Raw genomic sequence first — 55,928 nt, 5'->3', positions numbered from 1 at the left:
CGTCGGCGCCCCCGTCCTGCTCGTGCTGCTGCGCGTGCTCCAGGGGTTCTCCGCGGGCGGTGAGGTGGCCGGCGCCATGTCCTTCGTCGGCGAGTACGCGCCCAACGCCCGCCGCAACTTCATGATGAGCTTCATCGCGGTCGGCTCGTTCGTGGCCCTGATGTTCGGCAGCGCGTTCTCCGCGATCCTGATCACCGTGCTCGGCGACGACGCGATGGCCTCCTGGGCCTGGCGGGTGCCGTTCCTGCTCGCCGTACCGCTCGGCTACATCGGGTTCTACATCCGCCGCCGCCTGGAGGAGACCCCGCACTTCGAGGCCCTGCGCGAACAGAACACCGTCGCGCGCAACCCGCTCAAGGACACCTTCACCTCGAAGCGGCACCTCAAGGCGATCGCCCTCACGATCTTCCTGCCGGCCCTCAACGGCCCCGGCTACTACCTGCTGTTCGCCTACATGCCGACCTACCTGAAGACCTCGCTCGGCGACCACGACTTCTCGATGCTGCGGGCGCTCACGGTCACCGCGTGCAGCCTGGTCGCCATCGTCATCTGCATCCCGCTGATGGCCCGGCTGTCGGACCGGCACGGCCGCAAACCCGTCCTGGCCGGCTCCGCGATCGCTGTCGCGCTCGTCGCGTACCCCATGTTCAAGCTCATCACGACCGGACAACTCGGGCTCGCGATCATCGGCACCGTCGTCCTCGCGATCGCCTTCTCCGGCCACGCCGCCGTGGTGCACACGATGCTCGCCGAGATGTTCCCGACCAGCGTGCGCTACTCCGCCTACAGCATCGGCTTCAGCATCTCCACCGTGATCTTCGGCGGCAGCGCGCCGCTGGTCATGACCTCGCTGATCAAGTCGACCGGATCCAGCCTGATCCCGGCCTTCGCCGCGATCATCACCGCCCTCATCACCCTGGCCACGGTCGCGTTCCTGCGCGAGACCAAGGGCAGGCCCCTTGAGGCCAGCTGAGCCGCCCATCCCCCAACCAGGAGAGACTCTCATGGGAATCAACTCCGTAGCCGTCGTCGCGGACCTCGGCGAGAGCTTCGGCAACTACACCATCGGTGACGACGGAGCCCTGCTCGGGCTCGTCACCTCGTCGAACATCGCCTGCGGCTTCCACGCCGGCGACCCCCGCATCATGGACCGGACCGTCAAGGACTGTGTCGAGCGCGGGATAGAGCTGGGCGCCCACCCGGGCTACCCCGACCTCGTCGGCTTCGGCCGCCGGCTCATCGAGGCGACCGAGGAGGAGATCCGTACCGACGTCCTCTACCAGCTCGGCGCCCTGGACGCGTTCGCCCGGGTGCACGGCGGCACCATCAGCCACGTCGCCCCGCACGGCAGGATGGGCTCGATCGCCCAGACCGACGCCAAGCACGCACGGGCCATCACCGACGCGGTGGCCGCCTACAACAAGGACTATGTCGTCATCTGCCAGCGCGGACTGCTCGCCGAGGAGTCCCGCAAGCGGGGACTGGAGGTCGGTTACGTGTTCCTCGCCGACCGCGGCTACGGCGACGACGGCATGCCCGTCTCCCGCTCGCGTCCGGACGGTCTGATCCACGACCCCGAACTGATCGGCGAGCGCTCCGCCCAGGTCGTACGGGAGGGCACGGTCCGTTCGGTCGACGGGAACGTGGTCCCGCTCGGCCACGACGCCGATGTCCTGCTGCTGCACGGCGACCATCCGTCCGTCCTGGCGAACGGCACGGCGCTGCGGGCCGCGCTCGCCGCCGAGGGCATCCGGGTCGCCGGCCTGCGGGAGGTCCTGGCGGAGAAGTCGAAGCAGGCGGAGGCCGCGCTCGCCGGCTGAGGCGGAGCGCATCAGCCGATGACCACAGCACCGTACGGCGCCATCACCGTCGAGCCCTTCGGGGACTCGGCGGCGATGGTGACCGTCCCCCACACCGACCGAACCGTCCGCAGGGCCGGGATCATCGCGTTCCGCGACCGCTTCCTGGCCCATCGCCCGCAGGGAGTGCTCGACGTCGTCTCCGGCCTGGAATCCCTGCTCATCGAGTACGACCCTCTGGTCACCGCGCTGGAACACGTCGAGTACGCGGCCCGGCTGGTGGCACGGTGGGCGCCCGCGGACGATCCGGCCGCCTCCGGACGACGGGTACGGACGTTCGCCGTCCCCGTGGTCTTCGACGACGAGTACGGCCCCGATCTGGCGTCCGTCGCCGAGGAGTTGTGCCTGTCCCCCGCCGAGGTGGTCGAGGCGATCGCCGGATCCGCCTTCACCATCAGCCTGCTGGGCGCCGCGATGGCCCCCATGATGGACGGTCTGGAGGTGCCGCGCCCGGTGCGCCGCCGGGCCGAACCGCGCACCGACGTCGCACCCGGTTCCGTCATGATCGCCGGCACCAACGCGATCATCCAGCCCTTCCCCGGCCCGACCGGCTGGCGGGTGGTGGGACGCACCCCGCGCACCATCGTCGACATCTCCCGCCCCGACCCCGTCTCGTTCGGCACCGGCGATCTCGTGCGTTTCGTCCCGATCAGCCGGGCGGAGGCCGAGGCGCTGGGCTCCGGCCTGCTGAAGCCGGTCGCGGAGGTGACCGTATGAGAACCGTGGCGCTCGACTTCACCCGCACCGGCTGGATCACCACCTATCAGGACCTGGGCCGCAGCGGCACGGAACAACGCGGTGTGCCGACCGGAGGCGCCGCCGACCAGCACTCGGCCGTCGTCGCGAACCTGCTCGTCGGCAACCCCCGCGACGCGACCCTGATCGAGAGCCTGGGCGGTGAGCTGGCGTTCGTGCCCGACGCCGACGTCCTGATCGCCGTCACCGGCGCCCCCGCCGAGATCACCGTCGCCGGCTCGCCCGCCGCCGGCTGGTCTCCGCAGGTGGCGCCCGCGGGACAGGAAGTGCGGATCCTAGGGAACCTGAGCCGGGGCACCCGCACCTACTTGGCCGTCAACGGCACGATCGGCGCCGAGGCTCTGCTGGGCAGCGCGGCCCCCGATCCCCGGATGGGGTTCACCCAGGCCGTCGTCCGGGGATCGCGGGTCCTGGTGGAGACGGATTTCCGCGGATTCGGCCGTCGGCTGTTCGGCGCGCCGCTGTTCCGGCTGCCCGTCCCCGTCCCGCGCTTCGACGACGGCCCCTGGGTGATCGATGTCGTAGCCACCCACGGCGTGCGCTCGATCACCGGCATCCGTGAACTGATCGAGGAGTCGCTCTACGTCGTCACGCCCCGCTCCGACCACGTCGGACTGCGGCTCGCCGGACCGGTCCGGCACCCGGACGGCGACACGGAGATCGTGTCGCACGGCGTCCCCGTCGGGGCGTTGCAGATCCCGCACGCGGACGAGCTGATCGTCCTGGGCCGCTACCGGAGTCTGACCGCGGGCTATCCCATCGTCGGCGTGGCCTCCCGGGCCTCGCTGCCGCTGCTCGGACAGGCCGGGCCCGGCCGGGAGCTGCGCTTCCGCTGGACGGACCGGGAGACCTCGGTACGCCAACACGCGCGGGCCGAGGACGAGATCCGGCTGCTGGGACGGGCGACCGCGGAGGCGTTCGCCGCGCTGGGGTTCGCGACGCCCTTGCTTCGACTGAATTGAGAATCTATTCTCATATGCGATGCAGTAATCATATCCATGACGCCCCAGGTCACCTACGAAGGAGGAACGCGTGATGACACCACCCGGCACGGTCGCGCTCGTCACGGGAGCCGGCAGTGGGATGGGCCTGGAGACCGCGCGGCTCCTCGCCCGCGACGGTGCGGCCGTCGCGCTGGTCGGCCGCAGGCAGGAAGCGCTCGTCGCCGCCGCCGACAAGATCCGCGCCGAGGGCGGCATCGCCCTCGCGCTCGCCGCCGACATCACCAGCCCGCACGACGTCGCACGCGTCCTCGACCGGGTGCGCTCGGAACTCGGCCCGGTCGACGTCCTGGTCAACAACGCGGGCAGCGCCTCCACGGTGCTCAACCCGCAGTGGCTGCCGCACGAGGAGTGGCGGCAGGTCCTCGACGTCAACCTCACCGCGGTCTTCCAGCTCACCCAGGCCGTACTGCCCGACATGCTCGACCGCGGCACCGGGACGATCGTCACCGTCTCCTCGCTCGCCGCAGTCAACCCCAACCTGCTGGGCGGCGCCGCCTACGGCGCGGCCAAGGCCGGGGTCCGCAACTTCATGACCTTCCTGCACAACACCTTCCGCAACCAGGGACTGCGCGCCATCACCGTGCTGCCCGGCGAGACGGACACCCCCATCCTCGACAACCGCGCCCGGCCCCCGGCCCCCGAGGAACGCACCCACATGGTGCGGCCCGAGGACGTGGCCGAGGCCGTCCGGCTGGCCGTCTCCCTCCCCCAGCGGGTGGTCCTCCAGGAGATCGTCGTCGCGCCCACCCGGCAGCGCGACGTCTCCGCCGACCTGGAGACCAGCCGCTGGGCGGGCGCACCCGCCGGGCGCACACCGCAGGCCTGACCGACCCGCAGACAGGAGGAGCGCATGCCGCTCACCATCACCACCCAACCACCGCTGTACGGCACCGCCGGCGCCGTCGCCCGGATCGCCGCCGCCTCCCGCCGTACCCAACAGCCGCAGTCCCGAGGCGATCTCGTCTCCCTCGCCATGGGCGAACCCGACTTCGACACCCCGGAGAAGGTCACCGAGGCCGCCGCCGCCTCGCTGCGTTCCGGGCGCACCCACTACTCGCCCCTGCTCGGCGAGGCCCCCTTGCGTGAGGCGCTCGCGGCGAAGCTCTCGGTCACCGCCGGCGCGCCGGCCTCCGCCGCCGACGTCCTGATCACACAGGGCGGCACCGCCGGGCTCTCGGCCTCGATCCTCGGCATCGTCGACCCCGGCGACAAGGTCGTGATCCCCGACCCCACGTACTCGCTCTACGGCGACCTGGTCGCCATGGCGGGCGGCACCGTCGTCCCCGTACCGCTCGGGCCCGACCTGCACTGGGACCTGGACCGCCTCGCCGACGCCCTCACGGACGCCAAGCTCTTCGTCTTCTGCAACCCCGTCAACCCGACGGGCATCGTGCACAGCCGCGAGGAACTCGAAGCGCTCGCCGAACTCCTCGACGGCACCCCCACCCTGGTCATCTCGGACGAGGCGTACGCCGACCTCGACTACACCGGCCGCCCCTTCACCTCGGCGATCTCGGTCGACGGCCTGCGCGAGCGCACCGTCCACTGCCAGACCTTCTCCAAGAGCTACGCGATGACAGGCTGGCGCGTCGGCTATCTCTGGGGACCGACGTCGCTCGTCCAGGCCGCCGCGCGCGTCCACAACACGTTCAACGGCTCGGTGAACACCGTGGTCCAGGACGCCGCGCTCGCCGCGGTGGAGCACTGCGCCGCGGACGTCGCCCGGATGCGGGCCGCGTACGAGGAGCGCCGGGACATCATGCGCGACGCGCTGGCCACGATCCCCGGTCTCACGCTCAGCACTCCCGAAGGCGCCTTCTACCAATTCCCGCGCTACGACCTCGACCTGCCCTCGGTGGAGGTCGTGGCGGCGCTGCGTTCGCACGGCGTCGCGGTGCGGCCCGGCAGCGAGTTCGGGGCCTGTGGGGAGAATCATCTGCGGCTGTCGTACGCTGCCAGCCCGGACTCCATCGCCGAGGGGGTCCGTCGGCTGGCGGACGGTCTCGCGGCGCTGCGATGAGCACCGTCCCGTACACGACGAGGAGTCGGCCCATGCGCAGCGACACCGAGCGCAACCGTCGGCAGCTCATCAAGGCCGCCGCGCTGCTGTTCGAGAACTCACCGACGCCGGTCAGCCTCGCCGAGATCGCCAAGCAGGCCGAGGTGTCCACCGCGACGGCCTACCGCCACTTCTCCTCCGTCGAGGAGATCCTGCACGCCTTCCGCGCCCAAGTCGGCTCGGAACTGCGCGACTTCAGCGCGCGGCAGACCAGCCGGGGGATGGCGAGACTCGAAGCGGTGTCGCGGCACTGGGTGTCCCTCGTGCTCGAACACGGCGGCGCGATGGCCCAGATGCGCTCGCACCGCGGCTATCTGGAACGCCTGCGCGAGGGCACCGGCTACCTCACCCCGCAGGCCGAGGCGCTCGCCGAGCCGCTCCGGCAGACGACCGAGGACCTCGGGCTGGGCGACCTCGGCGACGAAGCCCTCTACGTGTGGAACGTCCTGTTCGACCCCCGCGACATCCTCGACCTCATCAAGAGCGGACGCACCGAGGACGAGGCCGCCGCCCGTCTCGTATCGGCTCTGCGGGGTGCGTTGATCGGCTGGTCGGCGGCGGAACCACGCAAGGACTGAGGGAGCAGCAAGGGAGTAAGGGAGCGGCGGGGAACCGCCCCGGCCGGGCGGATGTCCGCCCGGCCGGTCGTACTCGGATTCCTTCAGGCCGCCTGGCCGGTGGGCATGACGGTGATGTGCGAGAGGTTCACCCGCGCGGGAAGTCCGGCGAGGAAGCCCACGGTCTCGGCGATGTCCTCCGGCTCAAGGCACGGCACGACGGACTTGAACCCCTCGGGGAAGGCCGGACCGCCGCTGCCGGCGACGTGGTCCTTCAACTCGGTGTCCACGAGACCCGGTTCGATCACCGAGACCCGGACCTTGTGAGCACCGAGTTCGGCCCGGAGGTTGTGGGACAGGTGCGTGACGTACGCCTTGGTCCCGGCGTACACGGAGAAGGCAGGCAGCACCGAAGAGGCCGCGACCGACGAGGTGTTGACGAGGTCGGCGACTCCGCGCTCCGCGGCGGCCCGCACGAGCTGAGGTGTGAACGCGGCGACGACGTTCGTCAGGCCGGTGACATTGAGGGCGATCTCCTCGCGCCATGATCCTTCCGCGAGGGCCTCGGCGGGGTTGAACAGCATGACCCCCGCGTTGTTGAAGAGCAGGTCGGCACCGCCCAGTTCGGCCGCGACCCGGTCGGCCGCCGACCGTACGGCCACGGCGTCGGTCACGTCGACGGCCAGCGCGAGCGCCCGGCCGCCGTTCTTCTCGATCCGGGCGACCATGTCGTTCAACCGCTCCGCGCGCCGGGCCAGGACGACGACCCGGGCGCCCAGCTCCGCCAGGTGCTCGGCCGAGGCCGCGCCCACGCCGCTGGAGGCTCCGGTGACGACCGCGACACGGCCGGCCAGGGGGCGAGGGGAGGTCTGCGTGGTCATGATGAACACCTTTCGGGCGGTGCGGAAATCCGCGCTTGCCGGGTGCGGACGTCACCGCACCTCTCACCACCAGGACACCAGTCGCGCACACCCCACCGACCGGCCAAACGCGCCCTGTCGGGACAGGCCCTCACGAGGCTGGTACCGGCAGGGCCACCTGCGGCAGCACCGGAGGAGTTCGCTCCCGCGACACTGGAGTCATGGACCGAAGCAGTGAGACCGCCGCCTTCCTGCGTTCCCGACGCGCCGGGCTGACCCCGGACCGGGCCGGGCTCCCCGCCGACGGGCGCATCCGCCGGGTGCCCGGTCTACGCCGCGACGAGGTGGCCCGGCTGGCCGGCGTCAGCACCGAGTACTACACCCGCCTCGAACAGGGCCGCGCCGGTTCTCCCTCCCCCGAGGTCGTCGAGGCCCTCGCCCGCGCCCTGCGCCTCGACGCGTCCGAGCGCGAGCACCTCACCAACCTGCTGGGCCGCCCCGCCGCCCCTCGCCGGACCGCAGCCCCGCACTACCGGGTCAGACCCGGCCTGTACCTACAGCTACAGACCCTCGACCATGTGCCCGCGTTCATCCTGGGCCGCCGCGCCGACGTCCTCGCCTCCAACCGCCTCGCCCGCGAGGTCCTCACCGACTTCGACGCCCTGCCGGCCCCGCGCCGCAACCTGGCCCGCTACTACCTGCTCGACCCCGAGGCGCGCGAGCGCGTCGCCGACTGGGAACGCGTCGCCGCCGAGACCGTCGCCGTCCTCCGGCTCGAAGCCGGCCGCCATCCCCACGACCGGCGGCTCGCCGACCTCGTCGGCGAACTCACCCTGAAGTCACCCGAGTTCTCCACCTGGTGGAACGACCACCGGGTGCTCAGCCGCACCCACGGCACCAAGTCCTACCGCCACCCTTTGGTGGGCGACCTGCACTTCTCCTACGAGTCCTTCCAACCGCTGGGCGACCCCGACCAGACCCTGTGCGTCTACAACGTCGAACCGGACTCCCCCACCGCCCACGCCCTCCAGCTCTTGAGCAGCTGGACCGCTCCCGAACTCCGGACACGGCCCCCGGCAGAGCCTCAGGCCTGAGCAGTCAGCCGGGCCTGCGCCTCCGGTTCGGACTCCTTTGTCCGGCCCACGCCGGAACGTGCAGGCCGCTCAGCCGGCGGCGGGCCTCGCAGGAACGGCCGCGACCGCCGCGGCGGTCATCTGCCGGGCCGTGGTCACAAGGCTGGCGATCGCGTCGTCGGGGGTCAGGCCACAGAGGTCGGTCAGGGCGAACAGCGACTCGGCGCTGACGACGAGGGCGAGACCGCGGACCAGTTGCTCCACGTCCGCGCGGTGCTCGGAACCGCAACTCTCGGCCCAGGGGGCGAGGGCGTGCTCGATGAGACCGAAGCGATGGGCGGGACGGTCCTTGGACGTCGAGGGTTTCGCGATGGTGGAGGCGACGACTGCCCGGACGGCGCCCTGTCTGCGCAGCACCGCCCGGCCGAGGATCTCGGCGGCCTGGCCGATCCGTTCGACCGGGTCGTCGCCGCGAGTCGTCGATCGCAGGACCGCGACCAGGTCCTCCGTCATCACGGCGGCACGCAGGAGGGTGAGGAGGTCGGGGAAGTAGCGATAGGCGGTCGCTTCGGAGACCCGCGCGTGGGCCGCGACCGTCGGCATCGTGATCTCCGCCCCGGTGTCGGCGAGGTCGCGGGCGGCCGTGACGATCGCCGACCTGGTGCGTTCCATCGTGTTGCTGAGCCCGTTCGGGCGACCCCGCTCGACCATGATCATCCTTTCGTGCCGACCCCCAGCATATAGGGCGCACCCCCTGAATTGGAGTCAACTCTTTTTTTAAGAGTCGGCTTGCAAAAATGCTCCGACCGATCGTAGGGTCCTGGCCATTGGCAACCCCACCAGTCAGGGAGAGTTCATGGCCAAGGTGTCGATCACCGGTCCCGGCGAGGGCGAACTCATCGTCAACGGCCCGTCGACGATCCGGATCCTTGAGGACGGCAGCAACACCGAACACCGCCTGGGAATGGGCGAGATCACCATCCCCGCGCACACCGCCGGACCTCCGCAGCACCGCCACGCGCAGCACGACGAGGGGTTCTACGTCCTCTCGGGCAGCGTGCGGTTCACCGTCGGCGAGGACGACCACGACGCCGGTGCCGGTACGTGGGTCATGGTCCCGCCGGGCGCACCGCACACCTTCGCCAACGTGACCGACGAGACGGCGGTCATGCTCAACACCTTCACCCCGGACCTGTACGTGCAGTACTTCCGTGACCTCAAGGCCATGGTCGAGTCCGGGCAGCCGTTGTCACGCGAAGCGGTGGCCGAGGTCTGGACGCGCTACGGCACCGAACCGTCGACCGAGTACGCCTCGTGACCATCCTCCTGGGAGCGAACGCCGTCGGCGCGGTCGCCGGCATCGCTTTCGCACTGGTGGGAGGGGTACGCCCGGCAGCGCTGAGCGAGAGCGCCACACCGACCGCCGGCGAACGCTTCTACGGCTGGATGTACGCGACCAGAGGGGTACCTCTGGGAGTGGCGGCCCTCGTCGCACCCCTGGCATGGCCCGGCCCCGCCGCCGCACTCGTCCTGTGCGCGGCCGCGGCGGCCCAGATCGGCGACGCCGTCATCGGAGTCGCCACCCGGAAGACGACGATGATCGCGGGTGCCTCGCTCCTGACCGCGATACACGCCGCGACGGCGGTCGCCACCGCCTGAGCCCGGCCCGCGTCATGGAGGGCACGGGCACGGACGGGTCGGTGATCACCCCCGATGCGGTGCTCGCCGACCCACTGCCGCCCGTCCCGCCACCGATCGGGGGCGCGTCACCGCCGCGCCTGCCGGCCACGGCGTGCCTGAGGTCACCCACCTCCTGGAGGCCGACGGCACGACAGTGTTCTCCTGCCGGCGCCCGCTCAGGGCTGGTTCGGCAGCAGTACGACACCGTCGTCGTCGGCGTGCAGCACGTCCCCGGGGCCGAAGGTCACCCCGCCGAAGGTCACCGGCACGTCGACGGCGCCGGTGCCGGCCTTTCCGCTCTTGCGCGGGTTGGCGCCGAGGGCCCGTACACCGAGGTGGATGCCGGCCAGCGCGGCAACGTCACGGACCGCGCCGTGGATGACCAGGCCCGCCCAGCCGTTGTCCCGGGCGCGGGTGGCCATGATGTCGCCGAGCAGCGCGGTGCGCAGGGAGGCGAGGCCGTCGACGACCACGATGTGACCGTCGCCGGGTTCACGGAGCAGTTCGTGCAGCAGGGCGTTGTCGTCATGGCAGGAGATCGTGCGGACGGGACCGCAGAAGGAGCGGACCGCGCCGTACGAGGTGAACTGGGTGTCGCAGACGCGCAGTTGCTCACCGTAGCGGTCGACGAGGTCTGCGGTGGGAACCGGGACGGTGGACATCGGGCCTCCTGGCGGGTGGACCTGAGAGTGGTGCGACCTGCACAGCCCTTTTGTATCAGACGGCCGATCAATACAATATGGCCATGAACGCACTCGCCCGTCGCACAGGCACCGTCGCCTACGTCGGCTCCCGCACCACAGCGGCACGCGAAGGCCGGGGCAACGGCATCGAGGTGTACGACGTGAGCGCACGGGGCGACGCTTGGACCCACCTCCAGACCATCGCCCTCGACAATCCGACGTTCCTGGCGACCGACCACGACCGGCGTTTCCTGTACGCCGTGCACGGCGACCTGGACTACGTGAGCGCCTTCCGCATCGACCCGTACACCGGTCTGCTCGGCGCCCTCGGGCGTCAGGACACCGGCGGTCGTAATCCCGCGCACCTGGCGGTCGACCCCACGAACCGTTTCCTGGTGGTCGCCAACCACTCCTCGGGCAGCATCGCGTCCCTGCCGCTGCTCGCCGACGGCCGGCTCGGTCCGGTCCGCGATCTGCTGGAACTGCCCGGCGAGCCCGGCCCGCACCGCGCGGACCAGACCGGTTCCAGGCCGCACCACGTGCCCTTCTCGCCCGACGGCCGCTTCTTCGTCGTACCGGACAAGGGTCTGGACCGGCTATTCACGCTCACGTTGGAGTCGGATTCCGGGAAGCTCGGTCTCCGGCGGTCGGTTGCGACGCGGGAGTTCGCCGGGCCCCGGCACATCGCCTTCCACCCCCGGCTGCCGTACGCCTACACCGTCGACGAACTGCGCTCGACCGTCACCGCGTACCGCTGGGACGCGCGGGAGGGAGCACTCGAAGCCGCTCAGACACTCCCCAGTACCGCGCCCACGGCGACCGGCGACAGTCGCGGCGGCGAGATCGCGGTCAGCCCGGACGGGCGGTTCGTCTACGCGTCCAACCGCAGCGGCGCCGGGGACAGCAGCCCTGGTGGACCCGGGCCCGACACCATCACCGTGTTCGCCGTGGACGACGGAACGCTGGCGCCGGTGGGCCGGGCCTCCACCGAGGGTGTCCGGCCGCGGTTCTTCTGTCTCGCTCCGGACGGCGGGCGGATGTACGTCGCCAATGAACGCAGTCACTCCGTCGTCGCCTTCGACATCGACCCCGGCACGGGCCTTCCGCACCCGAACGGGACCGTCGTACGGACCGGCTCGCCCGTCTGCGTTCTCTTCGGTTGAGGGGTTCATAGGATGAGGCGTCCTGTCCCGACACGTGCAGAGCGCAGGGGGCCATGTCACGGCTGAACCTGACCACTTCCATGGCCACGCAGCTCATCGACCTGATGCGTCGCAGCGGCCTCGACGAGGGCGCGCACATCACCGAGCAGTGGGCGGCCGACGAGCTACAGGTCTCCCGCACGCCGGTGCGCGGGGCGATGCTCTTCCTCGCCGAGGTGGGCATCCTCGATCGCGTGCCCAACCGGGGCTTCTTCCTCGCCCGGGACGCGAAGGCCCTCGCCCGCCCCGTCCTGACCGAGAGCGAGGACGGGGAGCAGAAGGCGTACTTCGACATCGCGGACGACTACGTCGGCGGGCGTTTCAGCGGCTCCTTCACCTCCGCCGACATCGCCCGCCGCTACCGGCTCTCCCCACGGCAGGCCGACCGGGTGCTGTCCCGGATGGAGGCCGAGGATCTGGTGCGGCGCAAACCGGGCGGTCGGGGCTGGGAGTTCCAGCACGTGATGGCCACGGTCGAGGCGCACGCGCAGAGCTACCGGTTCCGGATGATCATCGAGCCCGCCGCTCTTCTGGAGCCCGGCTTCACACCGGACCCAGAAGCCTTCGCGCTGCACCGGCAGCAGCAGGAGGCTCTGTTGCACGGGGACATCCTGTTGCTGCCGCGGGCGGAGCTGTTCCAGGTCAACGCGTCGTTCCACGAGATGCTGGTGGGCTGCTCCGGCAACCAGTTCCTGCTGGACTCGGTCCGGCGGGTCAACCGGCTGCGCCGTCTGATCGAGTACCGCCACCAGCTCGATCGCTCCCGTCTGGCCCATCAGGCCCGGGAGCATCTGCACCTCCTGGACCTGGTCGAGAGCGGCGATCTGAAGGAGGCCTCGGCCTTTCTGCACGAACATCTGGGCAAAGTACGGTCCGTGAAGACCGGGGCCGGCCCCGAGGACTAGGACCAGGGGAAGGCGTCCGGCCCCGCCGTTCCCGTGGCGGGGCCGATGCCTGGATCCGAACCGACAACTCCTGACGGCTACGGCGTGACGGACGAAGGCCGCTGCTTCTCGCCCGTCCGCCGCCGACCGGTCGGGGAACCGGGGCCACCGTTGATCCTGATGGCGACCGTGAGGACGAAGGCCAGCGCCGTCAGGCCGCCGAGGAACACCAGCCCGCCCGTGGCGCTTCCCGTCGAATCCTTCACCCAGCCGATCGTGTAGGGACCGAAGAAGCCGCCCAGGTTGCCGATGGAGTTGACCACAGCGACGGCGACCGCCGCCGTGGAGCGGGTCAGGAACTGCGTCGGCAGCGCCCAGAACGGGGACTTGAAGCTGTACATGCCGGTCAGTGACACGGCGATCAGGGCCATGCCGAGCACCGCGGAGTGGGCGAAGCCCGCGGCGATCAGGGTGACGGCGGCCAGGGCGAGCGGGATCGCCGCATGCAGCTTGCGCTCGCCGGTGCGGTCGGAGCGGCGCGACCAGCACACCATGCCGACGGCCGCGACGACGTACGGGATGGCACTGATGAAGCCGACCTCGGTGTTGCTCAGGCCTGCGGAGAAGCCCTTCACGATCTGCGGCAGCCAGTAGCCGACGCCGAGGCTGCCGGCCTGGTAGACGAAGTAGACGACGGCCAGCAGCAGGACCTTCGGGTCGGACATCACCTTGAGCGTGCCCAGCTTCTTCGCGTGCGGATTGGCCTGCTGCTCCTGTTCCAGTTCGGCGGTCAGCCACTGCCGTTGGCGCTCGGTGAGCCACTTCGCGTCGGCGGGCTTCTCGGTCAGCACGAAGTAGCAGGCGACGCCGAGCACCACGGCCGGGATGCCCTCCAGGATGAACATCCAGCGCCAGCCGCTGAGCCCGAACCAGTGGACATGGTCCATGATCAGCGCGCTGAGCGGGGCGGCGAAGACGTACGAGGCCGGGATCGCGGTGAGGAAGAGCGCGGTGGCGGTGGCCACCTCCTTCTTGCGGAACCAGTACGTCAGGTAGACGACGATGCCGGGGAAGAAGCCGGCCTCCGCCACTCCCAGCAGGAAGCGCAGCACGTACAGCTGGACCGGGGAGTGCACGAACGCCATGACGGTGGCGAGGATTCCCCAGCTGACGAGGATCCGGGCGATCCAGCGGCGGGCGCCGAAGCGGGCGAGGGCCAGGTTGCTCGGCACCTCGAAGAGGAAGTAGCCCCAGAAGAACAGCCCGGCCGCGAGGCCGAAGGCCTGGCTGCTCAGGCCCAGTTCCTTGTTCATCTGCAGAGCGGCGAAGCCGATGTTCGCGCGGTCGATGTAGTTGACGACGTAGAGCACGAAGAGGAACGGGAGGATGCGCCGGGAAACGGTGCGCATCGTCGCGGAGGCCTCGCTCGGATCGACGGTGATCGCCATACGGAGCTCCAGACGGCTCAGGCAAGAGCGGTTGTATCAGTGAGCGGCTTGAGACAATATTGGGGGTGTTCTTCGCCGCGTCAAGAGACCCGGAGTCAGGCTTTGAGTTCCGATTGCCATCGCACCGCCGTGCTCACCGTCGACGGCCGCTCCTACCGCTACCGGCCGCTCGACGGACTGCTGCCGTCCGGGCGACTACCGGAGCTTCCGTACGCCGTACGGATCCTGTTGGAGAACGTGGCCCGCCGGGCACCCGAAGCCCTCCCGGAGGTCGCCGCGCGGGCACTGGCCGGGAAGGGCGCCTGCGAGGTGCCGGTGCGTCCGAACCGGATCATGCTGCACGACACCACGTGCCTGCCCGCCCTGGCCGACTTCGCGGCGATGCGCGACAGCGTCGCCGAACTCGGCGGTGACCCCGAGCGGTTGCAGCCGTCCATCCCGGTGGACCTGACCGTGGACCACTCCGTCATCGTCGAGGAGTACGGCCGCCGCGACGCCGTGGAACGCAACCTGCTGATCGACTTCCGCCGCAACGGCGAGCGGTACGAGATGGTCAAGTGGGCCGAGGGCAGCGTGCACAACTTCCGCGTGATCCCGCCCGGCACCGGCATCATCCACCAGGTCAACATGGAGGCGCTGGCCCGGGTGGTGTGGGAGACGGAGCCGGACGACGGCGGCTTGCCCGAACTCCATCCGGACGTACTGGTCGCCACCGACAGCCACACCCCGATGATCAACGCGCTCGGCGTGGTCGGCTGGGGCGTCGGCGGCCTTGAGGGCCAGGCGGCCATGCTCGGCGAGCCGGTCACCATCCAGTACCCCGAAGTGGTCGGCGTCCGGCTCACCGGCCGGCTGAGCCCGGGCGTCGGCGCCACCGACCTCGCTCTCACCCTCACCGAACTCCTGCGCGCCGAGGGGGTGGTGAACAAGTTCGTCGAGTTCTGCGGCGACGGCGTCGCGCGCCTGGGCTGGGCGGAGCGCGCCGCCGTCTCCAACATGGCACCCGAGTACGGGGCGACCTGCGTCTTCTTCCCCTACGACGACGAGACCACCGCCTATCTGCGGCTCAGCGGCCGGGACGAGGACCACGTCCGGCTGGTCGACGCCTATCTCACCGCGCAGGGCCTCAAGCGCGTGCCCGGCGCGGCCGAACCCCACTATGACCAGGTGATCGATCTCGACCTCGGCTCGGTCGAGCCCAGCCTCGCCGGACCCCGGCTCCCTCACCAGCGGCTGCCGCTGTCGGCCGTAGCGGAGTCCTACCGGCTCTCCGCGCGGCCCGCCGACAACTACCCGGTGGAGACGGGTGAGTTCGACGAACCGCTGCCGGAGGGCCCGATCGCCGTCGCCGCCATCACCAGCTGCACCAACACGGCCAACCCCGCACTCGTCGTGCAGGCCGGGCTGCTCGCCGAGCGGGCGGTGGCGGCCGGACTGACCGCCAAGCCCTGGGTGAAGACCTCGCTCTCCCCCGGCTCCCGGGTCGTCGAGGAGTACCTCCGCGCGGCCGACCTCCTACCGGCCCTGGAGAGCACCGGCTTCCACATCGTCGGCTTCGGGTGCATGACCTGCATCGGCAACTCCGGCCCCCTGCACCCGGAGATGGAACGGCTCGCCGTGAAGAACGCCGTGGAACCCGTCGCCGTGCTGTCCGGCAACCGGAACTTCGCGGGCCGGGTCAACCCACGGATCTCCCTCTCGTACCTCGCGTCCCCGCCACTGGTCGTCGCCTACGCCCTGGCCGGCTCGATCCTGCACGACTTCGACCGCACGCCCCTGGGCACGGGCGCCGACGGCACTTCCGTCTATCTCAAGGACCTGTGGCCCTCCGACGAGGAGGTCGCCGCACGGGTCGGCGCGGCCGTACGCCCGGAGATGTTCCGCGACAACGCCTCCCGCATCCGGCAGGGCACACCGGCCTGGCGGGAGATCCAGGCCCCCACCGGCACGCGTTTCCCCTGGGATCCGGACTCCACCTACATCCGTCGCCCGCCGCACCTGACAGGCCTCTCGCCACAGCCCACGGCCCGACTGCGCCTCGACCGGGCCAAGGTCCTGCTGCGCCTGGGCGACGACGTCACCACCGACCACATCTCCCCGGCCGGTGCCATCCCCGCCCTCAGCACCGCGGGCCGCTGGCTGACCGAACGCGGCACCGCCCGGCGCGATCTCAACCAGTACTCCACCCGCCGCAGCAACCACGAGGTGATGCTGCGCGGCGCCTTCACCAACGCGACCGTCACCAACCTGCTGCTCACGGACCAGCCGGCGAGCGGTGGACAGGCGTACGCGGTCGACCGGTCCCGAGTCCTGCCCGTGTACGAGGCGGCAGCCACCTACCGGGAGGCGGGACACCCCCTGGTCGTGATCGCCGGCCGCAACTACGGCGCCGGCTCCAGCCGTGACTGGGCCGCCAAGGCGCAGGCGCTGCTCGGTGTCCGCGCTGTCGTCGCGGAGTCCTACGAACGTATCCACCGGTCGAACCTGATCGGCATGGGCGTCCTGCCCATTGAGTTCGCCGAGGGCGAGGGCGGGTCGGCGTACGGCTTCACCGGCGCGGAAGACCTCTCCTTCGAGGGGCTCGACGACCTGACGGTCGGCACCAACCGCGTCACGCTGCGGATCCTGCGCGCGGACGGCTCCGGGACGGCCGCGGAGCTGAGGCTCAGGATCTTCTCCCGACAGGAGCTCGACTACCTGCGGCACGGCGGGATCCTGCCGTACGTCGTGCGCCGGACGGTCGGTTCCTGAGCGCGGCGCCCGGACCGGTTCAACGGCCGGTCCGCGCGCCTCAGTTGCGGCGACGGGGGATCGACACCCACATGACCGTCGACGCGGCCGGGCTCCGCCAGGACGCCTCTTGCAGTTCCGTCACGTCGAGGGCGTCGCCGGTGTCGAGGGTGTAGTCGGTGTCGTCGATGCGGACGGTGACGGCGCCGGAGACGACGTAGAGGAAGAGGCTCCGGTCGGCGAGTTCGACCGGGCAGGCGCCTTCGTCGCCGGTGGCCGCGGTCACGACGAACGCGCGCAAGGTGAGGAGCGGGTGGGAGACCTCGGCGGCCTCGGAGGGCTGACGCGGGATCGCGGAGAGCCGGATCGTCTCCTGCCCCTCCTCCGCCACGACGTCACGGATGCTCACCCCGAGGGCCTCGGTGATCGCGGCCAGGGTGTGCAGCGACGGGTGGTTGACGCCTTTCTCGACCGCCGAGAGGTACGACACGGAGACACCGCACTCACGCGACAGGGCCGCGAGTGTGAGCCCCCGGTCCTGGCGCAGGCCGCGCAGCCGGCCGCCGACCCGGACGGCGAGCGACTTCTCGTCGACCGCGATGCCCGCGCCTCCCTCGTTCCCCACGTCCTTGGCGGTCACAGGACCGCCGGGGTGACGACCCAGAGGATCTCCGCCGCTTCGTCCGAGGTCACCTTGAGCCGGTGTTCGGGATGGGACGAGTAGTGCAGGGTCTCGCCGGGACCCAGCCGGTGGACCACGGTTCCGATCCGCATCTCGATCTCCCCCTTGAGTACGAGTGCGAGCCGCTCCCCGAAGTGGGAGACGGGCATGGTGGATTCCGACGGGGAGACATGGTCGACCAGGCCGGTGAAGTCCGGGTCCGCCGCCCGTGCGGACAGGACGGTGTAGACGCTGGCGCTGTTGCGGCCCACGCGCAGGTTCTTCATCTGGGCGGCACGGTGGACGTGCACGTTGGTGCGGGCCGTCGCGGGGAAGAACGCCGACATGTCCGTCCCCATGACGGCGGCGAGCGCCGCGAGAGTGCTGAGGCTCGGGGTGGTGACGCCGTTCTCCACGTTGGCGAGATAGCCGCTGGTGAGGTCGGCCTTGTCCCCGAGTTCGGCCAGCGTCAGGCCACGTGCACGGCGAAGCCGGCGCAGCCTGCCGCCCAGTTCCACGATCTCGTCCACGCGCCGCCTCCAGGCCGGAAAGAACGCTGGTCGCGCCCATGATAGGCACGGCGCGTCGGACGGCCCCACCACCCCCTGGGTGACGGGGCCGTCGACGGAGGCGAACAAGCCACGGACTAGGCAGGTCGACTCAGATACGCCACTCCCCCCGCTCCAGAACCGTGACCGCGGTGCCGTCGGCCGTGAGCCCCTCCACCGTCATCCGCGGGGAGCCGATCATGAAGTCGACGTGGATCGCGGAGGTGTTGACCCGTGAGTGGTCGCGGGCGTCCGCGACCGGCGCGAGGTAGCCCCAGCCGAAGGCGAGGTGGGTGGCGGCGTTCTCGTCGAGCAGGGTCTCGTGGAAGACCGTGCCCAGGGGGCCGACCCGGCCGAGCCCGTCCACGAGGGCCAGCTCGCCGAGGCGGGCGGCGCCCGGGTCGCGCGTGGTGTAGCCGCGGAGCACGTCGGCGCCCCGGTCGGCGTCGACGGAGACGGCCCGGCCGCCCTCGAAGCGGACCCGCAGTCCCTCCACGGTGGCGCCGGCCAGTACCAGGGGGCGGGAAGCGGTGACGAATCCGTCGACGCGTTCCGGGTCGGGCGTGGTGAGCAGTTCCTCGGTGGGCAGGTTGGCGAGATGGGGCACGCCGTCCCGGTTGCTCATGGCGGTGGTCAGCCAGCACGAGCTGGGCAGCAGGCCGACGGTGAGGTCGGTGCCCGGGCCGCGCAGCCGGATCGCGTCGAAGCGCCGTTGCGTGAGTCTCGCGCCGACTCCGGCGAGCATGGCCATCCGGTCGCGCCAGGCCGCGGCCGGGTCGGGTTCGTCGAGGCGGCAGATGTGGAAGAGCTCGTCGACGAGCCGGGCGAGCGCCGCCTCCGGCGCCAGTCCGGGGTGTGCCACGGCCGCCCAGGCGGGCGACGGGTTCGGTACGAGGGTCCAGTTGATGCTGCGGTCGTTGATGACGGTCCGGCGCTCGGCGACCATCGGCAGCATGTCCCGCCCGGCCAGCACCGGGTCTAGGCCGTCGAGGGCACCGGGCTGCGTCGGGCCGGTGATCCGCACGGTGGCGGCACCGAGGTGGCCCTGGGCAAGGACCGAGTCGCCGAGCCACGGCGGCACGAAGTCCAGGGTGTCGGGGGCGGCGTTCTCCACTCGGACCCGCTTGAGCAGCGGGTCGAACACGCTCACGTCGACGAAGCGGGCACCGCGTCCGTAGGCGGCGCGCGCTATCTCGCGGGCCAGCGGCAGATGGTCCGGTTCGGCGGATACGACGACGATCTGTCCGGGCTGGACGTTGGCGCCCACGGTCACGGCCAGTTCGGCGATTCCCTTGGCGAAGTCCTCCATGGTCCTCATGTCCGGGACTGTACGCGTCAATTCCTGTATGAGAAAGTAATGTTATGGCAGACAGGAATTCTTCCGCTCTCGGTACTCCCAACGATCCTGCGACCGCCACCCAACCCCCCTCCCCGCACTCCAAGTTGCCCGTCGTCGCCGCGTCCATCGGCAACTTCGTCGAGTGGTACGACTACGCGGTCTACGGCACCCTCGCCGTGGTCCTGGCCACCCTCTACTTCCCCGAGCGGAGCGCGACCGCCGCGCTTCTGCTGACGTTCACCGGCTACGCCGTCGCCTCGGTGCTCCGTCCCGCCGGCGCGCTGCTGTTCGGCGCGCTCGGCGACCGGGTCGGCCGCCGGTCCGCGCTCTCCGCGGTGGTGCTGCTGATGTCGGTCTCCACCGCGGCCATCGGCGCGCTGCCGACGTACGCCGACATCGGCGCCTCGGCCCCGGTCCTGCTGTTCGCCTGCCGGGCCCTGCAAGGGCTGTCCGCGGGCGGCGAGTACGGCGGCTCCGCCGCGTTCCTGGCCGAGTACGCGCCGCCCGGGCGAAGAGCCCTCTACACGAGCTGGCAGACCTTCACCGTCCTGCTGTCCTTCCTCGTCGGGGCGCTGCTCGGCGCCCTGCTGACGCGCGGGCTGGGCCAGGACGCGCTGCTGGCCTGGGCGTGGCGCGTCCCGTTCCTGCTGGCGCTGCCGTTCGGGCTGGTCGGTCTGTTCCTGCGGCTGAAGCTCCAGGACACCCCGGTGTTCGCCGAACTGCGCAGCCGCCAGGAGATCTCCCGCACCCCGCTGAGAGAGGCCGTCCGCGAGCACCGAGGCGCCCTCGCCCGGGTGTGGGGCCTGGCGTTCTTCGGCACGGCGGCGACCTTCGTGTTCCTGACCTACTCGACGACGTACGCCGTGGTGAACCTGAAGTCGTCGCTGGACGTGGCCCTCACGGGCCTGAGCGTCGGGCTGGCCTTCGGGCTGGTGCTGTGCCCGTTCGTCGGGGTCGCCGCCGACCGCTGGGGGCGGCGGCCGGTGATGATCGGCTCCACGGTCGCGATCCTGGTGCTGACCTACCCCGTGTTCCTGCTGATGGGCCGGGGCTCCGCCCTGGCGGTCGGCGCGGGGTTCGTGCTCTTCACCGTCCTGCTCACCCTCTACACCGGGGCGGCTCCCGCCGTCCTGACCGAGGCGTTCCCGACACGGGTCCGCTACTCCGGGCTGTCCATGGGCTACAGCGTGGCCGGATCGCTGACCGGGCTGGCCACGCCGTTCGCACTGGAGTGGCTGACCGGGCACACCGGTACGGCGATCGGCCCGACGCTGTGGGTCCTGCTGGCCGGGGCGGTCGGGCTCGTGGCGGTCGCCGGGCTGCCCGAGACCCGGGGAACGGAGTTGACCTAGCCGACGAACGCCCACGACATCCCGCCGCCCCTCGACAGGTTGACCACCGGTGAGTCGGGAGCGCCCCGCACCAGCACGCCAGCGGTCCGGTCGCCGTAGAGGAACATGCCGAGGACCAGGTGATGCGGGACGGGCGCCCCGCTCACCGACGGCAGGTCCAAGGGCGGGGACGGTATCCGGCGCTGGGCGATCCACCCGGTGCCGTCCCGGGTGAGGAGGTCGCGCAGCTGCCGGGGGTCGTGGTGGTCGCCGAGGAGGACGCCCCGGCCGCCGTAGGAGTAGCTGCGTTTGAAGACGAGCCGGTCCTTGTCGGCCAGGATCGCGCCGAGGTCGTCGGGGGTGACGAGCGCGGTGTGCGGGACGTACTGCCGGATCGCGGCCCGCTCCTCCTCGGTGAGCAGCTGGCCGTACGTCCCGTCGTCGCACATCAGGGCGAACCACAGCCGGTGCATCCTCAGTTCGGCCTCGTACATGGAGGTGACCGTGGCGCCGCTGGCGCGTACCGCGGCCAGGAAGGCGCCGTCGTCGTCGGTGTCGTGGAAGGTGAACACGCGGTGGATCAGGGTGCGTCGGCCTTCCTCCGGCTTCAACCAGTGCTCGGGGTAGGTGCGTTCGGTGTGGTAGGCGACTTCGACGCCGGGCACGAGGAGGTGGAAGTGCCGCTGTTTCAGGAGCTGTTGGCCGAACCCCTGGCGCTGGTGCTCGGTGGTGTCCAGGACGACGATCCGGGTGAGCCCGGCGCGTCGGCACTCCCGCGCGTAGAGCAGGGCGAGTTGACGGAACGGCGAGAGGGCGGAGACGGGGCGGCCCAGCACCTCGGCGTAGGTGTGCGCGCTGTGGTATCCCTCGCCCGCGCCGACGCCGCAGAAGTGGTTGAGCTCGCAGAACCAGTAGCCGCTGTCGCCCGGGACGATGTCGGCGCGCAGGATCCGCAGCCCCGAGTCGGGCAGCGTCGGCCAGTCGATGTGCCGGGCCATGGCGGGCGGCACGTCGAACAGAGCCGTCAGTTCGGCGGCGGTGCGGGTCGCGCACAGGTGGGCGAGCAACTTGTCCTGGGCGTCCGTCAACAGCCTTGTGACCCGGGCCAGTTCGGCGTGGGTGGCCCGGTCCACGCGGAAGTGGCAGGGCAGCGCGCGGTACTTCATGCCGAGGTCGCCCAGCAGCTGGTCGGCGGTCCGCACCGCGAGCGCGTGGTGCGGTGAGCGTGCGGGATCCCGCTGCTCCGCGACGAACGCGCGGTTGAGATCTGCGAACACGTCGGACGTCACCCGTCCGTCGCGCGGGCCGCCTGCCGCGTCCCGACCCTGCGCAGCAGATGGCCCGCGAGCAGCGTGAGGGCGAGCAGGAGGAGGATCGCGAACGCGACGGCGAAGACGTCGTGCAGCGCCAGCGAGCGGCTCTCGTTCGTCGTGCCGCCCGCACGCAGGTGGTAGGCCTGGCGGACAGCCAGGAAGGCCGCGCACAGCGCCGCCCCGACCGAACCACCCAGGCTGCGCGCCATGTTGAACAGCAGCGACCCCGAGGACGCCTGGCTCGGGCCGAGCGCCCGGGTGGCCATCAGGCCCAGGGCGGCGAGCAGCAGCCCCGCGCCGACGGAACGGGCCATCAGCGCCAGCACGATCACGGCGTACGGCGGTGTCGACCCCGCGAGGTAGGGCAGCAGGGCGGCGAGTGCGAAGACGCCCGCTCCGGCGCAGGTCACCAGGAAGGCGTCGAGCCGACGCAGGACGACGGGCAGACCGAGCGCGATGGCGAGCTGGACCGTCCCGCCGTAGAGGGAGACCGTGCCGATCTCGCCGACGGAGAAGCCCAGCGTGGTCAGGTAGACGGGGATCAGGACGAAGCTGGAGTACACGGCGCCGCCCGCGACCACGTTGAACACGCAGGCCGCCGAGAAGGGGCGCAGGCGCAGCAGCCGCAGGTCGACGAGAGGGTTGCGGCCACGCAGTTCCGAGACCAGGAACGCGGCGAAGGCGACCAGCGCCGTGGCCACGGCGAGCGTCACGACCGCGGAGGAGAACCAGCCCCGGTCCTGTCCGGTGTCCAGGGCGTACTGGGTGCAGAACAGGCCCACGACGACGGCGCCGACGCTGACCAGGTTGATGCGGCGGCCGAGGGGTGACTCGTCGGTGCGCATCTCGCGCAGGCCGGGCAGCGCCAGCCGGAGCGCGAGGGCGCCCGCCGGCGCGGCCACGCAGTACAGCGCGCGCCAGCTGATCCACTCCCCCAGCGTGATGCAGAGGATCGGGGCGAGGACGTAGGAGCCGGTGACCGCGATCGAGAAGGTGGAGATCGCCTTCGGATGCCGCTCGGTCGGCAGCAGCACCACGATCGCGTAGTAGGCGAACGGCATGATGGCCCCGCTCGCCGCGCCCTGCACGACCCGGGCCACGAGGAGGCTCTCGAAGCTCCACGCGCTCGCCGACAGCAGCGCGCCGCCCACGAACAGGCAGACGAGCAGGACGAGATACGTCCGCGGGCGCAGCGCCCGGGTCAGGTAGGCGCTCAGCGAGAGGGTGACCAACTCCGCTGTCGCGTAGGCCGAGATGACGAGGGATCCCTTGGCGAGCGAGCTGTGCAGGCCCTCCTGGATGCTGCCCAGCGCGGTGCTGGTCATGGAGAGGTCCAGGACGGTCATCGCGGCGGCGAGGATGCAGCCGAGGACGCCTCGGCGGCGCAGCCGGTCCGCCGAAACGTCCTCGTGCCTTGTCGCCTCGGGCAGCGGAGTGACCGCCGAGGAGTCGCCGGGAGGTGTCACGACTCCTCCTTGCGGCCCCACGCGTACACGGAGATCGAGCGGATCTCGGTGAAGCCGGGACCGGCGCACAGTTCGGTGACCGCGTCGACGTCGGCCCGGGTCAGCAGTCCGGCGCCCACCAGATAGGCGCCCTCCTGCCGGATGTTGGCGGCGGCCAGCGCGGCGTAGGGACCCTTGTCGCCAAGGAGGTTGATGCGGGACAGCACGTCGATGTCCCGCAGTCCGGCGCGGGCCAGCCGGGCCGGAATGGTGGTCGCCCACCCGGTCATGTCGGAGCCCTGGGCCGCCCAGCCCTCCTCCAGGGCGGCGAAGAAGCGGCGGATCGGGGGGTGCACCGAGAGGGCGGCCGGCAGGCACATCGGGTCGCCGAGGACGAGCCATCCGCCGGGCTTGAGCCAGCGCACCGCGCGGGCGACGAGTTCCTCGCGCTCCGGGAGGTGACAGAACGTCAGCCGGGAGTGCACCAGGTCGAACGAGCCGTCGGGGAAGTCGAGTTGGCGGATGTCGCCGGTCCGCGTCACGAGGTTGGCGGGGGCCGAGTCGTCCAGGTACCGGGTGTCGATGTCGACGGCGGTGACCGAGCCCTCGGGGCACTGGCCGGCGATCCAGCGGGCCACCGACCCGGCGCCCGCGCCGATCTCCAGGCATCGCCAGTCGGTGCCGAGGCCCACGGCTCGCAGCGCCCGGCGGGTGTCGGGGTCGCCCCATTCCTGGAGGAGCCGCAGCCGTTCCCGTTCCTCCGGGGTGTCCTTGCTCAGCGCGCCCGAGGCGTAGTCGGTCGCGAGGGTCGTGTCGTGGCTCATGAGCCCATTTCTGTGGTGGGGGGTTCGGGGGGACGGCGGTGGCGCTGTCCGAGTTCGGCCTCCAGGGCCGCCGCGACGCGGAACACGGTCGCCTCGCCGAAGGCCCGGCCGACGATCTGGAGGCCGATGGGCAGACCGTCCGCCGCGAACCCGATCGGCAGGGACAGCGCCGGATGGCCGGTGACGCTGAAGGGGATCGTGCGCATGTCGTTGGCGAGCCCGGGTGGCGGCCAGTCCTCGGGGAAGTCGCTCCAGCGGGCGGCCGTGCTCTGCCCGCACACGGTGACCAGGACGTCGTACCGGTCGAAGACGCTCTCGTCCAGCCGCCGCCGCAGCGACCGCCTTACGCGGTGGGCGCGCAGCAGGTCGGCCGCCGTGACTCCGGCGCCCGGCATGACGCGTTGGTAGGTGTAGCGGCCGAACAACCTTGGCCGGTCGCGGAGTTGGTTCTCGTGGGTGGCGAACGCCTCGGCCGCGAAGACGAGTCGGCCGCACGCGTTGAACAGGTCGTACGGCGGCAGCGTCACCTCCTCGACCTGTGCGCCGAGTCCGTCGAGGACGCCGAGCGCCCGCCGGATGCCGGTGGTGATGTCGGGCAGGGTCAGCGGGTCCTCCGCGTACCAGTCCGGCGCGTGGGCCACCCGCAGACCCGCGACGCCGTGGTCCAACTCCCCCAGGTAGTCGGGGATTCGGCCCTCCGTGGTGCGCGCGTCGGCCGCGTCGTGGCCGGCGATCACCCGCAGCGCGGCGGCGGCGTCGGCGACCGTCCAGGTCAGCGGCCCGAAGTGGTCGAGCGTGTGGGAGAGGGTGTGGGCGCCGTGCCCCGAGACCAGTCCGTACGTCGGCTTCAGGCCGACCGCGCCGCAGTGGAAGGCCGGCCCCCGGGTGGAGCCGCTGGTGTCGGAGCCCACGGTGACCCGGACCAGGCCGGCGGCGACCGCCGCGCCCGAACCGGACGAGGAGCCGCTCGGCACATGGTCCTCGCTCCACGGGTTGCGGGCGGGCGGGAACGGCAGGTCGAAGCTCGGGCCGCCGACCGCGAACTCGAACGTGGTCAGCTTGCCGAGGCCGACCGCGCCCCCTGCGCGCAGCCGCCGCTCGACCGTACTGTCCGCCCGCGCCACCTCGCCGGCGCACAGCCGGGAGGCGTTCGTGGTGGGGACGCCCTCCGCGTCGAAGATGTCCTTGAGCGCGTACGGGATGCCGTGCATCGGGCCGCGGTCGAGGCCGTCCCGCAGCTCCCGGTCGGCCGCCGCGGCCCGCTCCAGCGCGGTCTCCTCCGTGACCAGGATGAAGGCGTGCAGCGCGGGATCGAGCCGGGCGACGCGGTCCAGGGCGTGCCGGGTGAGATCGAGGGAGGTGAGGTCGCCGGAGCGCAGGAGGGCGCCCGCCTCCGGTACGGAGAGTTCGTGCAGGGCCTCAGCCACCCGGTGCCTCCTGTCCGGTGTCGGCGGCGCGCAGCAGTTCGGCCAGGGCGCGCAGACCCTGGTAGCCGTGCAGCACACCGCCTTTGAGGTCGGCGGGGATCTCGATGCCCAGCCGCGCGGTGAACACGTCGAACTCCGCCTCGGCGCCGGTGCTGTCAGTCGCCATCGAAGCCCGGCTCCCGGGGGCCCGCCTCGCGCTGCGTGGCGAGCCAGGACTCGATCTCGTACGACTCCGTCGGCAGGGCCTCGGTGAGGAGCCGGGAGCCGGTGGCCGTCACGAGGACGTCGTCCTCGATGCGGACTCCGATGCCGCGCAGTTCCTCGGGGACCAGCTCGTCGTTCGGCTGGAGGTAGAGGCCGGGTTCCATGGTCAGCACGTGGTGCTCGCGCAGGACACCGCCGCCGTAGAACTCGGGGCGGGCGTGTCCGCAGTCGTGGACGTCGAGGCCGAGCATGTGGCCGAAGCCGTGCAGGGTCCAGCGGCGGTAGGCGGTCGTCTCCGGGTCGAGGACCTCCTCGATGCCGCCCTTGAGGATGCCGAGGTCGCGCAGGCCCTCGGCCAGCACCCGCGTGCAGGTCCGCTGGATCTCCGCGAACTCCACGCCCGGGGCGAGGACGGCGAGGCCCGCGGTGCGGGAGGCGTGCACGATGTCGTAGACCGCTCGCTGGGCCGGGGTGAAGGTCCCGGAGACCGGCAGGACGCGGGTGACGTCGGCGGTGTAGCCGTGGACGTTCTCGATGCCCATGTCGGCCAGAAGGACCTGGCCCGGCTCGACGACGGCGTCGTTGCGGTCCCAGTGCAGGATCGTGGAGCGGGGGCCGCCCGCCACGATGGAGTTGTAGCCGACGCTGTTGCCGTCGACCCGGGCCCGCCAAGCGAAGACGCCCTCGATGTGGCGCTCGGGGGTCGGCGCGTCCGGGCGCAGTCGGCGGGCGACGTCCTCGAAGCCGCGGACGGTGGCGTCGACCGCGTCCTGGAGCTGGGCGATCTCCCACTCGTCCTTCTCCAGCCTGAGTTCCGCCAGGACGCTCGCGAGGAGCGCGTCGCGTCCGGTGTTGTCGGCGGTCACGGGCAGGGCGCCCGCCGTCAGGCCGCCGTCGAGCTCGGTGTCGTAGCCGCGAAGGACGCGCAGCCGCGGTGAGGTCGCCAACGGGGCCAGTACGGCGGGCAGTTCGTCCGCCGAGCGGGTCTCGATCCCCAGGACGACCGCCTTCTCCTGCGGCGAACGGCGCCGGCCGTGCCAGATCTCGCCGTCCATGCGGTCGAGGTACTGGGCGCCGGAGGCGATGTCCGAGCGGGGGCGGGCGTACAGGACGGCGTCGTGGCCGGTGGCCGTCGGGTGCAGGACGAGCACGCCGTCGGGTTCCTGGTCGCCGGTCAGCCAGAGGAAGTCGCTGCCCGCGCGGAAGGGAAGGGGGGCGCCGAAGGTGCGCGAGTGGAGGTGACCGGTGGGGATCACGAGGGTGTCGCCCGGGAAGGCCGCGGACAGCTGGGCCCGGCGCCGGGCGAGGTGCTCGACCTGCGGGGCGGGGGTCAGATCGACCTCCTCGGTGCGCCAGCCGCTCGTCATGAGGTCCAGGAACGGCTGCGGGATCGCCCGGTCGTGGCTGCCGGAGCGCTCTTCCCGTCCGATGTTGGTCAAGGTGAAGTCCTTATGCGTGGGTGGGAGTCGGGGTGTGGCTGACGAGGTGTGCGCAGGTGATCAGGTCGAGGTAGGCGCATCCGGTGGAGGCGAAGACCGTGCGCCGCCGGGCGAAGCCGGCCGAGGCGGGCGACACGAGGACGTCGAGTTCGAGGGCGTGGGCGTGGCTCGCGCCCGCCTCGGCGATCGCGGTGCCCAGGTCCTCGACGACGACCACGCTGGCGCGCAGGAGGCCGGCCGGGAGTTCTCGGGACTCGGTCGTGTGCGCCCCCATGCAGTTGATGTGCACGTGCGCGGGCAGTTCGGACGGGACGGGCAGCGGGGTCGCCGATGTCGTCGCGGTGGACAGGATGTCGACGCCCCGCCCGGCCTGTTCGGCGGAGTCGCACACGACGACGTCCACCGGCGCGCCCGCGGCGGCGGACAGGGTGCGGATGTCACGGGCGAAGGCCTCGGTCCGGGTCCGGTCGCGGGACCAGACCCGGACCTCGGCGAGCTCGCGCACCGCCGACACCCCGAGGAACTGCTGCCGGGCCTGGACCCCGGAGCCGAAGATCGCCAGGACCCGGCTGTCGGGTGCCGCGCACCGGTCGGTGACCAGTGCCGTGACCGCCGCGCACTTCAGGTTGGTGACGGTGGCCCCGTCGAGGGTGCCGAGGTGGCGGCCGGTGGAGACGGAGAACATCGGTACCAGGGCGGTGACGGTCGCGCCGCGCCCCGGCACGGGCGAGGCCAGGATGGTGGCGACCTTGTTGACGTAGAGGTCGTGGTCGGGGGACACGGCGGGCATGGAGATGAACTTGGTGCCCGCCGCGTCCTCGACGGTCTCCCGCGGCGGGACCAGCATCCGGGTGACGGACCCGGTGCTCAGCGCGTCGCGCATCGCCTTGGCCAGGGAGCGGACGAACCACACGGACGAGGTGCGCGTGGTGTCCAGGGCCGTCACAGAAAGCCGTCCAGGACGTCCTGGAGGGCGTCGACGAACTTCTCGGTCATGGCGGTCGTCATGTCGCCGCGCAGCATCAGCCGGATGCCGGCCTGTCCGCGCGGCACGACGGGGAAGAACATCGCCGAGCAGTAGTAGCCGCGCCGGTACAGCTCGGTGGCCAGTTCCACCGCCCACTCGTTCTCGCCCACGGTGACGAACTTGATGTGCGAACCGGCGCCCTTGATCGGGCGGTCCTTCATCCGCCGGTCGAACAGGGCGATGTTCTCGGCGAGTTGGCGTTGGCGCTCGCCCAGCTCCGGGGAGCGGTGCACGGCGACGGAACCCAGGCTGGTCCCGATGGCGGCGGTCCGCAGGCCCTGGGACCAGCCCATCGGGCCGGAGCGGTACAGGAAGTCGAAGACGCTGGACGAGCCGAGCATCGCGATGCCGCCGGTGGAGCCGAAGGCCTTGGCGGTCGAGGCGACGATCATCGTATGGTCGTCGAGGTCGCGGAACACCGAGCGGGCGTACCCCTCGCCGTTCGGCCCCTGGGTGGACAGGGCGTGGGAGTCGTCCATGTAGACGTACATCCCGTACCGCTCCTGGAGGGACTTGATGCCCTCCAGGTCGGCGAGGCCGCCGGTGGAGTAGGCGCCCTCGCAGACGTAGGCGACGCGCGGGTACTTGCGGCAGACGTCCTCCAGGAACTGCATGTCGTTGTGCGGGGAGGTCAGGACGAGGGTCTCGTCGGCGACGACGGGCTTGACGAAGTTCAGGGAGAAGTGCGCGAAGCGGTCGAAGACGACGACCAGCGGATCGGTGCCGGTGATGTGTCCGGACGCGAGCAGCGGCAGCACCGCCGAGCTGATCACCCCGCAGGAGATCGACGGCAGCACCGGCGTGCCGAACAGCGCCGACAGCTCCTCCTCCAGCCGGTGCGCGGCTTCCAGGCGGATGCGGAACTCGGCCATGGCGAGGCCGGTGACGTTCTCCTCCCGGAGCGCGGCGACGCCGGCCTCGACGACGGTGGGATGGCTGTTGAGGCCGAGGTAGGAGCAGGAGGCGAGGTTCAGGAACTCGTGCCCGGTGCGGACGTCCCGCAGCCGGTTCTGGCCGTGCGTGGCGTCGACGCGGATGTCGAGCATGCCGTGGTCCCCGGCCAGCTTCCAGGCCGCCTCGCCCGCCGGCACCATGCGCTGGTTGTTGCGGAACCGGTGGGGTCCCATCGTGGTCTCGTACGACGCCTCGGTCACGGTGTCACGGGTGTGCATGCGTCTCCTCGCGTCGCGGGTACGGGGGACGGGACGGCGGATCCGGGGTCCCTGACGAAGTCGCCGATCCGGGTGAGGGCCTCGCGTGCCTTGGCCAGCCGGGTGTGGTGGAGGTGCCAGACGTGGACCATGCCGGGCCACACCTCCAGCCGGACCGGTACCCCGGCGGCGGCGAGCTTCGCGGCGAGGCGTTCGGCGTCGCTGTGCAGCATCTCCCGCTCCCCGACCTGGATGAGCGCGGGCGGCAGGCCGTGCGGATCGCCGTAGTGCGGTGAGGCGTACGGCGTCTCGGGGGCCGTACCGGCGAGGTACGCCTCCTTCACGTCGTCCACGACAGACCGGGTGATGAGCGGGTCGATGTCCTCCTTGGTGGTGAACGTCTCCCCCGTGCCGGCGAGATCCGTCCAGGGCGAGACGCAGACCACCGCGCCGGGCATCGGCAGCCGGCCGTCCCGGGCGGCGAGCAGCAGGGCGAGGGCCAGTCCGCCGCCCGCCGAGTCCCCCGCCACGACGATCGATTCCGGTGGCCGGCCCTCGTCCAGCAGGGCGACGTAGACGCTGAGCGCGTCCTCCAGGGCCGCCGGGTAGCGGTGTTCGGGTGCCCGGCGGTACTGGGGATGGAGGAAGGGGATCCCGGCGGCGCGGGCCGCCTCGGCGACCATGCCGCCGTGGCTGCGCTGGGAGCCGAAGACGTAGCCGCCGCCGTGCAGCCAGAGGCCGATCCGGGTGGTGTCGGCCCCGGGCGGGGTGAGCAGATAACCCGGCACCCCGCCCGCGGGCCGCTCCGACACCTCGATGTCGGCTGCGGTCGGGGTGCCCCAGTGGTCGTAGAACTCTCGGCCCTCGAAGAGGTCCTCGGGCCAGTCGTCGGCCCCCAACAGGTCCAGCAGGTCGGCGAGTTCGGCCTCGTCGACGGCGTCCATGCCCGGTACGGGCGGGCGGTGCGGCAGCGACATGCGGTCCTCAGCTCTGCGCGGCGGGCACGGCGCCGACGCCGAGGTGGTAGCGGTCGTGGTCCGGGGTGTCGACGTCCGGAACCGTGACGTGGACCTCGGGGATCGGGAGCCGGTAGTGGCGGTACCAGGTGTTGAGGTTCTCGCCATCCTCGAACTGGAGTTCTATGTGACGGAGGGGGCGCTTGCCGGGCTTGGCCGGGTCGGTGAGGCTCGGGGTGGTGCCCGCGTGGGCGAGGCCGCCGGCGACCTCGTTGTTGAGGACGACCATGACCATGTCGGCGCCCAGGTCGACGTCGAGGGCGAGGGAGTACCCGGCGAGGATCTCCGCCGTGTGCTCCTCCTTGACGGCCACGTTGTAGCTGTGCGGCATGAGTTCGACCAGGTCGGCCGGGTCGACGCCGTTCGCCGCGCAGTAGGCGCGGGTGTCGCACACGATCGGCAGGCCGCCGCTGATGTTGGTGTACGGGCCGTAGACGTTGCCGATGAAGGTCGTCGCCGCGTCGAAGTGGACGCACTTGGTGGTCAGGAACTCGCGCGAATCGGTGTGGTCGGAGTTGGGGGTGAAGCGGGTGTTCTTGTTGAACCCGTCGACGTCCATGCTGGCGACCTGGTCGTATCCCATGACGACGGGGGTGTACTTGCTGAAGTCGACCTCCGCGCTGAACTCGCGGAATATCGCCTCGAAGTAGTCGCGTACGGCGGCGGCGTGGGTCTCGTCGGCGATGTCCAGGCCGTGGGCCGCGAGCAGCGAGCCCGCACCGTGCAGGACGGCGAGGCCCGCTCCGTCGGCGACCAGGGCGACGAGCCGGGTGGTGAGGGCGTCCGGGACGGGGCCGAACTTCCCGTCGGTCAGGGTCACTTCGTAGGCGGAGACGTCGACCTTGGCCTGCTGGACGATGTCGGTGATCGGGGTCGTCACAGTGTCCTCCGGGGTGCGTGGGACGAGCGGGGTCAGCGGATCGGGCGGGTGTGGCCGTCGTGCAGCGCGAGCATGCGGCGGGCCTTCAGCACGAAGGGCGGGGCGAGGACGCGGTCCTTGGCGACGGCGAAGCCACGCTCGTCGGACTCGTAGTCCTTGATGGTCTGCCGGAAGGCGTCGAGTTCTTCGGGGCCGACCGTGAACGTCTCGACGATGGGGACGAGATGCCTGGGGTGGATCGCCGCCTTGCCCGTGAAGCCGCACTGCTTCGCGGCCTCGCACTGGGCGCGGACGGCGTCCATGTCCCACAGCTCGAAGGAGTTGGTGTCGATGGCCGGCAGGCCGTAGCGGGAGGCCGCCACGCAGAGCCGGGCGCGGGCGTGGGCCAGATAGGACGCGTCGGGCGCCCACATCTCGGCGGCGAGGTCGGCCTGTCCGAAGCAGAGGCCGTCGCTGGCGGCGGCGATGTCGAAGGCGTTCTCCACCGCGTCCACCGTCTCGATGAAGCTACAGATCTCGGGCGGGTCCGGCAGCCGGGACAGCAGGGAGCGGTAGATGGCGACATCGCGTCCGGCGGCGATCTTCGGGACCAGGACGGTCCGTACGGGAAGGCCGCCGATCTCGCCGCCGAGGGCGTGCAGGGCCTGGAGGTCGAGGAGTCCGTCGGGTGTCTCCACGCTGTTGATCCGCAGCGAGACACCGGTCAGTCCGGTGCCGGTCAGGTCGGTGTCGGCGAGGCGTTCCCGGGCGGTCGGCTTGGCGTGCCGGGGAACCGAGTCCTCCAGGTCCAGGACCAGGGCGATGGCGTCCCGGGGGACGTTCTTCAGCAAGGTGTCGACCCGGGAGGCCGGCACGTAGAACAGGCACGGGTCGACCTTCACGGCCGGGCCTCGCGGCCGAAGAGGGCGTCCATCTTCTGGAGCGAGAACGCCTCGTAGCGGATCGGCTCGTACGTGGCTTCGCGGTCCCGGGTGAACTTGGGGAAGCACTCGATGACGGCGTCGTCGTTGGCGAGCTTGAAGAACACGATGGACTGGCGGGGGCGCTCGACGAGTTTGACGCGGTGCGGGGTCGAGACGTACTCGTCGTTGGACCAACGGGCCATGAGGTCACCGATGTTGACGATGAACCAGTCGCGTTCGGGTACGTCGACGTCGATCCACTCGCCGGACAGGTCCCGCAGTTGCAGTCCCGGGCCGTCCTCGGTGAGCAGGGTGACGAGGGTGCCGTCGGTGTGCTCGCCCATGCCCTGGTCGTTGTGGAACTCGGTGCGTACGCCCGGGTAGAACTGCGAGCGCAGGGAGTCGTTGGAACGGTCGGTGCGCACGGCGAAGAAGTCGCGGGGCAACTCCAGTGCCAGGGTGAGCAGTTCGGTGACCCGGTCGGCGACGGACTCGCAGGCGGCGAAGTACGTCTTCAGGGCGGCGCGCAGCGCGGCGCCGTCCGGGTCGGTGGGGAAGGGCAGTTCCTCGGTATCGTCGAGGACGAGCCGGCCGACGCTGAACTTCTCCACGTAGTCGGAGGGCATGCCGGCCCTGCCGGTGTAGGCGTAGGCGTTCTCCGAGAGCAGGGCGCTGTAGCCGTAGGGGCTGTAGTCGTTGTCGCCGCGGGCCGTGCTGGTGCGCATGGGGAGCCCGTTCTTGGACTCGGCCGGGCGGCGGAAGAAGTCGAGAGACAACTCGTAGGCGTCGTCGAAGACCTTCCGGTCGATGCCGTGGTCGCGGACGATGAAGAAGCCGACTTCGGTACAGGCCCGGGAGATCTCGTCCGCGACCTTCCGCTCGTCGCCGTGCGAGGCCGGTCCGAGGCTGATCAGCGGCAGCGTTGTCATGCGTTGTCTCCTGTCTCTCGCGGCTCGTGGACGCCGTGGGTGCGCGGGGACGCGAGGAGGGTGCGGTCGAACTCGATGACCTGGACGCCGTCCTGGTTGCGGCCCACCGTGTGGACGGTGACGATGCCCTCGCCGGGCCGGGTGGCGGAGGGGCGCTTGGCGACGACGGTGGTCTCGGCGTAGAGGGTGTCCCCCACGAACACGGGGGCGTTGAGCCGCACCCGGTCCCAGCCGAGGTTGGCGACGGCCTTCTGGCTGATGGTCTTGACCGTCATGCCGTTGACGATGCCGAAGGTCACCAGGCTGGAGACGAGGAGCTTCTTGAACGGGGTCCCGGAGGCGTAGACCTCGTCGATGTGGAGCGGATGCTGGTTGAGGCAGAGCAGCGAACTCCACACGTTGTCGGTCGTGGTGATGGTGCGGCCGGGGCGGTGTTCGAAGACCTGGCCGACGACGTAGTCCTCGTAGCGCAGGCCCTCGTCCTCGCGGAACCGTCCGGGTTCGAGTTCGACGTAGGCCGCGGGTGTCGTGTCGCTCATCGGGTTCCCTCCCGCGGTCCGGTGAGGTGCGGCAGGAGATCGTCCGCGCGGAACCGGACGCCGGCGCGGTGCGCCGCGGCGCGGACCGCCCGGTCGACGGCGGCGCGGGGCGACTCGGCGAGTCCTACGCCCCAGACCGGGCGGTCCTCGATGAGGAGCCGGGCGTAGCAGGCGTGGGTGGCGCCGGTGTCCGGTCCGGCCGGACCTGGGGTCAACTGGTCGACGGCCGCGCGTACTCCGCGGTCGCGGAGGGCTGCGAGCAAGGGCTCGACCGGGTCGTGGGTGTCGTCAGCGGGGACGGCGGGGCCGGGTCCGTCACCTGTGGTGACGTACTCCGTGAGGAAGGAGTCCCAGATCAGGTCCGGCTGCACCTCGACGCCGGTCACGTCGGTGATGCGCTGGATCACACCGGCGAACTCGACGCGCAGGTCCACGGGCAGGTCGAGCCCCCACCGGCTGCGCAGGACGTGGGCGATACCGCCCTTGCCCGACTGGCTGTTGACCCGGATGACCGCCTCGTAGCTGCGGCCGATGTCCTTCGGGTCGACCGGCAGGTACGGCACGTCCCAGGGCAGTTCGACGGCCTGGACGCTCGTCTCGGCGGCCTGCCGGTCGAGGTGGGTGAGTCCTTTGGCGATGGCGTCCTGGTGGGTGCCGGAGAAGGCGGTGAAGACGAGGTCGCCGGCGTACGGATGGCGGGGCGGGACCGGCATCTCGTTGCACTCCTCGACGACGCGGCGGATTCCCGGGAGGTCGGAGAGGTCGAGTTGCGGGTCGACGCCGCGGCTGAAGAGGTTCAGGGCCAGGGTGACCAGGCAGACGTTGCCGGTCCGCTCGCCGTTGCCGAAGAGGGTCCCCTCGACCCGGTCGGCGCCCGCGGCCAGCGCGAACTCGGCCGCGGCGACCGCCGTGCCGCGGTCGTTGTGCGGGTGCACCGAGAGGATGATCGCGTCCCGCCGGTCGAGGTTCTGGTGCATCCAGGCGATCTGGTCGGCGAAGACGCTGGGTGCGTGCATCTCGACGGTGCTCGGCAGGTTGAGCGTCAGCGGCCTCTCCGGTGTCGCGTCGACGATCTCGGCGACCGTGTTCGCGATCTCCAGGGCGAAGTCGGGCTCGGTGACGTTGAAGGTCTCCGGCGAGTACTCGAACCGGACGGCCCCGTCCGCGCGGTCCGCGAGCCGCACCATCTGTTCGGCGCTGCGCCGGGCGAGCGCCATCACCTCGGACGGGGTCATGCGGAACACGACCTCGCGCCACAGGCAGGAAGTGGCGTGGCACAGATGGACCACGGCACGTTCCGCGCCGCGGACCGCGTCGAAGGTGCGCTCGATCAGCTCGGGGCGGGCGGGGGTGAAGACCGTGACGGTGACGTCGTCAGGGATACGGTCGTCGGTGACGAGGTGTCTGACGAAGTCGAACTCGGCCTCGCTGGCCGACGGGTAGCCGACCTCGATGTCCTTGAGTCCCAGCCGGACGAGCAGGTCGAACAACTTCCGCTTGCGGCGCTGGTCCATGGGGTTGGCGAGCGCCTGGTTGCCGTCCCTCAGATCCACCGAACTCCACAGCGGGGCCCGGTCGAGGGGCTGGTCGAGCCAGGCACGGGGGACGGGGGGATGCGGTTCCAGCGGTCCGGGACGGTGGTAGCGGTGGACCGGCATTCCGGACGGCTGCTGCGGGTTCCACCAGGGTTGGCGGACGGGCGAACCGAGAGCGGGCGAAGGTGACTTCATAGATTTTTCCCTTGGCGAACCTGCGCGTTACTCATGAACGCTTCGAGCGGCGGCACACTGGGCTCTACGCTGTCTACATGGGGATTTCCTGTGGGAGAAACTCTTGCCTCTCCATGCAGGAAATTAGACGCACCCCGCTTCTCCGATGTCAAGACATGCCCGCGCACCCCGGCTGCACAGGGGTTCAACTGCCGTACGCGTCAACGCACTTGACTGACCGTCAGAACTAGACGCCGCGCTCCATGTCGGCCCGCCCGTCGGAGGCGCGGATGAACCGCGTCATGCCGAACTTGGTCGCGCCGGGCGGATCGGCGGGCGCCGACGGCTCACCGGCCGGCACGTCGGAGGGCAGCACGTAGGGCCGCCGGAAGACCTCGTCGAGGATGAAGACGGTCTCGGTGGCCCGCACCGCGGGCACGTTGGCGAGACGCTCGGTGACCAGACGGTGCACGGCGGCCACGTTCGCCACCCGGATCTGGATCATGGCGTCGTGCTGGCCGGTGGTGACCGCGCAGTACTCGACCTCGGGCATGGCCGCGAGCGTCGCCCGGAACTGCTTCCACATGTCCTGGCGCACCGTGACGAAGACCAGCGCGCACACCTCAAGACCGACCCGGGGCGGATCGACCCGGGCGCTGAACCCGCTGATCACACCGTCGGCGCACAGCGCCTCGAAGCGGGTGTACGCGCTGGCCCGGGAGATCCCGACGCGCTGGGCGAGGGCCGCGATGGAGATCCGTCCCTGGGTGCGGAGCACATCGAGGATCTTCATGTGGACGGCGTCGAGGCTGAGCCCGATGCCGATTCGTCCAGTCCGGTCGCCGTCGGACGGTCCGAGGCTGGATGCATCTCCCATGATCGGGCCTTTCTCAAGACATCCATCCACAGCGTTCCCAATTCACTGGATGTGCTGTGTAGCTTCACCCCACCTTAGCGATGGAACGTCCAGGGCATGCCCTCTCCCCGCCGTCGGCGACGCTGCCCGGCCTCTCCCGTTCTGCCCCGAAGCTCGGAGACACACCTATGTCGAGACTACGTACCGGGTCGTCCCCGGCCACCGCCCTGTCCCTGCTCGCCGTGGCCGCGCTCGCCCTCAGCGGCTGCTCCGCGGGCTCCACGTCCGGCTCCGCCGCGGGCGGCAGGACGCTGGTGATCGACACGTCGTTCAACCTCAAGACCGCCGACCCCGGGCGCGAGTTCGAGCCGACCGGCCAGATCGTCGACAAGGCGCTCTACCAGACCCTGCTGACCTTCAAGGGCGGTGACGTCACCAAGCCCGTTCCGGAGCTGGCGACCTACCAGCAGTCCGCGGACGGCAGGACGCTCACGCTGAAGCTGAGGGCCGGGGCGAAGTTCTCCGACGGCAGCGCGGTCACCGCCGACGACGTGGTGTTCTCCCTGAACCGGGTGATCGGTCTCAAGGGCAATCCGTCCTTCCTCCTGGACGGCGTCACGGTGACGCGGACCGACGCCTCGACCGTCACCCTGACCTCGAAGAAGGCCAACCCCGCGCTGCCGTTCATCCTCCCCAACCCGGCGCTGGGCATCCTCAACAGCAAGACGGTCGAGGCGAACGGCGGCACCGCGACCGCGGCCGACAAGGCGGAGACCTACCTCAACACGCACTCCGCGGGCTCCGGCCCCTACACACTGAGCTCGTTCAACACCAACACCCAGGTCGTGCTGGAGAAGAACCCCAAGTACACGGGCTCGGCGCGGGCGACGTACGACAAGATCGTGATCCGCAACGTCCAGGCGCCGACGCAGAAGCTGAACGTGCAGCGCGGGGACAGCCAGATCGCGCTCGACCTGACCGCCGACCAGGTGGAGGGGCTGACCGGCGGGCTGAAGGTGCTCAGCGGCACCTCCTCCGACGTGGTGTTCCTGCTGCTCAACCAGGACAAGAAGATCAGCTCCACGACCTCGAACGCGAAGTTCGCCGAGGCCGTGCGCAAGGGCGTCGACTACTCCGGTCTCCTGTCGATCGCGGGCAAGGGCTCGGTACAGGCCGCCGGGATCATCCCCTCGACCTTCCTCGGCGCACTGCCCGCCGCGCAGGCGACGGGCCGGGACCTGGCCGGGGCCAAGGCCGCGCTCGCCGCGAGCGGCCTCAAGAACCCTTCCGTGACACTCGGCTACCCCAGCGACCTGACCGTGGACGGACTCTCCCTCCAGACCATCGCCGAGCGCCTCCAGGCCCAGCTGAAGGAGGTCGGCATCACCGTGAACCTCGCCCCCGCGCCGACCACCACGGAGCTGGACAAGTACCGCAACGGCAAGGAGGAGGCGGGCCTGTGGTACTGGGGCCCGGACTACCCGGACCCCAGCGACTACCTGGTCTTCCTGCCCGGGAACCTGGTCGGTCTGCGGGCCGGCTGGAAGACGGGCGCCGACCCGGCACTGACCGCGCTGGGCGAGAAGGCCGCCACCACCATCGGCGACGACACCCGCAAGACGCTCTACCAGCAGATCCAGACGAAGCTCAACGCCTCCGGCCCCTTCGTGCCGCTGCTCCAGCCCAGCCGTCACACGGTCACCGCCGCCTCGGTCACCGGAGTCACCTACAACCCCGTCTGGACCATCGATGTCGCAGCCGTCGGCAGCAAGTGAGAGAGGTGCCGGGCTGCGGAACCGCTTCTCCGCCGCCCGGCACCGGCACCCGTTCGCGTACTTCCTTGCCCGCAGGACCGGCACGGCCGTACTCCTCATGCTCGGCGTGACACTGGTGACGTTCGTCCTCACCAACCTCGTGCCGGGCGACCCGGCCGCCGCCGCGCTCGGGCAGCGCGCGGTCGGGGACCCGACGATCGTCGCCCGGTTCCGAGAGCACTACGGCCTCGACCAGCCCCTGCCCGTCCAGTACCTGACCTACCTCGGCAATCTGCTCCAGGGCGACCTCGGCGAGTCCCAGCAGAGCCACCAGTCCGTCCTCACCGACCTGGGCACGGCGGTGCCGGCCACCGTCGAACTGGCCGGTACGGCGATCGTGCTGTCCCTGGTCATCGGCGTGGCCTTCGGAGTGATCGCGGCCCTGCGCCGGGACCGCCTGACCGACCAACTGCTGCGCGTGCTCAGCCTGTTGGGAGTGTCGGTGCCGACCTTCTGGCTGGCACTGCTCGCCTTCTACGTCTTCTTCTACCGCCTGGGAATCGCCCCCGGCAGCGGCCGTCTCGACCCCGGCATGACAGCGCCGCCGGACGTGACCGGCCTCTACACCATCGACGCGGCCCTCGCCGGACAGTGGCCGGTGTTCTGGAGCGCGGTACGCCATCTCGCCCTGCCCGCCCTGGTGTTGACCGCCTACACGGTCGGCCTACTCACCCGCTTCACCCGCTCCGCGGTACTCGAAGTACTCGGGCAGGACTACGTCCGGGCCGCCCGCGCCAAGGGGCTGCCCGGCCGGACGGTGCTCACGCAGTACGTGCTGCGCGCGGCGCTGGTCCCGGTGATCACGGTCGCCGGCCTGGCCTTCGGGGCGCTGCTGTCCGGGACGGTCCTGGTGGAGTCCATCTTCGCCTGGCCGGGCCTCGGCGCCTACGCCTACCGCAGCGCCACCACCCTCGACCTGCCCGCCGTGATGGGGGTCGGACTGGTGGTCGGCGTGATCTATCTGCTGGTCAACCTCGCCGTGGACGTGCTGTACGGCGTGATCGACCCGAGGGTGAGGGTCCAGTGAGGTTCAGTGTGCTGAAACGGCTCCCGCGCGCCTGGCGCCGTCCCCTGGCGGTCACCGGCGGCATGGTCACCGTGTTCTGGCTGGTGGTCGTGCTGGCGGCACCGCTGCTCGCCCCGCACGACCCGCTCGCCCAGGACCTGCCCCGGCTGGCGGGGCCCGGCGCCGGACACTGGTTCGGCACCGACGAACTCGGCCGGGACGTCCTGAGCCGCGTGCTGTACGGCGCCCGGATCTCCATCCCGCTCGCCCTGCTGCTGGTCGTCATGTCGCTGCTGGTCGGCGGGACGCTAGGGGCCTGCGCCGGGTTCTTCGGCCGCTGGGTGGACGAGACCGTCATGCGGATCGCCGACCTGGTCTTCGCCTTCCCCACGGTCATCCTCGCGATGGTCGTCGCCGCGGCGCTCGGCGCCAGCCTCCAGAACGCGGTCCTGGCGGTCCTGGTCGTCTCCTGGCCCTCGTACGCACGCGTCACCCGGGGGCTGGTGATGGGCATCCGCTCGCGTGAATTCGTGCTCAGCGGACGGCTGTTGGGCTTCTCCCCCTGGCGGTCGCTGCGCGTCGACGTGCTGCCGAACGTGCTCGGGCCGCTGCTCGTGCTCGCCACCCTCGACATCGGGACGGCGACCCTGCTGCTGTCCGGGCTCTCCTTCCTCGGGCTCGGCGCGAAGCCGCCCGCCCCCGAGTGGGGCTCGATGGTGGCGGCGGGCACCCAGCAGTTCGACAAGTGGTGGATCGGGGTGTTCCCGGGCCTGGCCATCCTCACCGTCGTCCTGGCCTTCAACTTCCTCGGCGACACGCTGCGGGACGCGCTCGATCCCGGCACGGCGCGCACCATCGGCGCGGAGAAGGAGCGGGTGGCATGAGCGCACTGGAGATCACCGGTCTGACCGTGGACCTGCCCTCGGGCGTGCGCATCCTGCACGGGGTGGACCTCGTGGTGGAAGCCGGACGGATCCACGGGCTGGCCGGCGAGAGCGGCTCGGGCAAGACGATGACCGGCCTCGCCGCCCTCGGACTGCTCCCGCAGGGTGCGCGCGCAGGGGGGCGCATCCTGCTGGAGGACTCCGGCTCCGGAGCGGGGACCGACCTGCTGGGCCTTCCCCCGAAACAGCTCAACTCCCTTCGGGGAAACGCGATCAGCATGGTCTTCCAGGACCCGTCCACGAGTCTGCACCCGATGCTGAGCGTCGGGCATCAGCTCACGGACCACCTTCGCCATCACCTGAAGCTGGACCGAAAGGCCGCCCGCGCAAAGGCCGTCGACCTCCTCGGGCAGGTCCGCATCCCCAACCCCGAAGAGGCACTGGGCCGTTACCCGCACCAGTTCTCCGGAGGCATGCGCCAGCGCATCGCCATCGCCGTGGCCCTCGCCTGCGATCCACGGGTGCTCATCGCCGACGAGCCGACCACCGCGCTCGACGTCACCGTCCAGGCCGGTGTGCTAAGGCTGTTGCGGCGGCTGTGCGACGAACTCGGCCTGGCCGTCCTGCTGGTGACGCACGACCTGGGCGTGATGTCCGCGCTCGCGGACACGGTCAGCGTGATGCGCCACGGCCGGGTCGTCGAGACGGGGCCGCGAGCCCGGGTGCTCACCGCGCCGGAACACGAGTACACCCGCAGCCTGTTGGACGCCCTCCCGGAACACGCCCCGGCGACGGGTCCGGGTACGGCCGCCGAGTCACCCAGGAGTACGTCATGACCCCGCCCCTGCTGTCGGTCTCCGACCTCGTCGTGCAGTACCACCGGTCCGGGGCGCCGCCGACCCGCGCGGTCGCGGGCGTCAGCCTGGACGTGCGGCCCGGTGAAGTGGTCGGCCTGGTCGGCGAGTCGGGCTGCGGCAAGTCGACTCTCGCCCGCGCGGTCTGCGGCCTCACCCCACCCTCCGAGGGCCGGATCGACTTCGAGGGCACCCCGGTGCGCCCACTCGGCGTGCGACGGCGCGATCCGGCGCTCACCCGCGTGCAGATGGTGTTCCAGGATCCGTACGGATCGCTCAACCCGCGGCGCACGGTCGGCACGCAGATCGCGGACGGGATCCGTACGGCCGCCGGGCGCGGGGAGCCCGCCGACGGCGCCACCCCCGAGACGTACCTGACCCGGGTGGGGTTGCCCGAGTCGGCCGCCGGACGCTACCCGCACGAGTTCTCCGGCGGCCAACGCCAGCGCATCGCCATCGCCCGCGCCCTGGCCGCCCGGCCCCGCCTGCTGGTCGGCGACGAACCGATCTCCGCGCTGGACGCCTCCGCGCAGGCCCAAGTAGCCACCCTCATGCGGTCGTTGGCCGTGGAGTCCGGTGCCGGGCTGCTCTTCATCAGCCACGACCTGTCCGTCGTACGCATGATCGCGGACCGGATCGCGGTCATGTACCTGGGCCGGATCGTCGAGACCGGCGCGACGGCCGACGTCTGGTCGGACCCCCGACACCCTTACACCCGGGCCCTGTTGGCCGCCATTCCCCGGCCGGACGGCGCCGGGGTCCTGCCCACCGAACTCCCGGGCGACGTGCCCGACCCGGCCGACCCTCCGGCCGGCTGCCGCTTCCACCCGCGCTGCCCGGCCGCCTTCGACGGCTGCGACCGCGAGGACCCGCAACTGATCGCGGGCGGCGTCGCCTGCCGGCTGTACGCGGCCTGACCTGCGCCCCCCACCGCAACCACTAGATCCCGTACGGAGAACCCCCGAGTGAGCACCACCGCCCTGCACCTCACCGACCGGCTGGAGCGCGCCCGCAAGGCCACCGCAGCCGCCGGACTCGACGCGCTGTTGATCAGCCCCGGCGCCGATCTGCGCTATCTGACCGGATACGACGCCAAGCCGCTGGAGCGGCTCACCTGCCTCGTCCTGCCCGCCGAGGGTGAACCCTTCCTCGTGGTACCGGAGTTGGAGCGGGCCGCCGCACACGCCTCCCCCGCCGGGACCCTCGGTATCGACATCACCGGCTGGGTCGAGACGGAGGACCCGTACGCCCTGGTGGCCTCCCGGCTCCGGCGCCCGAACGGCCGGGTCGCCGTGGACAACCACATGTGGGCCGAGAAGACCAGCGCCTTCCGCACCGCGCTCCCCTACACGCATCAGGCGCTCGCCGGAGACGTGCTGAGCATGCTGCGGATCCGCAAGGCGGCGGACGAGGCGGAGGCACTGCGCCGGGCCGGGGCCGCCATCGACCGGGTGCACTCCCGGATGGGCGAGTGGCTGCGGGCCGGACGTACCGAGCGCGAGGTGGCGCGGGACATCGCGGAGGCGATCGTCGCCGAGGGGCATGTCCGCGCCGACTTCGTCATCGTCGGCTCGGGCCCGAACAGCGCCAGCCCTCATCACGAGGTCTCCGACCGAGTGATCGGCCCCGGTGACCCGGTGCTGGTCGACATCGGCGGGACGACCGAGGACGGCTACTGCTCCGACTGCACCCGCAACTACGTGGTCGGCCGGCCGCCGGCGGACTACCTGCGGCTGCACGAGGTCCTGCTCGCCGCCCAGAACCTCCAGACCACCACCATCGGCCCCGGCATGACCGCCGGTGAACTCGACGCCGTCGGACGGGACTTGATCACGGACGCGGGCTTCGGACCGTACTTCATCCACCGCACCGGGCACGGGATAGGCCTGGAGGGCCACGAGGAGCCGTACATCCTCACCGGCTCGGAACTGGTGCTGGAACCCGGTATGGCGTTCTCGATCGAACCGGGCATCTACCTTCCCGGACGGTTCGGGGCTCGCATCGAGGACATCGTGATCTGCGCCGAGGAAGGCGGCGAGCGGCTCAACCGCACCAGCCGCGAGCTGGTCGTCCTGCCGTGACGACCGCAGACCCTCGATCCTCCGCCTCGCCACGGGAGCCCGCGCCCATGCACGCCACCGTCCCGCCGCTCCCGACCGGCGGCGCCCGCCCCGGCGGGTCCCCCGCCGACCTCGCCGCGGTCTGGGAGGTGATCACCAGCATGTACCGGGCCTTCACGGCCGGGGATCGTGCCCGCATCGACTCCTGTCTGGACCCGGACGCCACCGTCTTCGACTCGGCGACCACGGACCTCATCTGCGGGAAGACGGAACTGGACCAGGTACGCGACAGCCGACCCTCCGCCGAATCCGGCCCCAAGGAGACCGGCCTTGAGGCTCACGGCGAGATCATCGACGTCTTCGCCGACCTGGCCCTGGCGCGGTACTGGCTACGGGTCGACTACGTCGACCTGCCGCCACGGCTGATCCGCAACACGGCGGTGCTGCGCCACTCCAGCGAGCGGTGGCGCATCGTGCACCTCCACGAGGATTTCCAACGGGATCTCGCGTTCGGGGAGGCGGAGTAGGGCGCGGAGGCGGAGGCGGAGGCTGTGCGGTGAGTGCGGCCGGTCGAACTCCATGGAGGAGCGGGTCGCAGTCCACTCGTCGCGCCGTTCTGCCTGCGCCTGCCTGCCCCGCAGGTGGGCGCAGCCCTCGCCTGCCAGTTGCCGCGGTACCTCGTTACTGCGGCTCTGGCACGAGGAGGTCTACGTGGTTGGGCAGACTCGTCAAGTCCCGGCTGGACAGTCCGCGATCGAGGTGGAGCAACGTCACGACTCGGCGATTCAGCATGGACGGGCTGTGGCCGTACGTCCGAGCTGAGATCGATCGACATAGTGAGCCTTTTCCAACCTCACTCTGAGCTTGTTCTTTATGATCCGAGTCGCCTTGAGAGTGCGTGACGCGACCCGATCAGGGGCTGAGTAGCATTGTTGCCATGGCCAAGGGGATGGGGCAGCGGCCCAAGGTGAACCTGGACAGTGGCGTCGAGGACGTGACGCTGTCCATCCTGGAGTGGCTTGGCGAGCAGGGGGTTGGTGCCATGATCCGGGTCGATGCGGAGCGGATGCGTGACGGTCAGCCGGCGTGGACATTCGCCGCTTCTGGTGGGCCGCTGGACGGTGGGATGAGGGCCGACGGGGCCTCGGTCGCCGAGTGCATGGGCATGGCGCTGCTTCGACTGCGCGAGGCTGGGCTGGCTGTTCCGTTCTGACGTCGTGTTCCGCCGCTGAGCTGATCGCGTTCGGTGATGCTTTCGGGGCGCCTGGTGGTCTTGCCCACGTCGTAGCGGGTGGCGGGCCTGAGGTTCTTCGAGCCAAGTGGCATTCCAGGTACGGGAGTTGATGGTTTCGGCCCACGGGCCGGACAGTGCAGGTGCGGGCGCAGGTTCCGAAGCCCCCGGCAGACGCGGGCCGGGGTGAGCCGGCCGGGCTCGGCGGGCTTCTCCCATGGCCGCCGCATGTCGGCGGCGGCCCCGCGCAGGAGGCGGATCTGGGTGTGCGCGGCGATGATCAGCCAGGTCCAGCGCTCGCCGGCCGCGAAGGTCCGGAGCTTCGGACGGGTCCACCCGAGGGTCTGTTTCATCAGCCTGAAGAGGTGCTCGATGTCGAACCTCCTCAGGAAAGCCTGCCAGCGCACGTCGACGTCCTCGCTGTTCAAGCCGGTGGCGGACGACCACAGCCACAGCGGGAGCGCGGGCCGCCTCCGCCGGGCAGGCGGCCGACGCGGAGGCTGATCAGCGTGCCCTCGATGATGCGTGACGCTTTCGCGAACGCTTCCCCGGGACCGGCGTCAGGCAGCAGACTCACCTTCAAGGCCTGCGTCTCGATCGGTGCACCTTGGCCGGAGCACATGAAGACGAAGGCCGCTCCAGTGTCCGGCGAACGTCCAGGTGAGTGGCCTAGTTCGAGGGCGCTTTCGAGTAGAGGGCAAGACTCGAAGCGCAGGGGCGGCAGGCTCCCGCATAAGTCAGGCGCTCCACCATTCGCCGGTGCCGCAGCCGACCTCGTAGTGCCACCACTCCTCCGTCTGCCCCCGTGCCAGGAGAGCCTTGATGCCGGCGAAGTCCGCGCCTGCTGGCACGGTGAAAGCCACCATCGGGAAGCTCTCACTGAAGACCTCGCCTCCAAGTCCGAACGGCGAGAGGCGCTGATGAACCGCCTGTGGGCTGTCGCCCAGGGGACCAGTGGGTATGGGTACAACACGGATCGTGCAGTTAACCGGAGGAGCTGACCTGTCCGACAGCCCAGTGGAGCCCGTCGGAGTCGGTCTGGTACTTCACCACGTCGCCCTCGGCCACTCCGTCTTGAAGGAAAGGGGCATTCTCGACACAGGCCGTGTCGTCGCTCAGCTTCGTCGCCCACAGACCCTCGATGTCCTGCGGGAACCACCCCTCGCGGGGGACGAACCGGAACCAGACCTTGATCTTCTCGACCATGCTCTCCATGACGGTCATCATGCGCCGAGCGCCAACCACACCTCGCATCAGGTGTGAACTGGAGATCAACCTGCGCCGTCACCGGACAGCCGGAGGTTAAAGAACAAGCTGAGAAGCTGTTTCACATTCGGTGATCTATGGGCACTCCGTGCCTGCTGCGAGCGTTCGGTGGCCAGGCGATCGGTGGGTGTCCGACTCGGTCGGCCGGCAATCGACTTGGGCCGCACGGACCGAAGCGAAGGCCGTAGCGACGTGGTCCAGCAGGGGCGCCGCGTGGGGGTGGGGGTCGCGGCGCGGTGTGATCGCGTAGATCCCACGGGTCGGGGGATCGACGAGGGGCGTGGTGGTGACGTCGGCCCGCAGCGCGCGCGTCAGCACACCGGGTATCAGCGCGATGGCGTGACCGGTAGCGACCAGGGCCAGTTTGCCGGGCAGATCGGCCGCGGTGAGGTCGATGCGGGCGCTGACTCCGGCGCGGGCGGCGTGCTGGCGCAGGAGTGCCGCCGAGCCCTCGTTGTCTTCGACCCAGGTCTGGTCGGCCAATGCCCGCATGTGCACCGGCCCGCGCTCCGCCTGTGGGTGGTCCACGGGCAGCGCGACAACCATGGCGTCCAGTCCGAGGAACCGGCGTTCGACCCGCGGGTCATGGGGCAGTCCTGGTGGTGCATCCGTGACGACAGCGATGTCGAGGTCGCCGGTGACCACACGGCAGTGCAGCTGCGCGGTCGAGCCGGGGAGCAGACTCCACCGGATGGAACCGGCCTGTTGCAACAGGGCCCGGATGGCCTCGGGGACGATCCCTGCGGCGAGAGAGGGCGTCGCACCGACAGCCAGTGGCCGGTTGAACGCCCCGTCGCCTGCCTCTCGTGTCGCGCGTACGGCACGGTCGGCCTCGTTGAGCGTGGCCAGGGCATGGTGGCGGAACACCTCGCCGGCAGGCGTCGGACGCACACCGCGCGCGTGCCGCTCCATCAGCGCTACGCCGAGCTGCCGCTCCAGCCCGGCGATCTGCCGGGAGACGGCCGACTGCGTGTGATGGAGCTCGGTGGCCGCCGCCGACAGCGACCCGAGTCGGCACACGGTCACGAAGGTCCGCCACACGGTCAGGTCCATGGCACCAGCATGCCCAGCCAGTATGCGTAGCCCGCAGAGCCAGCCTGCACAATATGCGCTTGTCGCAGCCCTCGTGGTGCACCACTCTGGCGCGCATGACCACACCGCACACGATCGCCGTCCTCGGCCTGGGGCGTATGGGCGAGGCGATCGCGACACGACTGGCCACCCAGGGCTGGGACGTCGTCGGCTGGACACGCTCCGGGCGCGCATCAGGCGCCGTCAAGACGACCGGCGATCCGAACGACGCCGTGGCGAAGGCCGACCTCACGCTCCTGGCGCTGTTCGACGGCCCCGCCTGCCAGCAGGTCCTCGACAACGTCCGTGACTCCCTGCGTGCGGGGGCGATGGTCCTGAACACCAGCACCATCGCCCCCGCCGAAGCCTCGGCCCTGGCCCGACAACTCGGCCCGGCCTACATCCACGCGCCCGTACTCGGCTCCGTACCGGCTGCCGCTGCCGGAGCCCTGCAGATCCTTGCCGCCGCCGACCAGGAATCACTTGATCGAGTCCGAACGGTGCTGGACGCGCTGGGCACCGTACGGTCTGTCGATGACGCTCCCACCGCCGCCGCCCTCAAGCTGATCGCCAACCACAGCCTCGCCGGTGCTGTCCTCGCGCTGCGCGACTCACTACGGCAAGCCGACGCCCTCGACTTGCCCCGGGCCCAGGTACTGGACGTCCTCGAACTCGGCCAGCTCGGCGGGCTCGCGGCCCGCAAACGCCCCTTCCTCACCGGCCGGCCCGGCGCTGGCACGGCCGAATTCACCATCGGCGCGGCGGCCAAGGACATGACTCTGCTGGCCGCCGCGTCCAACACCCCCTTGCGCAGCGCAGTCGGCCTGCCCGACACCCCAGCCGACTCTGAAGCCGACATCGCCCTCGCCGCCACGGCCCCCTCCGCAGCAGACTCCGTACTCGAACCGCTCCGCGCCTACATCCGCGGACACGCCACCGGCGATCCCACCCACTTCCGCGACGCGTTCCTTCCCACCGCCCACATCGAGGGAATCCGCGACGGCGCATTCGTCTCCTGGCCCCTGGACGAGTACTGCGCCCTCTTCCGGGGCTTGCCGGCCCCGGACGAACCGACCCGCTCCCGCCGCATCGACGCCCTCGACGTCCACGGCACCGTCGCGACCGCGACCATGACGCTCTCGCACGGCGCAGACACGTTCATCGACATCTTCCTGCTGGTCCACGCCGACAACAGCTGGCGCATCGCCAACAAGGCGTATCACCGCCGCCCCTGAGAAGACGGGGAACGACCACTGCACACACGGGGAACGAGCGTCGGTGAGCCGCGAAGGCACTGGTCGGCCCCGATCGCCCCGATCGTGAACACCCCATTCCCCGCCGTGTGTACGCGACGAAGCGATCTCCAACGCGATGTCTCCCGACGTTAATTGGCAGCCCGTCATCACCCGGACCAGCTCCACCGACCGGTCCACCAGATCATCGAAATGCTCACACAGCACGCTGCCGACCGCCGGGACCACGGGACACGCTCCCCAGCGGGCCGTGAGGACCGGAACTTCACCGGCCACGCCCGGCTCCGGCCCGCGTATGCCCGACAGGCACCGCCGAGCGCTCCAAAGTCACCACAAAAGATCAGATTTACATCGCTTCGTATACGGGCTGTCGCCCTTCCGCCCGAACACGGACCAGACCAGACCCACAACTCAGCGAATCCGCCATCCATCACAAGGCGTCACAGATCACCGCACTTCACTACCCAGGCACTGAGTGCCTAGTACTCCAGCAGTGGATCGCGATCTTCATGTCTCGACGGCTTGTCGCTAGTAACGGCTGATCTGGGATCGGGCCTGGTGGCGGCGTCGCCAGTGGGACCACCTCAGCCAGTGGGCCGTATCGCGTGCGGGCCGGACGATGAACGCGGTGAACAAATGCTGGATCTCGTTGCAGGTCAGCGGTATCAGCTCGTCAGGCTTCGGGCGCCGGGCGTGTTCGTCGGCGCGGACAACGGTGAGAAAGGCATGGGCGAGCATCGCGAGGGTGACCCAACGGTGCCAGGACGTCCAGCGTCTGACCTGGTGTTCGTCCAGTCCAGCCAGGCCCTTGCCGGACTGGAAGGTTTCCTCGACCGTCCATCTGCGTCCGGCGACCCGAACCAGGATGGACAGCGGTACCTGAGCGGCTGAGTTGGCTGAGTAGCAACGGTAGAAAGGCGAGTTCACGGGTGCGCCGGTTGCGGCGGACGAGGAGCTGGTGGTGGCCGGGCCGGTCGCCGGCGACATCGGCCAGGGCCCAGTCGTAGACGCGGTGCCCTTTGGCGCCCGCGTCAGCGGAGAGCCTCTGCCAGGCCCGCTTCGGCAGCTTCTTGACCAGGGCGTCGGCGCGGAGCTTGCCCCCGTGGGTGGTGATCTGCTGGTCGCAGGCGACGGCGAGTACGTAGCCGATCTCGCGTCTCTCCAGTTCGCCTCGCAGGTGCGGGTTGCCTCCGTAGACCTCGTCGTCGGCCACCCAGGATGCGGCGACGCCGGAGTCCAGAGCACGGCCGATCATGCGGGCGGCGAGCGCCGGTTTCGTGGCGAAGCTGATGGCCTCGGGGATCCCGGCGGATCGGCCGCGGGCCACATCCTCGGTCCAGGAACGCGGGACATAGAGCTCCCGGTCGATCGCCGCGTGCCCGAGCGGGGTGGAGTAGGCGAGGTAGACGGCGACCTGGCTGTTCTCGATGCGCCCGGCGGTGCCGGTGTACTGGCGCTGCCCGCCCACCGTGTGCGTGCCCTTCTTCAGGTCGCCGGTCTCGTCCACGACCAGCACCGCGTCCTGGTGGTGCAGGCGCTCGACCACGAAACCGCGGACGTCGTCGCGTACCGCGTCGGCGTCCCACCTGGCCCTCGACAGCAGGTGCTGCAGACCGTACGGGGTCGCGTCCCCTGCATGCTCGACGAGCGTCCAGCAATTCTTGCGCGGCAGGTCCGACAGCAACCCGAGCACAGCTAACGATGATCAACGGTGGCCGCAGTCGTCCGCCCGCCGGACCCGGCCAACACCAGCACGCACTACGAGCGTTCGGTCAGCAACTCTGCCAGGCGGTCGGCGAATTCGGTAAGCCAGTCCAGCCGTGGTCCGCTGCGGGCGATACGAAAACTGTGGCGGCGGCCCCAGAACGCGGCCTGGACAGCGTGGAACTGGGCCCACCGCTGGACGCGTTCACGGTCGAGTTCCGCGGCCTCGGCGAAGACGTCCAAGATGCGGTGGACAGCCTTGCGCAGGTCATCCGCTTCGAGGAGCGTCAGCGCGCGGGACTTCAGCAGTGTGCCGCCGTCGTAGGCAGGATCTCCCACGTACCCCTTGGGGTCGACAGCCAGCCACGGCTCTCGGTCGGCACGCAGGATGTTCCGGGCATGGAGGTCCCCATGGATGAGGGTGTCCGGCTGGGAACGGCCCAGCTCCCGAACGGTCGCCACGGCGGCATCCAGCACCTGCCGCGACAGGGCATGCGTCAGCTCCCCGGCGTCCTCGCACAACTGCTCCTCCCAGGCATCGGCCTGCTCACGCAGTCGGGGCAGGGCGCGCGGGGCGGGGACGGCCAGGCGGCGATTGAGCCGCCCGGCGACCGTCACCACCTCGTCGCCGTCCTCGACCTCCGCCAGGGTCGACGGCTGAACCCGCTCCAGCAACATCGCGAACCGCCCGTCGTCACGCTCATGCAGCAGGACGGCACCGCATCCGCCCCACGCAACGAACGCATCCGGCTCATGGACGTTGCCGGGATGCGGAAACGACACCTTCAGCACGGCGCTCTCCCCAGCCCTCCGCCGTACCGGAACGATGACGCCGACGCCTCCATGCATGACCTCACCATCCGGCACGCACCCCCAGCGCCCCAGCAACTCCTCCACGATCCCGGGCAGCTCGGCGAGCCACGCCGCCCCGGCCTCCCCCTCGCGGTCGACGGTGCTCTGCGCAAACTCCTCTGGCATCGCGATCATCCCGGCACCCTACGCGCCAGCCCACCGCAGACTACGAAGATCGCGATCTACGGCTGGAGTACTAGATCACCGGATGTGACACAGCTTCTGATGCGTGGTGAAGGACGAGGACGGCCTTCACCACGCATCAGAGTTAGGTTGGAAAAAGCTCAGCGCACTCGCCTCTGATTCGATTCCCGATCTCGTAGTCGCCCGGGGAGATAACTTCACCCATGTACTGAATTCGATACGACAGTAATGGGAACAGAATCTCGCTGACCGTTGACACTCCTGCTCTAAGGGCGGTGCCGCAAAGCTCTTGGTCCCGAGTACGGAGCAGCCTGAAGTGCTGGCGAGGTGCTCAGCCGGTGGTTCGTGAGATGTCCAGGGATCGGGCGAAGGCGGCGAGCGTGTGGAAGTCGTTCTCCCGTAGACCGATCCGCGGGTTGACGTGGTGCAGGAGGCCAGGCCCTTGGTGGTGGGCGGTCACGTAAGTCTGATCCAGCTTGCTCTGCTCGTCGTCCACCCACGCGAAAGGGCGGCCGGCTGCGTAGTCCACCAGCGGCCCGGTCTTCCAGTGGACTCCATCCGGGCGTTCTTGGAGTAGGACGTCGCCGAAGTCGACGAAGGGAAGTTCCGGGAGTCCGAGGACCGGTGCGATCCACCGGTTGGCGTCGTCCATCCATGTGGTGGCCCAGCACAGCTCGAAGCCGAGTTGAAGAAGTGTTCGCCCGTGCTCTGGATTGAGCCAGACATGCAGGGGGCGCCGTCCGGACGCGAGGCCTCTGTCGTCCTGATGGGTGTCGTCTCGCGGAACTCTGAGTGCGGTGTAGCCCTCGGGACGCCTCTCCGGCTGGGCTGCATAGGGGTTGAGTGGCCCGTCGACGTCGAGGAACAGCAGCGGTCGGTTCACGGTTTCCCCCAGGTCTTGCGAGCTGTCGGCTGCCCTGATCAGCGTAGCTGTGCGATTGCCTCGGCATGGGGTCGGCCTGAGTGATGATCATGATGTGGCGAGTGTGATCACGGCATCGGACCGTCCTGGATAACCCCGTTCGCAGGGCTGAGCCCGCGGTGCTTCGACAGACTGCCGACCACCTTGCGGCGTGATGGAACAGATGTGGTCCCCCGAGGCCGACCGTGGAATCTGCCGCTGAAGGACCGAGTGTTGCTGGTCACGGCCCATTGGCGTACCAATCTGACGTTGCGGCAGCTCGCTCCGTTGTTCGGCATCTCAAAGTCCACGGCTGGCCGAGTCGTCAATCACTTCGGGCCCCTGCTTGCGCTCAGGTTCCGCCAGCGGTTCGCCAAGGACGCCGTTCTCATCGTGGACGGCACCCTGGTCCCCACCCGCGATCACACGATCGACGAGCGGTCGAAGAACTATCGGTACTCCACCAGCCACCAAGTCGTCATCGACGCCGACATCCGCCTGATCGTAGTGGTTGGCCGGCCTTTGCCCGGCAACCGAAACGACTGCAAGACGCGGGAGGAATCCGGAGCCAAGGACGCCATCGGCAAGACCCTCACGATTGCTGACGGCTGCTACCCGGGCACCGGACTCGTCATCCCGCACCGCCGACAGCGCGGTCAGAGCGAACTCCCGGACTGGAAAGAGGACCACAACAAGTCCCACAAGCAGGTACGAGCCCGCGTCGAGCACGTCTTCGCCCGAATGAAGACCTGGAAAATACGCCGCGACTGTCGCCTCAAATGCGACGGCGTCCACCACGCCATGCTCGGCATCGCCCAGATGCACAGCCTCGCCATCGCCGGTTGATTGAGCAGCCCGAGCCATGACACCCCACCGGCCGGGAGATCGTCTACGGGACATCCCTCAGGAAAACTGGGCACACAAGAACGCCCGGAAATTCACAGTCGACAGTGCACCAAGGTTCACCGTCGCGATGGAAGGAAAGAGCGTCAAGCCGATGCTCAGATAGACGAATACAGCCTCCGTCAAGCGGTGTGGGCACTGCCCGCCACCACCGCCAGGCGAAACTTGGTCTCGTCCTCGGTGTCGGGAGCCGCGGTGAGGATCACGACCTTGCGTTGGTCGTCGCCATCGGTCAGGACGTCACAGTCCACCGCGATCGGCCCGGTCACCGGGTGTTGGACGATCTTGTGGTCTTCCCGGTGCGCGCCGACCTCGCCGGAGGCCCACAGTTCGGTGAAGCGCGGGCTGTCAGTCGAAAGGTCCCGGATCAGGCCCGTCAGGCGTGCGCTGTCCGGGAACCGCCCCGTGGCGCGGCGCAGGTCGGAGACGACGGAAATCTCGACCTGCGGCTGGCTGAGCGAGGTCACCGGCCAGTGCGACAGGTTGGGGACGGCTCCTGCGGGGGCGAAGGTGTCACGAGCGAAGTTCCGTGACAACCGCGGCCGTGCGGAGGGGTCGCCCAGCAATGCCGACCAGCACCGGTTCCACCAGATGAGCTGCCAGTCCGCGGCGAACACGGCGGTCGCGGAATCGCCGAGCCGGTTCAGTACGCGATGGAGGCCAGGAGGGATGTGGTCCGAGATCTCTCCCTCGGCGGGAGGGGCGAGCCCGGCCAGCCGGTACAGGTGGTCCCGTTCGGCGTCGGTGAGCCGCAGAGCGCGGGCGAGCGCAGCGGTCACCTGCGCCGACGGAGTCCCATGGCGTCCCTGCTCCAGGCGGACCACGTAGTCGACCGAGATCCCCGCGAGTTCCGCGAGGTCTTCGCGGCGCAGCCCCGTGACGCGTCGCCGACGACCGCTGGGCAGTCCCGCAGCGTCAGGTGACACGCGACCGCGCCAGGTACGCAGCATGGGGCCGAGTTTCGCGATGTCGGCGGTCATGAGACCGATTGTCGCACCGGGGGTCGCACCGAAGGTGGTAGCGGTTTTCCTACCGAATCGCGCTCTCTGGTCGGCGCTCCGGCGGCCGGTGACTCTGACGGCATGACTTTCACCTTCTCCCACGATCACGTGGGCATCACCGTTGTGCCGGAAGACCTGGACGCCACCGTCGCGTGGTACTCACGCAACCTCGATTTCGCCGTCGAGCGGCGATTCGAGGCCCACGGCACGACGTTCGTCTTCCTCACCGCGGGCGACGTCAAGATCGAGCTGCTCGCGGGCGCGTCGAACCGGGGCGGGGAGCCCACGCAGAATGCCCTCACGAGCATGCGCACGTCCCGCCTGCACCACTTCTGCCTCGCTGTGGCGGATCTCGACGCGGCGGTGTCCCGACTGCTCGCACTCGATGTGCCGTTGATCGGCGGCCCCATGGAGATACCGGCCATCGGACGGCGCATCGCCTTCGTCACCGACAACGTCGGCACCATCATCGAGCTGAGCGCCCCCGGCACCTCGGTGTCCGGCCGGAAGGGTCAGGCACAGTGACCGGCCACGGGTGCCTTGACGAACACCGGGCCGCCGGGTCGGCCCGGTGGCAGTCCGCCGAGGTGACGAGCCCGCGTCTCGATCGTCGTATCCCGGTCGTCGCCGCCAAGGACATCCCCTACTTCCTCAACGCCAACCGCCTCCAGAACCTCAGCGTCTACCTGCCGTGGACTCCACGGACCGCCGCACTCGTCGGTACCCCGGTGACATCGCTCCCGGGAGCCGACTCCCCGGCGCGGCGCCCGCAGTATCTGGTGCACATCCACGGCGGCGCCTGGCGCGACCCACGGCTCACTTCCGCCTCGATCGAACCCACTGTCGCCCACGCGTTCTCCGACGGCGTCCTCTCCGGTGAGGAGGCGACCGGGCTCACCGCCATCGCGTCCCTCAACTACACGGTCTCCCAGATGGACTATCCCGCTCCCCCTGTCATGACGGATCCCCCTGTTCCCTACGACGCCGTCAAAAGCAATCACACCGACCCGGCTCGCGAGGCAGTCCATCCGCAGCACCTCAGCGACGTGCTGCACGGATTGGCGCTGCTCGGCACCCTCGGCCTCACCGACGACTCCTACATCCTGTCCGGCCACAGCTGCGGCGCCTGCCTGGCCTCGCAGTCCGTCCTCCAGCCTCCGCGGCACTACGGTCTCGATCACCTTCCCGGCCCGCCCCGCCCTGCGGCGCTGCTCGGCCTGAACGGGTTGTACGACCTCCCGGCACTTGTGACGGCGGCCGGGCTGGGCGCCTCCCACGCCCACCTCCGTGACGACTACGAGGCTTTCCTGTCCAGGGCGTTCGGGGCGGACAAAGGCACGTGGCCGGATGCGAGTCCAGCCGGTTTCGACCCGATGGCCATCGCCGGGCGGATCCGCGAAGGACACTCGCCCCGTCTGGTCGTACTGGAGCAGAGCGCCGAGGACCAGCTCGTACCGATGACCCAGCGAGAGCGGATGACCGCCACTCTGAGCGAGACCGCAGGACTCCGGATCGCCCACGGACACCGGCTCACCGGCAGCCATGCGGCCCCGTGGGAGGAGGGCCTGATGATCCATCAGAGTGTCGTCGACACCCTCCGGATGCTTCGGAAGGCGCCCCACGCCACGGGCGGTCTCGGGAACCGCGCGTGACCCGGCGCGCTCAGCGGACCAGGGCGGCCAGGCGCTCGGCGGACTCACCGGGCGCGGGCTGGAGCAGCATCAGCCGGTGCGAGCTGAGCGGGCTGAGGACGACACCGCACTCCAGGGTGATCGGTCCGGTGCGCAGATGGGATACGGCGTTCATCGAGCAGTAGACGGCGGTCACGTCGGGGTTGCTCCACAGCTGGGCGAACTCGTCGCTGGCGGCGCGCAGCGCCACGATCAGCTCCACCCCGGTGGGATCGGGCGCGAACCGGGCCGTGGCGCCTCGCAGATAGGCGGCGATGGAACGGGTCCATTCCTCGTCGTCCTGTTCCAGTCCGCATCGGGCCCGCCAGTCCGGCTGGGTGAACCATCGCCAGATCAGGTTGTCCTCGCGGTCGGGTGCGCCGACGACCTTCCCGATCAGCTCGACGCTGAGCTGGTTCTGGGCCACCACGGTGCCGAGGTGATCCGTGATGACGGCACAGGCGGTCGGCTGCATGGCGGCCATCGCAGCGTGCAGGACCTGGTCGACGTACCCGGCCGGGGTCGGTGTGACGGGCACGGCGTGACCGGCCAGGGAGTACAGGTACTCGCATTCCTGCCGGTCCAGGCGCAGTGCCGCCGCCACCGCGGCCAGGACCGACGGCGACGGGTTCGGACCACGTCCCTGTTCCAGCCGCTCGTAGTAGGTGAAGGACATCGCGGCAAGGCTCGCGACCTCTTCCCGGCGCAGCCCCGGTGTACGGCGCCTCGTCCCGGTCGGCAGCCCGACCTCGGCCGGAGTCAGGGAAGCCCGCCGGCGTCGGAGGAAGGCGCCCAGATCATCGCGATTGGCCATGGGCCAAAGCTTGGCACAACGGGTGTGCCCGGGCGGGTCCTTCGCCCCGGTCGAGGACGCCGGACATCGCTAGAGGGCGTCTGAAAAGCCGGTCAGCGGGCAAGTCACCTGGTAGCGGGGCGGTGACGTACTTTCGGGGGCTGGGGTGTGCGGGCTGCGTACCTG

General features: G+C 70.4%; 52 protein-coding genes and 4 pseudogenes (1 of these 56 running past the window's edge). 26 read left to right on the top strand and 30 right to left on the bottom strand.

The genetic code is table 11. The features are described from left to right. The 7 genes from ACIQPR_RS42005 to ACIQPR_RS41975 all read left to right on the top strand — a co-directional run. Positions 1-973: the 3' portion of an MFS transporter gene (locus tag ACIQPR_RS42005; RefSeq protein ID WP_403660451.1), read on the top strand. Its footprint begins 404 nt before the window's first position; the window shows 973 of its 1,377 coding nt (coding positions 405-1,377); the start codon falls outside the window, past its left edge; its stop codon occupies positions 971-973. A 31-nt stretch (positions 974-1,004) separates the two neighbouring features. After that, positions 1,005-1,820 (top strand): LamB/YcsF family protein, encoded by an 816-nt coding sequence (locus ACIQPR_RS42000; protein ID WP_403660448.1) that lies wholly within the window; start codon positions 1,005-1,007, stop codon positions 1,818-1,820. Positions 1,821-1,838: 18 nt separating this feature from the next. Then, positions 1,839-2,576 carry an allophanate hydrolase subunit 1 gene (locus ACIQPR_RS41995; protein WP_403660445.1) on the top strand — a complete coding sequence of 246 codons (738 nt, stop codon included), beginning with the start codon at positions 1,839-1,841 and terminating at the stop codon, positions 2,574-2,576. Then, entirely contained in the window at positions 2,573-3,577 is a 1,005-nt protein-coding gene (locus tag ACIQPR_RS41990; RefSeq protein WP_403660442.1) for a biotin-dependent carboxyltransferase family protein, read from the top strand. Before ACIQPR_RS41995 ends, ACIQPR_RS41990 begins: the two co-directional genes overlap by 4 nt. Before the next feature lie 73 nt (positions 3,578-3,650). Then, positions 3,651-4,445 carry an SDR family oxidoreductase gene (locus tag ACIQPR_RS41985; RefSeq protein ID WP_403660739.1) on the top strand — a complete coding sequence of 265 codons (795 nt, stop codon included), beginning with the start codon at positions 3,651-3,653 and terminating at the stop codon, positions 4,443-4,445. Between the two features lie 24 nt (positions 4,446-4,469). Next, positions 4,470-5,639 carry a pyridoxal phosphate-dependent aminotransferase gene (locus ACIQPR_RS41980; protein WP_403660439.1) on the top strand — a complete coding sequence of 390 codons (1,170 nt, stop codon included), beginning with the start codon at positions 4,470-4,472 and terminating at the stop codon, positions 5,637-5,639. 32 nt (positions 5,640-5,671) lie between these two features. Then, positions 5,672-6,256: a TetR/AcrR family transcriptional regulator gene (locus tag ACIQPR_RS41975; protein WP_403660436.1), complete on the top strand. Its 585-nt coding sequence runs from the start codon at positions 5,672-5,674 to the stop codon at positions 6,254-6,256. Positions 6,257-6,339: 83 nt separating this feature from the next. Here ACIQPR_RS41975 and ACIQPR_RS41970 read toward each other — a convergent pair whose 3' ends face one another. Beyond that, positions 6,340-7,116 (bottom strand): SDR family oxidoreductase, encoded by a 777-nt coding sequence (locus ACIQPR_RS41970; RefSeq protein ID WP_403660433.1) that lies wholly within the window; start codon positions 7,114-7,116, stop codon positions 6,340-6,342. A 200-nt stretch (positions 7,117-7,316) separates the two neighbouring features. On the opposite strand from ACIQPR_RS41970, the gene ACIQPR_RS41965 reads away from it, so the two are divergent. Beyond that, positions 7,317-8,189: a helix-turn-helix transcriptional regulator gene (locus ACIQPR_RS41965; RefSeq protein ID WP_403660430.1), complete on the top strand. Its 873-nt coding sequence runs from the start codon at positions 7,317-7,319 to the stop codon at positions 8,187-8,189. Positions 8,190-8,258: 69 nt separating this feature from the next. Here the strand turns inward: ACIQPR_RS41965 and ACIQPR_RS41960 are convergent, their stop codons facing one another. After that, positions 8,259-8,879, bottom strand: a complete 621-nt coding sequence (locus ACIQPR_RS41960; protein ID WP_403660427.1) for a TetR/AcrR family transcriptional regulator — start codon at positions 8,877-8,879, stop codon at positions 8,259-8,261. A gap of 145 nt (positions 8,880-9,024) precedes the next feature. On the opposite strand from ACIQPR_RS41960, the gene ACIQPR_RS41955 reads away from it, so the two are divergent. Beyond that, entirely contained in the window at positions 9,025-9,486 is a 462-nt protein-coding gene (locus ACIQPR_RS41955) for a cupin domain-containing protein (protein WP_403660424.1), read from the top strand. Next, complete coding sequence (locus ACIQPR_RS41950) at positions 9,483-9,827, top strand: hypothetical protein (RefSeq protein ID WP_403660421.1); 345 nt, start codon at positions 9,483-9,485, stop codon at positions 9,825-9,827. Before ACIQPR_RS41955 ends, ACIQPR_RS41950 begins: the two co-directional genes overlap by 4 nt. Positions 9,828-10,024: 197 nt before the next feature. On the opposite strand, the gene rraA is transcribed toward ACIQPR_RS41950, so the two are convergent. Then, positions 10,025-10,510 carry a ribonuclease E activity regulator RraA gene (rraA, locus tag ACIQPR_RS41945; RefSeq protein ID WP_403660418.1) on the bottom strand — a complete coding sequence of 162 codons (486 nt, stop codon included), beginning with the start codon at positions 10,508-10,510 and terminating at the stop codon, positions 10,025-10,027. Positions 10,511-10,593: 83 nt separating this feature from the next. Between rraA and ACIQPR_RS41940 the strand changes: the two genes are divergently transcribed. Together ACIQPR_RS41940 and ACIQPR_RS41935 are read left to right on the top strand one after the other, a co-directional pair. After that, entirely contained in the window at positions 10,594-11,694 is a 1,101-nt protein-coding gene (locus ACIQPR_RS41940; protein ID WP_403660415.1) for a lactonase family protein, read from the top strand. Positions 11,695-11,774: 80 nt separating this feature from the next. Then, positions 11,775-12,638, top strand: a complete 864-nt coding sequence (locus ACIQPR_RS41935; RefSeq protein ID WP_403660412.1) for an FCD domain-containing protein — start codon at positions 11,775-11,777, stop codon at positions 12,636-12,638. A gap of 77 nt (positions 12,639-12,715) precedes the next feature. Here ACIQPR_RS41935 and ACIQPR_RS41930 read toward each other — a convergent pair whose 3' ends face one another. Beyond that, positions 12,716-14,065: an MFS transporter gene (locus ACIQPR_RS41930; RefSeq protein WP_403660409.1), complete on the bottom strand. Its 1,350-nt coding sequence runs from the start codon at positions 14,063-14,065 to the stop codon at positions 12,716-12,718. A gap of 102 nt (positions 14,066-14,167) precedes the next feature. On the opposite strand from ACIQPR_RS41930, the gene acnA reads away from it, so the two are divergent. Continuing rightward, on the top strand, positions 14,168-16,816 hold the full coding sequence (gene acnA / locus ACIQPR_RS41925) for an aconitate hydratase AcnA (protein WP_403660406.1): 2,649 nt from the start codon (positions 14,168-14,170) through the stop codon (positions 16,814-16,816). A 40-nt stretch (positions 16,817-16,856) separates the two neighbouring features. On the opposite strand, the gene ACIQPR_RS41920 is transcribed toward acnA, so the two are convergent. The 3 genes from ACIQPR_RS41920 to ACIQPR_RS41910 all read right to left on the bottom strand — a co-directional run bounded on the left by ACIQPR_RS41920 (position 16,857) and on the right by ACIQPR_RS41910 (position 19,322). Next, complete coding sequence (locus ACIQPR_RS41920; RefSeq protein WP_403660403.1) at positions 16,857-17,420, bottom strand: helix-turn-helix domain-containing protein; 564 nt, start codon at positions 17,418-17,420, stop codon at positions 16,857-16,859. 11 nt (positions 17,421-17,431) lie between these two features. Beyond that, positions 17,432-17,986, bottom strand: coding sequence for a helix-turn-helix domain-containing protein (locus ACIQPR_RS41915; protein WP_403660400.1), 555 nt, complete (start codon positions 17,984-17,986; stop codon positions 17,432-17,434). 130 nt (positions 17,987-18,116) lie between these two features. Further along, positions 18,117-19,322, bottom strand: a complete 1,206-nt coding sequence (locus tag ACIQPR_RS41910) for an aminopeptidase (RefSeq protein WP_403660397.1) — start codon at positions 19,320-19,322, stop codon at positions 18,117-18,119. Positions 19,323-19,366: 44 nt separating this feature from the next. Between ACIQPR_RS41910 and ACIQPR_RS41905 the strand changes: the two genes are divergently transcribed. After that, the gene (locus ACIQPR_RS41905; protein WP_403660394.1) at positions 19,367-20,695 is read left to right on the top strand and encodes an MFS transporter; all 1,329 of its coding nucleotides are present in this window, start codon (positions 19,367-19,369) and stop codon (positions 20,693-20,695) included. On the opposite strand, the gene ACIQPR_RS41900 is transcribed toward ACIQPR_RS41905, so the two are convergent. From ACIQPR_RS41900 to ACIQPR_RS41830, 15 genes are all read right to left on the bottom strand, one after another. Beyond that, entirely contained in the window at positions 20,692-21,951 is a 1,260-nt protein-coding gene (locus ACIQPR_RS41900) for a hypothetical protein (RefSeq protein WP_403660391.1), read from the bottom strand. The two genes, ACIQPR_RS41905 and ACIQPR_RS41900, sit on opposite strands and share 4 nt — an antisense overlap. A gap of 8 nt (positions 21,952-21,959) precedes the next feature. After that, positions 21,960-23,453: an MFS transporter gene (locus ACIQPR_RS41895; protein ID WP_403660388.1), complete on the bottom strand. Its 1,494-nt coding sequence runs from the start codon at positions 23,451-23,453 to the stop codon at positions 21,960-21,962. Further along, positions 23,450-24,256, bottom strand: coding sequence for a class I SAM-dependent methyltransferase (locus ACIQPR_RS41890; protein ID WP_403660385.1), 807 nt, complete (start codon positions 24,254-24,256; stop codon positions 23,450-23,452). The genes ACIQPR_RS41895 and ACIQPR_RS41890 overlap by 4 nt, the downstream gene beginning before the upstream one ends. Next, a complete protein-coding gene (locus tag ACIQPR_RS41885; protein ID WP_403660382.1) occupies positions 24,253-25,683 on the bottom strand; it encodes an amidase in 1,431 nt (476 codons plus the stop codon). The genes ACIQPR_RS41890 and ACIQPR_RS41885 overlap by 4 nt, the downstream gene beginning before the upstream one ends. Beyond that, positions 25,676-25,849 (bottom strand): hypothetical protein, encoded by a 174-nt coding sequence (locus ACIQPR_RS41880; protein WP_403660379.1) that lies wholly within the window; start codon positions 25,847-25,849, stop codon positions 25,676-25,678. The genes ACIQPR_RS41885 and ACIQPR_RS41880 overlap by 8 nt, the downstream gene beginning before the upstream one ends. Continuing rightward, positions 25,839-27,326, bottom strand: coding sequence for an aminopeptidase P family protein (locus ACIQPR_RS41875; RefSeq protein ID WP_403660376.1), 1,488 nt, complete (start codon positions 27,324-27,326; stop codon positions 25,839-25,841). The genes ACIQPR_RS41880 and ACIQPR_RS41875 overlap by 11 nt, the downstream gene beginning before the upstream one ends. Before the next feature lie 10 nt (positions 27,327-27,336). After that, positions 27,337-28,272 carry an ornithine cyclodeaminase family protein gene (locus ACIQPR_RS41870; RefSeq protein ID WP_403660373.1) on the bottom strand — a complete coding sequence of 312 codons (936 nt, stop codon included), beginning with the start codon at positions 28,270-28,272 and terminating at the stop codon, positions 27,337-27,339. After that, the gene (locus ACIQPR_RS41865) at positions 28,269-29,525 is read right to left on the bottom strand and encodes an aminotransferase class I/II-fold pyridoxal phosphate-dependent enzyme (RefSeq protein ID WP_403660370.1); all 1,257 of its coding nucleotides are present in this window, start codon (positions 29,523-29,525) and stop codon (positions 28,269-28,271) included. Before ACIQPR_RS41865 ends, ACIQPR_RS41870 begins: the two co-directional genes overlap by 4 nt. Next, positions 29,504-30,481: an alpha/beta hydrolase gene (locus ACIQPR_RS41860; protein ID WP_403660367.1), complete on the bottom strand. Its 978-nt coding sequence runs from the start codon at positions 30,479-30,481 to the stop codon at positions 29,504-29,506. Before ACIQPR_RS41860 ends, ACIQPR_RS41865 begins: the two co-directional genes overlap by 22 nt. Positions 30,482-30,488: 7 nt before the next feature. Beyond that, entirely contained in the window at positions 30,489-31,400 is a 912-nt protein-coding gene (locus ACIQPR_RS41855) for a hypothetical protein (RefSeq protein ID WP_403660364.1), read from the bottom strand. Between the two features lie 32 nt (positions 31,401-31,432). After that, positions 31,433-32,281: an HpcH/HpaI aldolase/citrate lyase family protein gene (locus ACIQPR_RS41850; RefSeq protein WP_403660361.1), complete on the bottom strand. Its 849-nt coding sequence runs from the start codon at positions 32,279-32,281 to the stop codon at positions 31,433-31,435. Next, the gene (locus ACIQPR_RS41845) at positions 32,278-33,231 is read right to left on the bottom strand and encodes an isopenicillin N synthase family dioxygenase (RefSeq protein ID WP_403660358.1); all 954 of its coding nucleotides are present in this window, start codon (positions 33,229-33,231) and stop codon (positions 32,278-32,280) included. Before ACIQPR_RS41845 ends, ACIQPR_RS41850 begins: the two co-directional genes overlap by 4 nt. Continuing rightward, positions 33,228-33,770, bottom strand: a complete 543-nt coding sequence (locus ACIQPR_RS41840) for a MaoC family dehydratase (protein ID WP_403660355.1) — start codon at positions 33,768-33,770, stop codon at positions 33,228-33,230. Before ACIQPR_RS41840 ends, ACIQPR_RS41845 begins: the two co-directional genes overlap by 4 nt. Then, positions 33,767-35,500 carry a 2-isopropylmalate synthase gene (locus tag ACIQPR_RS41835; RefSeq protein ID WP_403660352.1) on the bottom strand — a complete coding sequence of 578 codons (1,734 nt, stop codon included), beginning with the start codon at positions 35,498-35,500 and terminating at the stop codon, positions 33,767-33,769. The genes ACIQPR_RS41840 and ACIQPR_RS41835 overlap by 4 nt, the downstream gene beginning before the upstream one ends. A gap of 226 nt (positions 35,501-35,726) precedes the next feature. After that, the gene (locus ACIQPR_RS41830) at positions 35,727-36,356 is read right to left on the bottom strand and encodes an Lrp/AsnC family transcriptional regulator (protein WP_403660349.1); all 630 of its coding nucleotides are present in this window, start codon (positions 36,354-36,356) and stop codon (positions 35,727-35,729) included. A 167-nt stretch (positions 36,357-36,523) separates the two neighbouring features. On the opposite strand from ACIQPR_RS41830, the gene ACIQPR_RS41825 reads away from it, so the two are divergent. The 8 genes from ACIQPR_RS41825 (at position 36,524) to ACIQPR_RS41790 (ending at position 44,166) form a co-directional block, all read left to right on the top strand. Further along, positions 36,524-38,110 carry an ABC transporter substrate-binding protein gene (locus ACIQPR_RS41825; RefSeq protein ID WP_403660346.1) on the top strand — a complete coding sequence of 529 codons (1,587 nt, stop codon included), beginning with the start codon at positions 36,524-36,526 and terminating at the stop codon, positions 38,108-38,110. Then, positions 38,085-39,176, top strand: coding sequence for an ABC transporter permease (locus ACIQPR_RS41820; RefSeq protein WP_403660342.1), 1,092 nt, complete (start codon positions 38,085-38,087; stop codon positions 39,174-39,176). The genes ACIQPR_RS41825 and ACIQPR_RS41820 overlap by 26 nt, the downstream gene beginning before the upstream one ends. Further along, positions 39,173-40,039: an ABC transporter permease gene (locus ACIQPR_RS41815; RefSeq protein ID WP_403660339.1), complete on the top strand. Its 867-nt coding sequence runs from the start codon at positions 39,173-39,175 to the stop codon at positions 40,037-40,039. The genes ACIQPR_RS41820 and ACIQPR_RS41815 overlap by 4 nt, the downstream gene beginning before the upstream one ends. Next, a complete protein-coding gene (locus ACIQPR_RS41810; protein WP_403660336.1) occupies positions 40,036-40,875 on the top strand; it encodes an ABC transporter ATP-binding protein in 840 nt (279 codons plus the stop codon). The genes ACIQPR_RS41815 and ACIQPR_RS41810 overlap by 4 nt, the downstream gene beginning before the upstream one ends. Continuing rightward, positions 40,872-41,810, top strand: coding sequence for an oligopeptide/dipeptide ABC transporter ATP-binding protein (locus ACIQPR_RS41805; RefSeq protein WP_403660333.1), 939 nt, complete (start codon positions 40,872-40,874; stop codon positions 41,808-41,810). Before ACIQPR_RS41810 ends, ACIQPR_RS41805 begins: the two co-directional genes overlap by 4 nt. 48 nt (positions 41,811-41,858) lie before the next feature. Further along, the gene (locus tag ACIQPR_RS41800) at positions 41,859-42,974 is read left to right on the top strand and encodes a M24 family metallopeptidase (RefSeq protein WP_403660330.1); all 1,116 of its coding nucleotides are present in this window, start codon (positions 41,859-41,861) and stop codon (positions 42,972-42,974) included. Between the two features lie 47 nt (positions 42,975-43,021). Beyond that, positions 43,022-43,480, top strand: a complete 459-nt coding sequence (locus tag ACIQPR_RS41795; protein ID WP_403660327.1) for a nuclear transport factor 2 family protein — start codon at positions 43,022-43,024, stop codon at positions 43,478-43,480. A gap of 410 nt (positions 43,481-43,890) precedes the next feature. Then, positions 43,891-44,166 carry a hypothetical protein gene (locus tag ACIQPR_RS41790; protein WP_403660324.1) on the top strand — a complete coding sequence of 92 codons (276 nt, stop codon included), beginning with the start codon at positions 43,891-43,893 and terminating at the stop codon, positions 44,164-44,166. Positions 44,167-44,183: 17 nt separating this feature from the next. Here ACIQPR_RS41790 and ACIQPR_RS41785 read toward each other — a convergent pair. The 3 genes and pseudogenes from ACIQPR_RS41785 to ACIQPR_RS41775 all read right to left on the bottom strand — a co-directional run. Next, positions 44,184-44,707: pseudogene (locus tag ACIQPR_RS41785) on the bottom strand (transposase); the annotation flags it as partial. Between the two features lie 214 nt (positions 44,708-44,921). Beyond that, a pseudogene (locus tag ACIQPR_RS41780) lies at positions 44,922-45,438 on the bottom strand (DUF4265 domain-containing protein). An 87-nt stretch (positions 45,439-45,525) separates the two neighbouring features. Further along, positions 45,526-46,503, bottom strand: a complete 978-nt coding sequence (locus tag ACIQPR_RS41775) for a LysR family transcriptional regulator (protein WP_403660321.1) — start codon at positions 46,501-46,503, stop codon at positions 45,526-45,528. A gap of 53 nt (positions 46,504-46,556) precedes the next feature. Between ACIQPR_RS41775 and ACIQPR_RS41770 the strand changes: the two genes are divergently transcribed. Then, positions 46,557-47,756, top strand: coding sequence for a nuclear transport factor 2 family protein (locus ACIQPR_RS41770; RefSeq protein WP_403660318.1), 1,200 nt, complete (start codon positions 46,557-46,559; stop codon positions 47,754-47,756). Between the two features lie 546 nt (positions 47,757-48,302). Here ACIQPR_RS41770 and ACIQPR_RS41765 read toward each other — a convergent pair. From ACIQPR_RS41765 to ACIQPR_RS41755, 3 genes and pseudogenes are all read right to left on the bottom strand, one after another. Then, positions 48,303-49,467: pseudogene (locus tag ACIQPR_RS41765) on the bottom strand (IS701 family transposase). 65 nt (positions 49,468-49,532) lie between these two features. After that, complete coding sequence (locus ACIQPR_RS41760; protein ID WP_403660316.1) at positions 49,533-50,465, bottom strand: aminoglycoside phosphotransferase family protein; 933 nt, start codon at positions 50,463-50,465, stop codon at positions 49,533-49,535. 340 nt (positions 50,466-50,805) lie between these two features. Then, on the bottom strand, positions 50,806-51,357 hold the full coding sequence (locus ACIQPR_RS41755) for a hypothetical protein (RefSeq protein WP_403660313.1): 552 nt from the start codon (positions 51,355-51,357) through the stop codon (positions 50,806-50,808). A gap of 94 nt (positions 51,358-51,451) precedes the next feature. On the opposite strand from ACIQPR_RS41755, the pseudogene ACIQPR_RS41750 reads away from it, so the two are divergent. After that, a pseudogene (locus tag ACIQPR_RS41750) lies at positions 51,452-52,221 on the top strand (transposase). 179 nt (positions 52,222-52,400) lie between these two features. Here the strand turns inward: ACIQPR_RS41750 and ACIQPR_RS41745 are convergent. After that, positions 52,401-53,258: a helix-turn-helix transcriptional regulator gene (locus ACIQPR_RS41745; RefSeq protein WP_403660310.1), complete on the bottom strand. Its 858-nt coding sequence runs from the start codon at positions 53,256-53,258 to the stop codon at positions 52,401-52,403. 102 nt (positions 53,259-53,360) lie between these two features. Here ACIQPR_RS41745 and ACIQPR_RS41740 point away from each other — a divergent pair, with 102 nt between their 5' ends. Both ACIQPR_RS41740 and ACIQPR_RS41735 read left to right on the top strand, forming a co-directional pair. Next, complete coding sequence (locus ACIQPR_RS41740) at positions 53,361-53,804, top strand: VOC family protein (RefSeq protein WP_403660307.1); 444 nt, start codon at positions 53,361-53,363, stop codon at positions 53,802-53,804. Positions 53,805-53,866: 62 nt separating this feature from the next. Beyond that, positions 53,867-54,931 carry a hypothetical protein gene (locus tag ACIQPR_RS41735; protein WP_403660304.1) on the top strand — a complete coding sequence of 355 codons (1,065 nt, stop codon included), beginning with the start codon at positions 53,867-53,869 and terminating at the stop codon, positions 54,929-54,931. A 10-nt stretch (positions 54,932-54,941) separates the two neighbouring features. Here the strand turns inward: ACIQPR_RS41735 and ACIQPR_RS41730 are convergent, their stop codons facing one another. Next, the gene (locus ACIQPR_RS41730; protein WP_403660302.1) at positions 54,942-55,763 is read right to left on the bottom strand and encodes a helix-turn-helix transcriptional regulator; all 822 of its coding nucleotides are present in this window, start codon (positions 55,761-55,763) and stop codon (positions 54,942-54,944) included. Between the last annotated feature and the right edge of the window lie 165 nt (positions 55,764-55,928).

The sequence above is a fragment of the Streptomyces sp. NPDC091280 genome (genome assembly GCF_044768565.1).
Lineage (GTDB): Bacteria > Actinomycetota > Actinomycetes > Streptomycetales > Streptomycetaceae > Streptomyces.
This window is presented reverse-complemented; position numbering and strand designations above follow the sequence as displayed.

Bases quoted from the DNA above. Each gene is read 5' to 3' on its own strand.
- ACIQPR_RS42000 (WP_403660448.1), top strand. From the start codon at position 1,005: ATGGGAATCAACTCCGTAGCCGTCGTCGCGGACCTCGGCGAGAGCTTC.
- ACIQPR_RS41995 (WP_403660445.1), top strand. From the start codon at position 1,839: ATGACCACAGCACCGTACGGCGCCATCACCGTCGAGCCCTTCGGGGAC.
- ACIQPR_RS41990 (WP_403660442.1), top strand. From the start codon at position 2,573: ATGAGAACCGTGGCGCTCGACTTCACCCGCACCGGCTGGATCACCACC.
- ACIQPR_RS41985 (WP_403660739.1), top strand. From the start codon at position 3,651: ATGACACCACCCGGCACGGTCGCGCTCGTCACGGGAGCCGGCAGTGGG.
- ACIQPR_RS41980 (WP_403660439.1), top strand. From the start codon at position 4,470: ATGCCGCTCACCATCACCACCCAACCACCGCTGTACGGCACCGCCGGC.
- ACIQPR_RS41975 (WP_403660436.1), top strand. From the start codon at position 5,672: ATGCGCAGCGACACCGAGCGCAACCGTCGGCAGCTCATCAAGGCCGCC.
- ACIQPR_RS41970 (WP_403660433.1), bottom strand. From the start codon at position 7,116: ATGACCACGCAGACCTCCCCTCGCCCCCTGGCCGGCCGTGTCGCGGTC.
- ACIQPR_RS41965 (WP_403660430.1), top strand. From the start codon at position 7,317: ATGGACCGAAGCAGTGAGACCGCCGCCTTCCTGCGTTCCCGACGCGCC.
- ACIQPR_RS41960 (WP_403660427.1), bottom strand. From the start codon at position 8,879: ATGGTCGAGCGGGGTCGCCCGAACGGGCTCAGCAACACGATGGAACGC.
- ACIQPR_RS41955 (WP_403660424.1), top strand. From the start codon at position 9,025: ATGGCCAAGGTGTCGATCACCGGTCCCGGCGAGGGCGAACTCATCGTC.
- rraA (WP_403660418.1), bottom strand. From the start codon at position 10,510: ATGTCCACCGTCCCGGTTCCCACCGCAGACCTCGTCGACCGCTACGGT.
- ACIQPR_RS41940 (WP_403660415.1), top strand. From the start codon at position 10,594: ATGAACGCACTCGCCCGTCGCACAGGCACCGTCGCCTACGTCGGCTCC.
- ACIQPR_RS41935 (WP_403660412.1), top strand. From the start codon at position 11,775: ATGGCCACGCAGCTCATCGACCTGATGCGTCGCAGCGGCCTCGACGAG.
- ACIQPR_RS41930 (WP_403660409.1), bottom strand. From the start codon at position 14,065: ATGGCGATCACCGTCGATCCGAGCGAGGCCTCCGCGACGATGCGCACC.
- ACIQPR_RS41910 (WP_403660397.1), bottom strand. From the start codon at position 19,322: ATGAGGACCATGGAGGACTTCGCCAAGGGAATCGCCGAACTGGCCGTG.
- ACIQPR_RS41905 (WP_403660394.1), top strand. From the start codon at position 19,367: ATGGCAGACAGGAATTCTTCCGCTCTCGGTACTCCCAACGATCCTGCG.
- ACIQPR_RS41890 (WP_403660385.1), bottom strand. From the start codon at position 24,256: ATGAGCCACGACACGACCCTCGCGACCGACTACGCCTCGGGCGCGCTG.
- ACIQPR_RS41880 (WP_403660379.1), bottom strand. From the start codon at position 25,849: ATGGCGACTGACAGCACCGGCGCCGAGGCGGAGTTCGACGTGTTCACC.
- ACIQPR_RS41865 (WP_403660370.1), bottom strand. From the start codon at position 29,525: ATGCACACCCGTGACACCGTGACCGAGGCGTCGTACGAGACCACGATG.
- ACIQPR_RS41860 (WP_403660367.1), bottom strand. From the start codon at position 30,481: ATGTCGCTGCCGCACCGCCCGCCCGTACCGGGCATGGACGCCGTCGAC.
- ACIQPR_RS41845 (WP_403660358.1), bottom strand. From the start codon at position 33,231: ATGACAACGCTGCCGCTGATCAGCCTCGGACCGGCCTCGCACGGCGAC.
- ACIQPR_RS41840 (WP_403660355.1), bottom strand. From the start codon at position 33,770: ATGAGCGACACGACACCCGCGGCCTACGTCGAACTCGAACCCGGACGG.
- ACIQPR_RS41835 (WP_403660352.1), bottom strand. From the start codon at position 35,500: ATGAAGTCACCTTCGCCCGCTCTCGGTTCGCCCGTCCGCCAACCCTGG.
- ACIQPR_RS41830 (WP_403660349.1), bottom strand. From the start codon at position 36,356: ATGGGAGATGCATCCAGCCTCGGACCGTCCGACGGCGACCGGACTGGA.
- ACIQPR_RS41825 (WP_403660346.1), top strand. From the start codon at position 36,524: ATGTCGAGACTACGTACCGGGTCGTCCCCGGCCACCGCCCTGTCCCTG.
- ACIQPR_RS41820 (WP_403660342.1), top strand. From the start codon at position 38,085: ATGTCGCAGCCGTCGGCAGCAAGTGAGAGAGGTGCCGGGCTGCGGAAC.
- ACIQPR_RS41810 (WP_403660336.1), top strand. From the start codon at position 40,036: ATGAGCGCACTGGAGATCACCGGTCTGACCGTGGACCTGCCCTCGGGC.
- ACIQPR_RS41805 (WP_403660333.1), top strand. From the start codon at position 40,872: ATGACCCCGCCCCTGCTGTCGGTCTCCGACCTCGTCGTGCAGTACCAC.
- ACIQPR_RS41795 (WP_403660327.1), top strand. From the start codon at position 43,022: ATGCACGCCACCGTCCCGCCGCTCCCGACCGGCGGCGCCCGCCCCGGC.
- ACIQPR_RS41790 (WP_403660324.1), top strand. From the start codon at position 43,891: ATGGCCAAGGGGATGGGGCAGCGGCCCAAGGTGAACCTGGACAGTGGC.
- ACIQPR_RS41775 (WP_403660321.1), bottom strand. From the start codon at position 46,503: ATGGACCTGACCGTGTGGCGGACCTTCGTGACCGTGTGCCGACTCGGG.
- ACIQPR_RS41770 (WP_403660318.1), top strand. From the start codon at position 46,557: ATGCGCTTGTCGCAGCCCTCGTGGTGCACCACTCTGGCGCGCATGACC.
- ACIQPR_RS41760 (WP_403660316.1), bottom strand. From the start codon at position 50,465: ATGATCGCGATGCCAGAGGAGTTTGCGCAGAGCACCGTCGACCGCGAG.
- ACIQPR_RS41745 (WP_403660310.1), bottom strand. From the start codon at position 53,258: ATGACCGCCGACATCGCGAAACTCGGCCCCATGCTGCGTACCTGGCGC.
- ACIQPR_RS41740 (WP_403660307.1), top strand. From the start codon at position 53,361: ATGACTTTCACCTTCTCCCACGATCACGTGGGCATCACCGTTGTGCCG.
- ACIQPR_RS41730 (WP_403660302.1), bottom strand. From the start codon at position 55,763: ATGGCCAATCGCGATGATCTGGGCGCCTTCCTCCGACGCCGGCGGGCT.